Annotated in this window: 56 protein-coding genes (1 of these 56 running past the window's edge); 29 read left to right on the forward strand and 27 right to left on the reverse strand. The window is 60.7% G+C overall.

What is annotated here, in order from left to right:
- Positions 1 to 524: 524 nt before the first annotated feature.
- Together AC3A5O_RS23415 and AC3A5O_RS23420 are read right to left on the reverse strand one after the other, a co-directional pair.
- Positions 525 to 1745: a CaiB/BaiF CoA transferase family protein gene (locus tag AC3A5O_RS23415; RefSeq protein WP_305469077.1), complete on the reverse strand. Its 1221-nt coding sequence runs from the start codon at positions 1743 to 1745 to the stop codon at positions 525 to 527.
- Between the two features lie 13 nt (positions 1746 to 1758).
- A complete protein-coding gene (locus AC3A5O_RS23420; protein WP_014335919.1) occupies positions 1759 to 2940 on the reverse strand; it encodes an acyl-CoA dehydrogenase in 1182 nt (393 codons plus the stop codon).
- Positions 2941 to 3096: 156 nt separating this feature from the next.
- Here AC3A5O_RS23420 and AC3A5O_RS23425 point away from each other — a divergent pair, with 156 nt between their 5' ends.
- The 10 genes from AC3A5O_RS23425 (at position 3097) to AC3A5O_RS23470 (ending at position 12934) form a co-directional block, all read left to right on the forward strand.
- Positions 3097 to 3993: a LysR family transcriptional regulator gene (locus tag AC3A5O_RS23425; RefSeq protein WP_122567809.1), complete on the forward strand. Its 897-nt coding sequence runs from the start codon at positions 3097 to 3099 to the stop codon at positions 3991 to 3993.
- Positions 3994 to 4427: 434 nt separating this feature from the next.
- Positions 4428 to 5549, forward strand: coding sequence for a Re/Si-specific NAD(P)(+) transhydrogenase subunit alpha (locus AC3A5O_RS23430; protein WP_053127087.1), 1122 nt, complete (start codon positions 4428 to 4430; stop codon positions 5547 to 5549).
- Between the two features lie 15 nt (positions 5550 to 5564).
- Complete coding sequence (locus tag AC3A5O_RS23435; RefSeq protein WP_003187010.1) at positions 5565 to 5888, forward strand: NAD(P) transhydrogenase subunit alpha part 2; 324 nt, start codon at positions 5565 to 5567, stop codon at positions 5886 to 5888.
- Positions 5888 to 7324: an NAD(P)(+) transhydrogenase (Re/Si-specific) subunit beta gene (locus tag AC3A5O_RS23440; protein ID WP_053127085.1), complete on the forward strand. Its 1437-nt coding sequence runs from the start codon at positions 5888 to 5890 to the stop codon at positions 7322 to 7324. Before AC3A5O_RS23435 ends, AC3A5O_RS23440 begins: the two co-directional genes overlap by 1 nt.
- 200 nt (positions 7325 to 7524) lie before the next feature.
- Positions 7525 to 9018: a succinyl-CoA:acetate CoA-transferase ScpC gene (gene scpC / locus AC3A5O_RS23445; RefSeq protein WP_122567808.1), complete on the forward strand. Its 1494-nt coding sequence runs from the start codon at positions 7525 to 7527 to the stop codon at positions 9016 to 9018.
- 319 nt (positions 9019 to 9337) lie between these two features.
- On the forward strand, positions 9338 to 9553 hold the full coding sequence (locus AC3A5O_RS23450) for a DUF1127 domain-containing protein (protein ID WP_003187014.1): 216 nt from the start codon (positions 9338 to 9340) through the stop codon (positions 9551 to 9553).
- 342 nt (positions 9554 to 9895) lie between these two features.
- Entirely contained in the window at positions 9896 to 10213 is a 318-nt protein-coding gene (locus tag AC3A5O_RS23455; protein ID WP_053127081.1) for a DUF2388 domain-containing protein, read from the forward strand.
- A gap of 106 nt (positions 10214 to 10319) precedes the next feature.
- Complete coding sequence (locus AC3A5O_RS23460) at positions 10320 to 10628, forward strand: DUF2388 domain-containing protein (protein ID WP_305469069.1); 309 nt, start codon at positions 10320 to 10322, stop codon at positions 10626 to 10628.
- Positions 10629 to 10655: 27 nt separating this feature from the next.
- The gene (locus AC3A5O_RS23465; protein WP_003187020.1) at positions 10656 to 10976 is read left to right on the forward strand and encodes a DUF2388 domain-containing protein; all 321 of its coding nucleotides are present in this window, start codon (positions 10656 to 10658) and stop codon (positions 10974 to 10976) included.
- Positions 10973 to 12934: a DUF7844 domain-containing protein gene (locus tag AC3A5O_RS23470; protein ID WP_305469067.1), complete on the forward strand. Its 1962-nt coding sequence runs from the start codon at positions 10973 to 10975 to the stop codon at positions 12932 to 12934. Before AC3A5O_RS23465 ends, AC3A5O_RS23470 begins: the two co-directional genes overlap by 4 nt.
- A gap of 229 nt (positions 12935 to 13163) precedes the next feature.
- Here AC3A5O_RS23470 and trpA read toward each other — a convergent pair whose 3' ends face one another.
- Entirely contained in the window at positions 13164 to 13976 is an 813-nt protein-coding gene (gene trpA / locus AC3A5O_RS23475; protein ID WP_122567805.1) for a tryptophan synthase subunit alpha, read from the reverse strand.
- Positions 13976 to 15208, reverse strand: a complete 1233-nt coding sequence (gene trpB, locus AC3A5O_RS23480) for a tryptophan synthase subunit beta (protein WP_053127073.1) — start codon at positions 15206 to 15208, stop codon at positions 13976 to 13978. The genes trpA and trpB overlap by 1 nt, the downstream gene beginning before the upstream one ends.
- A gap of 112 nt (positions 15209 to 15320) precedes the next feature.
- On the opposite strand from trpB, the gene AC3A5O_RS23485 reads away from it, so the two are divergent.
- Positions 15321 to 16238, forward strand: coding sequence for a LysR family transcriptional regulator (locus AC3A5O_RS23485; RefSeq protein ID WP_487753790.1), 918 nt, complete (start codon positions 15321 to 15323; stop codon positions 16236 to 16238).
- On the opposite strand, the gene AC3A5O_RS23490 is transcribed toward AC3A5O_RS23485, so the two are convergent.
- Positions 16211 to 16537 carry an ElaB/YgaM/YqjD family protein gene (locus AC3A5O_RS23490; protein WP_003196426.1) on the reverse strand — a complete coding sequence of 109 codons (327 nt, stop codon included), beginning with the start codon at positions 16535 to 16537 and terminating at the stop codon, positions 16211 to 16213. The genes AC3A5O_RS23485 and AC3A5O_RS23490 overlap by 28 nt on opposite strands.
- Before the next feature lie 156 nt (positions 16538 to 16693).
- Between AC3A5O_RS23490 and AC3A5O_RS23495 the strand changes: the two genes are divergently transcribed.
- Positions 16694 to 16909, forward strand: a complete 216-nt coding sequence (locus tag AC3A5O_RS23495) for a dodecin (RefSeq protein WP_122567803.1) — start codon at positions 16694 to 16696, stop codon at positions 16907 to 16909.
- A gap of 115 nt (positions 16910 to 17024) precedes the next feature.
- Positions 17025 to 17249 carry a DUF1161 domain-containing protein gene (locus tag AC3A5O_RS23500; protein ID WP_487753791.1) on the forward strand — a complete coding sequence of 75 codons (225 nt, stop codon included), beginning with the start codon at positions 17025 to 17027 and terminating at the stop codon, positions 17247 to 17249.
- 54 nt (positions 17250 to 17303) lie between these two features.
- Here AC3A5O_RS23500 and AC3A5O_RS23505 read toward each other — a convergent pair whose 3' ends face one another.
- Positions 17304 to 18305, reverse strand: a complete 1002-nt coding sequence (locus AC3A5O_RS23505; RefSeq protein ID WP_092167650.1) for an LLM class flavin-dependent oxidoreductase — start codon at positions 18303 to 18305, stop codon at positions 17304 to 17306.
- A 237-nt stretch (positions 18306 to 18542) separates the two neighbouring features.
- Here AC3A5O_RS23505 and AC3A5O_RS23510 point away from each other — a divergent pair, with 237 nt between their 5' ends.
- Both AC3A5O_RS23510 and AC3A5O_RS23515 read left to right on the forward strand, forming a co-directional pair.
- Entirely contained in the window at positions 18543 to 18974 is a 432-nt protein-coding gene (locus tag AC3A5O_RS23510) for an OsmC family protein (RefSeq protein WP_122567801.1), read from the forward strand.
- 150 nt (positions 18975 to 19124) lie between these two features.
- Positions 19125 to 19358 carry a DUF1161 domain-containing protein gene (locus AC3A5O_RS23515; RefSeq protein ID WP_122567800.1) on the forward strand — a complete coding sequence of 78 codons (234 nt, stop codon included), beginning with the start codon at positions 19125 to 19127 and terminating at the stop codon, positions 19356 to 19358.
- 6 nt (positions 19359 to 19364) lie between these two features.
- Here AC3A5O_RS23515 and AC3A5O_RS23520 read toward each other — a convergent pair whose 3' ends face one another.
- A complete protein-coding gene (locus AC3A5O_RS23520) occupies positions 19365 to 19790 on the reverse strand; it encodes a PA0061/PA0062 family lipoprotein (protein ID WP_122567799.1) in 426 nt (141 codons plus the stop codon).
- A gap of 40 nt (positions 19791 to 19830) precedes the next feature.
- Entirely contained in the window at positions 19831 to 20244 is a 414-nt protein-coding gene (locus AC3A5O_RS23525) for a PA0061/PA0062 family lipoprotein (protein ID WP_122567798.1), read from the reverse strand.
- A gap of 58 nt (positions 20245 to 20302) precedes the next feature.
- Between AC3A5O_RS23525 and AC3A5O_RS23530 the strand changes: the two genes are divergently transcribed.
- A complete protein-coding gene (locus AC3A5O_RS23530) occupies positions 20303 to 21394 on the forward strand; it encodes an aminopeptidase (protein ID WP_487753792.1) in 1092 nt (363 codons plus the stop codon).
- Between the two features lie 276 nt (positions 21395 to 21670).
- Here AC3A5O_RS23530 and AC3A5O_RS23535 read toward each other — a convergent pair whose 3' ends face one another.
- The 3 genes from AC3A5O_RS23535 to AC3A5O_RS23545 all read right to left on the reverse strand — a co-directional run bounded on the left by AC3A5O_RS23535 (position 21671) and on the right by AC3A5O_RS23545 (position 23478).
- Entirely contained in the window at positions 21671 to 21946 is a 276-nt protein-coding gene (locus AC3A5O_RS23535) for an HU family DNA-binding protein (RefSeq protein WP_003177201.1), read from the reverse strand.
- Positions 21947 to 22137: 191 nt separating this feature from the next.
- Positions 22138 to 23286, reverse strand: a complete 1149-nt coding sequence (locus AC3A5O_RS23540) for an NAD(P)/FAD-dependent oxidoreductase (protein ID WP_487753793.1) — start codon at positions 23284 to 23286, stop codon at positions 22138 to 22140.
- A gap of 24 nt (positions 23287 to 23310) precedes the next feature.
- Complete coding sequence (locus tag AC3A5O_RS23545) at positions 23311 to 23478, reverse strand: rubredoxin (protein WP_003177199.1); 168 nt, start codon at positions 23476 to 23478, stop codon at positions 23311 to 23313.
- 176 nt (positions 23479 to 23654) lie between these two features.
- On the opposite strand from AC3A5O_RS23545, the gene AC3A5O_RS23550 reads away from it, so the two are divergent.
- Positions 23655 to 24218, forward strand: a complete 564-nt coding sequence (locus tag AC3A5O_RS23550) for a chorismate--pyruvate lyase family protein (protein ID WP_163006814.1) — start codon at positions 23655 to 23657, stop codon at positions 24216 to 24218.
- Positions 24218 to 25108, forward strand: coding sequence for a 4-hydroxybenzoate octaprenyltransferase (ubiA, locus tag AC3A5O_RS23555; RefSeq protein WP_305469052.1), 891 nt, complete (start codon positions 24218 to 24220; stop codon positions 25106 to 25108). The genes AC3A5O_RS23550 and ubiA overlap by 1 nt, the downstream gene beginning before the upstream one ends.
- 193 nt (positions 25109 to 25301) lie before the next feature.
- Here ubiA and AC3A5O_RS23560 read toward each other — a convergent pair whose 3' ends face one another.
- Positions 25302 to 25679 carry a COG4315 family predicted lipoprotein gene (locus tag AC3A5O_RS23560; protein WP_122567793.1) on the reverse strand — a complete coding sequence of 126 codons (378 nt, stop codon included), beginning with the start codon at positions 25677 to 25679 and terminating at the stop codon, positions 25302 to 25304.
- A 152-nt stretch (positions 25680 to 25831) separates the two neighbouring features.
- On the opposite strand from AC3A5O_RS23560, the gene phoB reads away from it, so the two are divergent.
- The 3 genes from phoB (at position 25832) to AC3A5O_RS23575 (ending at position 29342) form a co-directional block, all read left to right on the forward strand.
- Positions 25832 to 26521, forward strand: a complete 690-nt coding sequence (gene phoB / locus AC3A5O_RS23565; RefSeq protein WP_003177195.1) for a phosphate regulon transcriptional regulator PhoB — start codon at positions 25832 to 25834, stop codon at positions 26519 to 26521.
- Between the two features lie 44 nt (positions 26522 to 26565).
- Complete coding sequence (gene phoR, locus AC3A5O_RS23570) at positions 26566 to 27888, forward strand: phosphate regulon sensor histidine kinase PhoR (RefSeq protein WP_122567792.1); 1323 nt, start codon at positions 26566 to 26568, stop codon at positions 27886 to 27888.
- Positions 27889 to 28001: 113 nt separating this feature from the next.
- The gene (locus AC3A5O_RS23575) at positions 28002 to 29342 is read left to right on the forward strand and encodes a hemolysin family protein (protein ID WP_030138217.1); all 1341 of its coding nucleotides are present in this window, start codon (positions 28002 to 28004) and stop codon (positions 29340 to 29342) included.
- Positions 29343 to 29526: 184 nt separating this feature from the next.
- On the opposite strand, the gene AC3A5O_RS23580 is transcribed toward AC3A5O_RS23575, so the two are convergent.
- The 8 genes from AC3A5O_RS23580 to AC3A5O_RS23615 all read right to left on the reverse strand — a co-directional run bounded on the left by AC3A5O_RS23580 (position 29527) and on the right by AC3A5O_RS23615 (position 40385).
- Positions 29527 to 30423 carry a peptidoglycan DD-metalloendopeptidase family protein gene (locus AC3A5O_RS23580; protein WP_122567791.1) on the reverse strand — a complete coding sequence of 299 codons (897 nt, stop codon included), beginning with the start codon at positions 30421 to 30423 and terminating at the stop codon, positions 29527 to 29529.
- 234 nt (positions 30424 to 30657) lie between these two features.
- Complete coding sequence (locus AC3A5O_RS23585; protein ID WP_122567790.1) at positions 30658 to 31611, reverse strand: response regulator; 954 nt, start codon at positions 31609 to 31611, stop codon at positions 30658 to 30660.
- 168 nt (positions 31612 to 31779) lie between these two features.
- On the reverse strand, positions 31780 to 32541 hold the full coding sequence (gene phoU, locus AC3A5O_RS23590; protein WP_030139132.1) for a phosphate signaling complex protein PhoU: 762 nt from the start codon (positions 32539 to 32541) through the stop codon (positions 31780 to 31782).
- A 97-nt stretch (positions 32542 to 32638) separates the two neighbouring features.
- Positions 32639 to 33472: a phosphate ABC transporter ATP-binding protein PstB gene (gene pstB, locus AC3A5O_RS23595; protein ID WP_122567789.1), complete on the reverse strand. Its 834-nt coding sequence runs from the start codon at positions 33470 to 33472 to the stop codon at positions 32639 to 32641.
- A gap of 157 nt (positions 33473 to 33629) precedes the next feature.
- Entirely contained in the window at positions 33630 to 35300 is a 1671-nt protein-coding gene (gene pstA / locus AC3A5O_RS23600; protein WP_122567788.1) for a phosphate ABC transporter permease PstA, read from the reverse strand.
- A gap of 15 nt (positions 35301 to 35315) precedes the next feature.
- Positions 35316 to 37349 carry an ABC transporter permease subunit gene (locus AC3A5O_RS23605; protein ID WP_305471298.1) on the reverse strand — a complete coding sequence of 678 codons (2034 nt, stop codon included), beginning with the start codon at positions 37347 to 37349 and terminating at the stop codon, positions 35316 to 35318.
- 470 nt (positions 37350 to 37819) lie between these two features.
- Complete coding sequence (locus AC3A5O_RS23610; protein WP_122567785.1) at positions 37820 to 38818, reverse strand: phosphate ABC transporter substrate-binding protein PstS; 999 nt, start codon at positions 38816 to 38818, stop codon at positions 37820 to 37822.
- A gap of 268 nt (positions 38819 to 39086) precedes the next feature.
- The gene (locus AC3A5O_RS23615) at positions 39087 to 40385 is read right to left on the reverse strand and encodes an MFS transporter (RefSeq protein WP_122567784.1); all 1299 of its coding nucleotides are present in this window, start codon (positions 40383 to 40385) and stop codon (positions 39087 to 39089) included.
- Between the two features lie 376 nt (positions 40386 to 40761).
- Between AC3A5O_RS23615 and AC3A5O_RS23620 the strand changes: the two genes are divergently transcribed.
- Together AC3A5O_RS23620 and AC3A5O_RS23625 are read left to right on the forward strand one after the other, a co-directional pair.
- Positions 40762 to 41166, forward strand: a complete 405-nt coding sequence (locus tag AC3A5O_RS23620; RefSeq protein WP_003177184.1) for an acyl-CoA thioesterase — start codon at positions 40762 to 40764, stop codon at positions 41164 to 41166.
- A gap of 57 nt (positions 41167 to 41223) precedes the next feature.
- Positions 41224 to 42123 carry a D-hexose-6-phosphate mutarotase gene (locus AC3A5O_RS23625; protein WP_122567783.1) on the forward strand — a complete coding sequence of 300 codons (900 nt, stop codon included), beginning with the start codon at positions 41224 to 41226 and terminating at the stop codon, positions 42121 to 42123.
- Between the two features lie 132 nt (positions 42124 to 42255).
- On the opposite strand, the gene AC3A5O_RS23630 is transcribed toward AC3A5O_RS23625, so the two are convergent.
- From AC3A5O_RS23630 to AC3A5O_RS23650, 5 genes are all read right to left on the reverse strand, one after another.
- Positions 42256 to 42792, reverse strand: a complete 537-nt coding sequence (locus AC3A5O_RS23630; RefSeq protein ID WP_122567782.1) for a DUF3299 domain-containing protein — start codon at positions 42790 to 42792, stop codon at positions 42256 to 42258.
- Positions 42793 to 42881: 89 nt separating this feature from the next.
- The gene (locus AC3A5O_RS23635; protein ID WP_003187057.1) at positions 42882 to 43127 is read right to left on the reverse strand and encodes a GlsB/YeaQ/YmgE family stress response membrane protein; all 246 of its coding nucleotides are present in this window, start codon (positions 43125 to 43127) and stop codon (positions 42882 to 42884) included.
- A 102-nt stretch (positions 43128 to 43229) separates the two neighbouring features.
- Entirely contained in the window at positions 43230 to 44315 is a 1086-nt protein-coding gene (locus AC3A5O_RS23640) for a 5-(carboxyamino)imidazole ribonucleotide synthase (RefSeq protein WP_122567780.1), read from the reverse strand.
- 12 nt (positions 44316 to 44327) lie between these two features.
- Complete coding sequence (gene purE, locus AC3A5O_RS23645; RefSeq protein ID WP_003196369.1) at positions 44328 to 44819, reverse strand: 5-(carboxyamino)imidazole ribonucleotide mutase; 492 nt, start codon at positions 44817 to 44819, stop codon at positions 44328 to 44330.
- Between the two features lie 371 nt (positions 44820 to 45190).
- On the reverse strand, positions 45191 to 46108 hold the full coding sequence (locus AC3A5O_RS23650) for a LysR substrate-binding domain-containing protein (protein WP_060739814.1): 918 nt from the start codon (positions 46106 to 46108) through the stop codon (positions 45191 to 45193).
- A 180-nt stretch (positions 46109 to 46288) separates the two neighbouring features.
- On the opposite strand from AC3A5O_RS23650, the gene aspA reads away from it, so the two are divergent.
- From aspA to AC3A5O_RS23675, 5 genes are all read left to right on the forward strand, one after another.
- A complete protein-coding gene (gene aspA, locus AC3A5O_RS23655) occupies positions 46289 to 47713 on the forward strand; it encodes an aspartate ammonia-lyase (protein WP_487753794.1) in 1425 nt (474 codons plus the stop codon).
- 488 nt (positions 47714 to 48201) lie between these two features.
- Positions 48202 to 49653, forward strand: coding sequence for an alanine/glycine:cation symporter family protein (locus AC3A5O_RS23660; protein WP_122567778.1), 1452 nt, complete (start codon positions 48202 to 48204; stop codon positions 49651 to 49653).
- A 135-nt stretch (positions 49654 to 49788) separates the two neighbouring features.
- On the forward strand, positions 49789 to 50793 hold the full coding sequence (locus AC3A5O_RS23665) for an asparaginase (protein ID WP_487753795.1): 1005 nt from the start codon (positions 49789 to 49791) through the stop codon (positions 50791 to 50793).
- Between the two features lie 219 nt (positions 50794 to 51012).
- Positions 51013 to 52005 (forward strand): AraC family transcriptional regulator, encoded by a 993-nt coding sequence (locus tag AC3A5O_RS23670; RefSeq protein WP_487753796.1) that lies wholly within the window; start codon positions 51013 to 51015, stop codon positions 52003 to 52005.
- Positions 52006 to 52127: 122 nt separating this feature from the next.
- Positions 52128 to 52586: an REP-associated tyrosine transposase gene (locus AC3A5O_RS23675; RefSeq protein WP_305469035.1), complete on the forward strand. Its 459-nt coding sequence runs from the start codon at positions 52128 to 52130 to the stop codon at positions 52584 to 52586.
- Between the two features lie 152 nt (positions 52587 to 52738).
- Here the strand turns inward: AC3A5O_RS23675 and AC3A5O_RS23680 are convergent, their stop codons facing one another.
- Both AC3A5O_RS23680 and AC3A5O_RS23685 read right to left on the reverse strand, forming a co-directional pair.
- Entirely contained in the window at positions 52739 to 53389 is a 651-nt protein-coding gene (locus tag AC3A5O_RS23680; protein WP_487753797.1) for an HAD family hydrolase, read from the reverse strand.
- 197 nt (positions 53390 to 53586) lie between these two features.
- Positions 53587 to 54144 carry a gamma carbonic anhydrase family protein gene (locus tag AC3A5O_RS23685; protein WP_305482132.1) on the reverse strand — a complete coding sequence of 186 codons (558 nt, stop codon included), beginning with the start codon at positions 54142 to 54144 and terminating at the stop codon, positions 53587 to 53589.
- Between the two features lie 72 nt (positions 54145 to 54216).
- On the opposite strand from AC3A5O_RS23685, the gene prlC reads away from it, so the two are divergent.
- A protein-coding gene (gene prlC / locus AC3A5O_RS23690) for an oligopeptidase A (RefSeq protein WP_163006813.1) crosses the window boundary here: on the forward strand, positions 54217 to 56267 show its 5' portion. 28 nt of this gene lie beyond the right edge of the window; the window shows 2051 of its 2079 coding nt (coding positions 1-2051); the start codon lies at positions 54217 to 54219; its stop codon lies beyond the right edge, outside the window.

Below are 56267 nucleotides of genomic sequence, written 5' to 3' on the forward strand. Positions count from 1 at the left end.
TCTGTTGACTAGCAGTCTGACTCCACAAGCACCCACACGAATTGCTTGATTCAGTTGTTAAAGAGCGGTTGGCTGAGTCTTTCGTCTCAACCGAGGCGCGCATTCTACAGCGCCCCGTGTATCTGTCAAGCGGTTATTTTTAGAAGTTTTCAAAGTTTCCTTATCAACTTCAACCACTTGCGCTTCCGATCTCTCGTTAGCGGGAGGCGAATTCTACAGCGTTACTCGCTGCTGTCAACACCTCTTTTTCACCGCTTTCGACCGAGAAGATCGAACCGCTGATAGAGCCAAACAACACTGCTCTATCTGCTCCTTCCAGGCCTCGATGAACTGAAGCCAAACCCCTTCGAAACTTACTTAACTCATTGAATCTCAAGGAGCTTTCCGTTTCGACTGCGCCGGAAGTGGGGCGAATTATAGACGTCCAGAATCTGCCGTCAACCCTTAATTTCGCTTTTCTATCAATAACTTGCGCAGTACCGCTTTTACCCTTTCAAAATGCTCCTCTATATAGAAGAGAAGACTCACAGCACCCCAGCCTCCCTGAACGCCGCAACCGCAGCTTCGTCCAACCCCAACACTCGCTGCAGCACCTCCAGCGTATGCTCCCCTAATAAAGGCGGTGCATTGCGATACTCCACTGGCGTCTCGGACAGTCGAATCGGACTGGCCACCTGCGGCACTTTACCGGCCAGCAGGTGAGGCAATTCCATCGCCAACCCACGAGCCTGCACCTGAGGATCGGCAAACACCTGGGCCAGGTCGTTGATAGGCCCGCACGGCACACCCGCCTGCTCCAATTGGGTCACCCATTCAGCGGTGGTCTTGAACACCGTTGCCTGGCGAATCAACGGAATCAACACCGCCCGGTTCGCCACCCGGACCTTGTTAGTAGCAAAACGCGGATCATCAGCCCACTGCGGTTGACCAGCAACCTCAGCGAACTTTCGGAACTGACTGTCATTACCCACGGTAAGGATGAAGTCGCCATCAGCCGTAGGAAAATCCTGATAGGGCACGATATTCGGATGAGCATTACCCAGCCGCTTCGGCGCATTGCCCGTGGTCAGGTAATTCATCGCCTGGTTGGCCAGGCAAGCCACTTGAACATCCAGCAAGGCCATGTCGATGTGCTGCCCGCCGCCGGCATGATCACGATGAGCCAGCGCCGCCAAAATGGCAGCCGTCGAATACAACCCCGTGAGGATATCCGTCAGCGCAACCCCCACCTTAACCGGTCCCGCCCCCTCATCCCCCTCAGGGCGGCCGGTCAGGCTCATCAAGCCCCCCAGCCCCTGAATCATGAAGTCATACCCGGCGCGCTTGGCATAAGGACCCGTTTGACCAAAGCCAGTTATCGAGCAATAGATCAATTGCGGGTTGATCGCCTTTAGCGAGTCATAGTCCAGGCCATACGCCGCCAGGCCGCCCACCTTGAAGTTCTCGATCAGAATGTCGGACTTGGCTGCCAGCTCTCGTACCAGCCGCTGGCCCTCTGGGCGCGTGAAATCGATGGTCACCGACTGTTTATTGCGATTGGCCGACAGATAATAAGCGGCTTCGGTCGTGTTCTCGCCTCGGGCATCCTTCAGGAAGGGTGGCCCCCAGGCGCGTGTATCGTCACCATTGCCGGGACGCTCGACCTTAATGACATCAGCCCCCAGGTCCGCCAGGATCTGTCCGGCCCACGGCCCGGCCAAGACCCTCGATAAATCCAATACCCGCAGATGCGAAAGCGCGCCCATGACCGTTCTCCTATTAATAGAACGCCTGGATACCGGTTTGCGCACGCCCCAAAATCAGCGCATGAACGTCGTGCGTGCCTTCATAAGTGTTCACGACTTCCAGGTTCACCAGATGACGCGCGATGCCGAACTCATCGGAAATACCATTGCCGCCCAGCATGTCCCGCGCCATGCGAGCAATATCCAGGGACTTGCCGCAGGAGTTGCGCTTCATGATCGAGGTGATCTCGACTGCCGCCGTGCCTTCATCTTTCATACGTCCCAGACGCAGGCATCCCTGCAGGGCCAGCGTGATTTCAGTCTGCATATCGGCCAGTTTCTTCTGGATCAACTGATTCGCAGCGAGCGGACGACCAAACTGCTGGCGGTCCAGCGTGTACTGGCGAGCGGTGTGCCAGCAGAATTCAGCAGCCCCCAAGGCGCCCCAGGAGATGCCGTAGCGCGCCGAGTTCAGACAAGTAAACGGGCCCTTCAAGCCACGGACATCGGGGAAAATGTTCTCTTCCGGAACGAATACATTGTCCATGACGATTTCGCCGGTGATCGAGGCGCGCAGCCCGACCTTGCCATGAATAGCCGGCGCACTCAGACCTTTCCAGCCTTTCTCGAGAACGAAGCCGCGGATATCGCCAGCGTCATCCTTGCCCCAAACCACAAATACGTCAGCGATCGGACTGTTGGTGATCCACATCTTGCTGCCCGTCAGGCTGTAGCCACCTTCCACTTTGCGCGCACGAGTAATCATCGCGCCCGGGTCGGAACCATGGTTCGGCTCGGTCAGACCAAAGCAGCCGATCCATTCACCCGACGCCAGCTTCGGCAAATACTTCTGCTTTTGCGCCTCAGTTCCGAATTCATTGATCGGCACCATGACCAGCGAGGACTGCACGCTCATCATCGAGCGATAGCCGGAATCAACGCGTTCCACTTCACGAGCGATCAGACCATAGCTGACGTAGTTCAACCCACTGCCGCCGTACTGCTCAGGAATGGTTGCCCCCAGCAGGCCCACTTCTCCCATCTCGCGGAAAATCGCCGGGTCGGTTTTCTCATGGCGGAACGCTTCCAGCACTCGCGGTGCGAGCTTCTGCTGGGCGAACTGCTCGGCAGTATCGCGGATCATGCGTTCTTCTTCGGTGAGCTGTTGATCCAGCAATAATGGATCGATCCAGTTGAAGCTCGCTTTACCGGCCATGAAAGAGTCCTCGCCAATTAAATGAAAATCGTGGATTGATCCTAGGCTTGGTTTCCTACAAGGGCAAACGAGGATTACGCACTATCTTGTGCTAATTTCTCACTCCGTAAACGCCGAAAACCCCGTTTATCCGGCTACCGAGTGAGGCTTACGTACATGCGCCGCAAAATCCCCAGCACCGCCGCCCTGGTCAGTTTCGAGGCTGCCGCGCGCCATGAAAGCTTCACCAAGGCGGCGCAGGAGCTTTCTCTCACGCAAGGCGCTATCTGCCGACAGATCGCCAGCCTGGAGGACTTCCTCAGCGTGGAGCTTTTCCGACGCTCGCGCCGCGGGGTCAAACTGACCGAAGCAGGTCTTTCCTACAGCCGACGGGTTGCCACCCAACTGGACGCCGTCGAGCGCGACACGCTTTCAGTGATGGGCCACACCGGTGCGAACGTGATCGAACTGGCGGTGGTTCCAACTTTCGGCACCCAATGGCTGCTGCCACGCCTCAAGGACTTCCAGCAGCAGCATCCGGAAGTCACCGTCAACCTGACCAACCGCACGCGCCCCTTTCTCTTTGCAGACACGGAGTTTGACGCCGCTATCTATTTTGGCGATGCGGACTGGTCCGGTACCGAATCCCACAAGCTGATGGGCGAAAATCCGATGCCGGTATGCAGCCCTACCTTGCTAGACGGTCGCAAGAGCCTGACGCCGGAGGCCATCGCCGAGTTGCCCTTGCTCCAGCAGACCACTCGCCCGTATGCGTGGCGCCAGTGGTTCAACGCTCAGAACCTGAACATTGCACGAGACCTGACAGGCCCGCGTTATGAACTATTCTCCATGCTCGCCCAAGCAGCTATGCATGACATGGGCATTGCGCTGATTCCGCCCTTTTTGATTCAGCGCGAGCTGGCAGAGAAACGACTGATCGTGGCCAACCGTAACGCGCTGTCGAGCATCAAGGCCTACTACCTGATGATTCCAGAGCGAAAGGTCGAATCTGCCTCCCTTCGAGCTTTTCGTGATTGGCTCGTGAAACAAGCAAGCACCTATCTTCTTGATTAAAAAGGAAAAAGCAAAAACACACCTAGGTAGTCAACTAACAAAAGTCGCTACAGATATAAGTTTATGTCGCATTCAGTCAATCTGTTATCAAGCCCGTGCAGTAGTCTCCAAAGCGTCTAAATACATGGCTTTGAGCCATATCGCGCAACGCATCAGCGCTTATTCATCTGGCCGATGGGAAAAATAGTCAATTTGAACCTGAATCCTTGGAAAGCACGGCCCACAAGGGCTGTCGATCGATAATTGCGACATTCGGTCACAGGGTGACTTGTAGTTAATTTTCCGTCACCCGTCATAATCCCTTGAAGGGCTGAATTTTCGCCTGCAAAATGCCGCGCCCCGCCTGGTTTGGCGGGATCGTGCTGATCGGCCGCCCCAGCCGCACCATCCGAAGTGCCTGGGTTTACTCAATAAGATCACGCAGGAGATTTGACGTGCACATTGGTGTTCCCCTCGAAACCCAAACGGGTGAAACACGGGTTGCTGCTACCCCGGAAACCATCAAGAAGTTGATCGGCCAAGGCCATAAAGTCACTGTTCAAAGCGGCGCCGGTATCAAGGCCAGCGTTATCGACAGTGCCTATGAGGCAGCGGGCGCAACCATTGGCAGCGCCAGTGATGCATTCGGGGCCGAGCTAATCCTCAAGGTGGTGGCCCCCAGCGACAGCGAACTGACGCTGATCAAGAGCGGCACCGTTCTGGTGGGCATGCTCAATCCGTTCAACAACGAAACCATCGCCAAGCTGGCCGAACGCGGCATTACCGCTTTCGCCCTCGAGGCCGCGCCACGTACTTCCCGAGCCCAGAGCCTGGATGTGCTGTCGTCTCAAGCGAACATCGCCGGTTACAAAGCCGTGCTGCTGGCCGCCCATCACTATCCGCGCTTCATGCCGATGCTGATGACCGCGGCGGGTACCGTGAAAGCAGCGCGGGTGCTGATTCTCGGTGCGGGTGTGGCCGGGTTGCAGGCGATTGCCACTGCCAAGCGCCTGGGTGCGGTGATCGAGGCTTCGGATGTGCGTCCGGCGGTCAAGGAGCAAATCGAATCCCTCGGCGCCAAGTTCGTCGACGTGCCCTACGAGACCGACGAAGAGCGTGAATGCGCCGTCGGTGTCGGTGGATACGCCCGGCCCATGCCGGCCAGCTGGATGCAGCGCCAGGCTCAAGCCGTGCACGAGCGCGCCAAGCAGGCGGACATCGTCATCACCACTGCATTGATTCCGGGCCGCAAGGCACCGACTTTGCTGAGTGCCGAAACCGTCGCGCAAATGAAACCTGGCTCGGTGGTCATCGACCTCGCGGCAGCCCAGGGCGGTAACTGCCCGTTGACCGTGGCCGATCAGGTGGTTGTCGAGAATGGTGTGACCATTTGCGGTCCGACCAACCTGGCCGGTGAAGTCGCGGCTGACGCTTCGGCGCTGTACGCCCGTAACCTGCTGGACTTCCTGAAGCTGGTCTTCACCAAGGAAGGTCAGTTCGACGTGAACCTGGAAGACGACATCGTCGCCGCGTGCCTGATGTGCCGCGACGGCCAAGTCATCCGCAAAAACGCCTAAGCAGGGATTCAGACAATGGAAGAGCTTATCTCCCCCGGTATCTACAACCTGATCATCTTCGTGCTGGCGATTTATGTCGGTTACCACGTGGTCTGGAACGTAACGCCCGCGCTGCACACGCCGTTGATGGCGGTGACCAACGCCATTTCGGCGATCGTGATCGTTGGCGCCATGCTCGCCGCCGCGCTGACCGTGACCCCTTTGGGCAAGACCATGGGCACCCTCGCCGTGGCCCTCGCCGCGGTGAACGTGTTCGGTGGCTTCCTGGTGACGCGCCGCATGCTTGAGATGTTCAAGAAAAAAGCCCCGAAAGCCGTAAAAGAAGAGGCGCCCAAGTAATGAGCATGAACCTGGTAACGACGCTCTACCTGATCGCGTCGATCTGCTTCATCCAGGCCCTCAAAGGCCTGTCGCACCCCACCACCTCTCGCCGTGGCAACCTGTTCGGCATGCTCGGCATGGCGCTGGCGGTGCTCACCACCGTGGGCCTCATCTATAAGCTCGGTGCTGAGCTTGCGACTGCCGGCATCGGCTACGTCATCGTCGGCCTGCTGATCGGCGGCACCGCCGGCTCGATCATGGCCAAACGCGTCGAAATGACCAAGATGCCGGAGCTGGTGGCGTTCATGCACAGCATGATCGGCCTGGCGGCGGTGTTCATTGCCATCGCGGCGGTCGTCGAGCCGCAATCCTTGGGCATCGTCAAGCAATTGGGCGATTCGATTCCGGCGGGCAACCGCCTGGAGCTGTTCCTCGGTGCCGCCATTGGTGCAATCACCTTCTCCGGTTCGGTGATCGCGTTCGGCAAGCTGTCGGGCAAGTACAAGTTCCGCCTGTTCCAGGGCGCACCGGTACAGTTTGGCGGCCAGCACAAGCTCAACCTGATCCTGGGCCTCGCCACACTGGGCCTGGGCCTGGCCTTCATGTTCACCGGCAACCTCGGCGCGTTCGCCCTGATGCTGGCCCTGGCGTTCGTGCTGGGTGTACTGATCATCATCCCGATCGGCGGCGCGGACATGCCGGTGGTGGTCTCGATGCTCAACAGTTATTCCGGTTGGGCCGCAGCGGGTATCGGCTTCTCGCTGAACAACTCGATGCTGATCATTGCCGGTTCGTTGGTGGGTTCGAGCGGTGCGATCCTCTCGTACATCATGTGCAAGGCGATGAACCGTTCGTTCTTCAACGTGCTGCTCGGTGGCTTCGGCAATACCGCAGACGCTGCTGGCCCCGCAGGCTCGAAAGAAGCCCGTCCGGTGAAATCCGGCTCGGCTGACGACGCAACCTTCCTGCTGACCAACGCCGACACCGTGATCATCGTGCCGGGCTACGGCCTGGCGGTGGCACGGGCGCAGCATGCGCTCAAAGAGCTGACCGAGAAGCTGACCCACCACGGCGTGACCGTTAAATACGCGATCCATCCGGTGGCCGGTCGCATGCCCGGGCACATGAACGTATTGCTGGCCGAGGCCGAAGTGCCCTACGACCAGGTGTTCGAGATGGAAGACATCAACTCCGAGTTCGGCCAGGCCGACGTGGTGCTGGTGTTGGGCGCCAACGACGTGGTCAACCCGGCCGCGAAGAACGATCCGAAGTCGCCGATTGCCGGCATGCCGATCCTCGAAGCGTTCAAGGCCAAGACCATCATCGTCAACAAGCGCTCGATGGCCAGCGGCTATGCGGGCCTGGATAACGAGCTGTTCTATCTCGACAAGACCATGATGGTGTTCGGTGACGCCAAGAAGGTCATCGAAGACATGGTCAAAGCGGTGGAATAACCCCTCACTGCTTCACCCAAAACGCCCCGACTTGTCGGGGCGTTTTGATTTGCATCAAAGCAAAATATTACCGATCCGGTAATGATGTTTTGCCTGAAACGCCCGTAATAGACGCCTGAAATGCGACCTTTGTAGCGGGTCGGGCACAGCGCTAATTCACTAGACTGCGCATCTTGCTTTCCAGCCCGAGATAACCACTTATGTACCGTGATCGCATCCGCTTGCCTTCGTTATTGAATAAAGTGATGAGCGCTGCCGAAGCAGCCTTGTTGATTCAGGACGGCATGACCGTCGGCATGAGCGGCTTTACCCGCGCCGGAGAAGCGAAAGCAGTGCCCCACGCCCTGGCTGAACGGGCCAAGGTCACTCCGCTGAAAATCAGCCTGATGACCGGTGCGAGCCTGGGCAACGACCTCGACAAGGAGCTCACCGAAGCCGGTGTACTGGCGCGACGCATGCCGTTCCAGGTCGACAGCACGCTGCGCAAGGCGATCAACGCAGGCGAGGTGATGTTCATCGACCAGCATCTCTCGGAAACCGTCGAACAACTGCGCAACGGCCAGCTCAAACTGCCCGATATTGCCGTGATCGAAGCGGTGGCCATTACCGAGCAAGGGCATATCGTACCGACCACATCGGTGGGTAATTCAGCCAGCTTCGCCATCTTCGCCCGGCAAGTGATCATTGAGATCAACCTGGCTCACAACCCTAATCTGGAAGGGCTGCACGACATCTATATCCCGACCTATCGCCCCACCCGCACACCCATCCCCTTGGTGAAAGTCGACGACCGTATTGGCAGTCCCGCTATTCCGATCCCGCCGGAAAAAATCGCCGCCATTGTCATTACCAACCAAGGGGACTCGCCTTCGACCGTCGCGCCACCGGACAGCGACACCCAAGCTATTGCGGATCACCTGATCGACTTCTTCAAGCAGGAGGTTTCGGCCGGACGCATGACCAACAAGCTCGGACCGTTGCAGGCCGGGATTGGCAACATCGCCAATGCCGTGATGTGCGGGCTGATCGATTCCCCGTTCGAAGACCTGACCATGTATTCCGAGGTTCTGCAGGACTCGACCTTTGACTTGATTGACGCCGGCAAGCTGAGTTTCGCCTCCGGCAGCTCGATCACCCTGTCGGGTCGACGTAACGCCGATGTGTTCGGAAACCTGGAAAGGTACAAGGACAAATTGGTCCTGCGCCCACAGGAAATCTCCAACCATCCCGAGGTGGTGCGCCGTCTCGGCATCATTGGTATCAACACCGCGCTGGAGTTCGACCTATACGGCAACGTCAATTCCACCCATGTCTGCGGCACGCGGATGATGAATGGCATCGGCGGCTCGGGGGATTTCGCCCGCAATGCTCACCTGGCGATTTTCGTTACCAAATCGATTGCCAAGGGTGGTGCCATTTCCAGTGTCGTGCCGATGGTCAGCCATGTGGACCATACCGAACATGACGTCGACATCCTGGTGACCGAGATCGGCCTGGCCGACCTGCGGGGCCTGGCACCCAGGGAGCGCGCACGAGTGATCATCGACAACTGCGTGCACCCCACCTACCGCCAAGCCTTGAACGAGTATTTCGACGCTGCGTGCGCCTTGGGCGGACATACCCCACATGTCCTGCGCGATGCACTGAGTTGGCACCTGAACCTGGAAGAAACCGGGCGCATGTTGGCCGTCTGATACAGCTGGATCACCGCTACCGCAAATACAGTTTTGGTTGCAGGCTGTCATTCGAGCCAGGATCGACAAAAACTGTACTGCTGTACCGGTGTTTTCTTACAGTCTTTTCCCACAAAACAACCATCTAACTGTAAATTTGCACCAATAATGTGCAGACAGGTACAGTTGCCTCAATATCGACCAGTACACCACCCTTTAACAGTTAACTGGTCTCTCACAATACAGGTGAACTGTATCTAGAGAGACTGGCCAAACGAGAGGATCATGGGCACCAGTCAAACCACTACCTAATCCCGCCACAAGCGGAAGGATGTCAACCATGGAACGTACACTCAGTTCCGAGCTGTTTTTCGAAGACAAAGCTGAAAAAAACCAGGCTTCCCTGCCTCTTCGCGTTATCGCCAACCTGATGTTGTGGCAGCGCCGCATCGCCAGCCGTCACCAACTGGCACGTCTGGATTCGCGCCTGCTGGCTGATGCCGGTATCAGCGAAGCACAACGCTACGAAGAGCTGAGCAAGCCGTTCTGGCGCTAACTCAGCGTCGCTGGCCCTGACCCACCGGGTCCACCGCCAGCACCGAATTGAACAAACAAGACCCGTCGCGGGTAACCGCGACGGGTCTTGTCGTTTCCGGGCCTGTTTTTTGGGAAACCGGAGAGAAATAACAGTTTCCTCACAGACAAAAAAATACCAGTACAGTTATTCTTGAGCCGTAACGGACAATGCGAGCCTCCGCAGCCAATGGCTCTCGCAAAGGCTGTCAGCCAACGCGTTCCTGTCCTAATATCGGAGCGAACGTGGCGAAGCAAGTCGAGCATGCGTCTCCTCTTCCAGCTACACGCACCGGCATCACCTCATCATTCAAGGAGTTTCATCATGATCCGTCTTCGCCTGCTCAGCGCGGTTGCCCTGCTGGCCGTAGCCGCCCACTCCAACGCCAGCAGCTTCATCGTCACCACCGACTCCCTCGTCGGAGCACTCAAGGCCACCTCCGACGTGACCTCCGATGCAACCTCATCCCTGCGGGACAACAAGATCGTTCAAGCCGCCCGTGATGACGCCGCCAGCTTCGTGGCCAGCGAAGGCGCCATCCGTGGTGTGAAACTGGAAAGTGCCCTGGATTACATCCGCCAGCAGGCACCACAGCTCAACGCCACCGATGCACAGCTGGCCCAGGCCATCCTGGTGATCTGAAGCAACATGAAACATCGGACGCCAGAGGGTGTTCCGATGTTTCAGCACTGGCTCTGGCCCGCAGGTTTGCGCTAGCCTTCAGGCTCGCCATCAACCGTCGAGTCCCATGCGTTTTTACTCAGATCTGTTCATCGCATCTTTCTTGATCGTTTTTTGCTGGTCCGTGCCGGCCCATGCTTTCGATGTATCCACCCAGCAAGTGGTGGTCAGCGGCTATGCCACGAGCATGGTGACCTCCGCGCCCTTCGACCATAAACTGATCGTCGCCGCTCACGATGATGCTGCGGCCTTCATTGCCAGCGACGGGCAGTTGCGAGGTGCACAACTGGAATCGGCCCTGGATTACCTGCGCCGGACCCAGCCAAAACTTCATGCCAGCGACCTTGAACTGGCACAGGCAATTCTCGTCCAATAGTTATCCTTATTTTTCCGGAGTCGTTCCATGCGTAGCCCGCTGATTGCTGCCGCCCTAGGCCTGCTAGTGTTGGCCGATGTGGCCCAGGCACATACCCTGGTAGCCACCAGTAACATCATCGTTCGCGCCTCCCAGCGCACGATTGATTTCACTTCCGACACCACCACGTCCATCCGTGATTCGAAAATCGTCCGCGAAGCCCATGACGATGCGGCCAGTTTTGTCGCCAGCAATGGTGAAATTCGTGGCGCGCACCTCGAGGCTGCCTTCGACACCTTGCGCACCCGCGTGCCGGAAGCCCGCGACGCCAGTGACCAGGTTCTCGCCGAAGCCATCCTCGCATTGTGAGGCGGTTCGCCGCCTGGCTGGCGGCCGGGGTCTTGCTGCTCACGGGCAGCATGGCCCACGCCGGCCTGCAATTGCACCTCAACGCCGAAGGCCTGAGCCCGGCGCAACAGCAGGCCAGCCAGGCGCTGCTCGATGAAGCCATGCAGGCCCTGCCGCCGCGCTTCATCGAGCGGCTGGACCGACGCATCGATGTCGGCTGGACCGACCAGATGCCCGTCAACGCCTACGGCCAGGCCTCGCTGGTGTCGCAACTGGACCTCAATAGCAACCTGCTCGACAGCCTTGTCGACGGCAGCGCCGCGACGCAAAAGACCCATCGTCCCCACGGCACCGTACGCCGGGAAATGCTCGCCACGGTCCTGCACGAACTGACCCACATCTATGACCGCTCGCGTCTATGGCCAGATGCCGAACGCGCACTGATCCAGCGTTGCACCCGACGCAACAGCAGCGCCGGGTTGATCGGTCTTCCCGATGAATGCCGGGGCCAGAACGACCGCCGCTTCACCCTCAGCGATGACCCCCGCTTGCTGGACCTCGCCGGCTGGCCGCAATACGTCGGTCGTCGCGGAGAACGGGAACAGCACAACCGCCAGGTCGCCCGCAGCCCGGATCTCTATGAAACGAGCAGCCCCAAGGAGTTCGTCGCGGTCAATATGGAGTACTTTCTCCTGGACTCCAGCTATGCCTGCCGACGCCCCGCCCTGTATCGCTATTACCAGGAACACTTCGGTTGGGCACCCGCCGCCAAGGACACCTGCGCCCAATCGTTCGCCTTCCTCAACGCCGGCAACGACTTCGCCAAGACACCACTGGGCAAGGTCGATCCAGAACGGGTCTATGCCATTGATTACCTGCTGGCCGAAGCCAATCAGAACTGGGTGAGCCGCTGGGGTCACAGCATGCTCCGGCTGGTGATCTGCGCACCGGGCCGGCCACGTGGTCCGGACTGTCGACTGGATCTGGACCAACACCTGGTGCTGTCGTACCGCGCCTTCGTGGGCGATGTGCAGTTGTCGAGTTGGGACGGGCTGGTCGGTAAATACCCGTCGCGCCTGTTCGTATTGCCATTGGCCCAGGTGATCGATGAATACACCAAAACCGAACTGCGCAGCCTGGCATCGGTGCCACTGAACCTGTCGCGCACCGAGATCGAGGAAACGGTCGAGCACGCCGCCGAAATGCATTGGAGCTACGACGGCAACTATTACTTCCTGTCCAATAACTGCGCCGTGGAAAGCTTGAAGCTGCTGCGCAGCGGCAGCAATAACGAGCAGCTCAAAGGCCTGGACAGCATCATGCCCAACGGCCTGCTGGAGGTACTCAAGGGCCGGGGCCTGGCGGATACCAGCGTGCTGGACGATCCCAAGGAAGCCTTGCGGCTGGGCTACCGCTTCGACTCCTTCCGCGAGCGGTATCAGGCGATGTTCAACGTGCTGAAGAAGTATCTGCCGATCAAGCAACAGACGGTGGAAGACTGGCTGGCCCTGGACGCCGCCGAACGCCGCGTCTGGTTCGAGCAAGCCGACCTGCGCACCAGCGCGGCGTTGTTGCTGCTGGAACAGGCCAGTTATCGTCGGCAACTGTTGTTGGCGCAGGATGAGGTCAAACAGCGTTACCTCGGCGCCCGTGAGTTGCAGAACGGCGGTATGGAAAGGGCTAACGCGACACTGCAGCAGATCCTCGCCAACAGTGGTTTCCTGAGCCGTCCGGCCGAACTGTTGGGCAGCAGCGGCTACGGCTTGCCGCAACCCAGCGAGTGGCAACGCTTGGAGTCGGAAAGCAGTTTGCGGCAGAAACAACTGCAAACGCTGACAGGCGATCTGGACAAGGAAGTCCGGGCGTTGCTCGAGCCGAGCCGCGCGGCTGAAATTGCCGCGAGCGAGGCGAATGTGAAAGCGATCGGCGAACATTTGCGCAAGCTGCACAAGGCCGGAGGCGGATTGGAGTTGCCCTGACGAACAATGCCGCCGTTGTGGCGAGGGGCTCGCTCCCGCTGGGTCACAAAGCGCCCCAAACAGGCTTCATGCAATTTTTCAGACAGGCCGCATTGGCTGGTTTACGACTGCTTCGCAGCCGAGCGGGAGCAAGCTCCCTCGCCACAAGAGCAGTCGTGACGTAATAGAAAAAAAGGGGTTCAGAACTTGGTTCTGAACCCCTTTTTCGTGGCTGCGAGTCGAATCAAAATCAGCCAAGACGCGCCTTGCGCACACCATCAGCCAGAGCGGCACACAAGCTCAACACGCCATCAATCGCCTGTTCCGACGTATCGGCACTGGCGATATGGTCGATCAGCGCCGAGCCCACCACCACACCATCGGCCAATCGTGCAATGGCGGCAGCCTGCTCTGGCGTGCGGATGCCAAAACCAATGCTGATGGGCAGATCGGTATGACGACGCAGGCGCGCTACAGCTTCTTCCACATGCTCCAGGGTCGCGGCACCAGCACCGGTCACACCCGCCACCGACACGTAGTACACAAAACCCGAACTGCCGTTAAGCACCGTCGGCAAACGCACATCGTCAGTGGTCGGCGTGGTCAGTCGGATGAAGTCCAGGCCAGCTGCCTGGGCCGGTTCACACAGTTCGCTGTTGTGCTCGGGCGGCATGTCCACAACGATCAGGCCATCCACGCCAGATTCCAGCGCCTCGCCAATGAAACGCTGCACGCCATAACGGTGGATCGGGTTGAAGTAGCCCATCAGCACCAGCGGTGTCTCAGTATTGTCTTTGCGGAACTCGCGAACCATCTGCAGGGTTTTCGCCAGGTTCTGCTGGGCGCCCAAGGCACGAATATTCGCCAACTGGATCGCCGGGCCGTCGGCCATCGGGTCGGTGAACGGCATGCCCAGCTCGATCACGTCGGCACCGGCCGCTGGCAGGCCCTTGAGGATTGCCAGCGAGGTGTCGTAGTCCGGGTCGCCAGCCGTGACAAAAGTCACCAGGGCGGCGCGGTTCTGTTCCTTGAGTTGGGCAAAACGGGTTTGCAGGCGGCTCATCAGTGTTTCTCCTGCTGGGACTGTTCCATGTGGTGCATCACGGTTTGCATGTCTTTGTCGCCACGGCCGGACAGGTTGACCACCATCAGGTGATCTTTCGGCAGGTTGGGTGCGCGTTTGAACACTTCCGCCAGGGCATGGGCGCTTTCCAGTGCAGGAATGATCCCTTCCAGGCGGCAGCATTTGTGAAAGGCTTCCAGCGCTTCGGCGTCGGTCACCGAGGTGTACTGGACACGACCAATGTCGTGCAACCAGGCATGTTCCGGGCCGATGCCGGGGTAGTCGAGCCCCGCGGAAATCGAGTGGGCGTCGATGATCTGGCCATCGTCATCCTGCAACAGGAAGGTGCGGTTACCGTGCAGTACCCCCGGAACGCCGCCGTTCAGGCTCGCCGCGTGCTTACCGGTCTCGATGCCATAACCGGCGGCTTCGACGCCGATGATTTCGACGCTCTTGTCGTCCAGGAACGGGTGGAACAGGCCCATGGCGTTGGAACCGCCACCGATGCACGCCACCAGGCTGTCCGGCAGGCGACCTTCCTGGGCTTGCAGTTGATCGCGGGTTTCCTTGCCAATCACGGCCTGGAAGTCGCGCACCATAGCAGGGTACGGATGCGGGCCAGCCACGGTGCCGATCAGGTAGAACGTGCTGTCGACGTTAGTGACCCAGTCGCGCAGGGCCTCGTTCATTGCGTCCTTCAGCGTGCCGGTGCCGGCGACCACCGGGATCACTTCAGCGCCCAGCAGCTTCATGCGGAACACGTTGGCCTGCTGGCGCTCGATGTCGGTGGTACCCATGTAGATCACGCAATCCAGACCGAAACGCGCGGCCACGGTGGCGGTGGCCACGCCGTGCATGCCGGCGCCGGTCTCGGCGATGATGCGTTTTTTGCCCATGCGCCGCGCCAGCAGGATCTGGCCGATGCAGTTGTTGATCTTGTGCGCGCCGGTGTGGTTCAGCTCTTCACGCTTGAGATAGATCTTGGCGCCGCCGCAGTATTCGGTCAGGCGCTCGGCGAAGTAGAGCGGGCTCGGACGACCAACGTAGTCGCGCTGGAAGTAGGCCAATTCCTCGATGAATGCAGGATCTTCTTTCGCCACTTCGTATTCACGGGCCAGATCGAGGATCAGTGGCATCAGTGTCTCGGCCACATAGCGGCCGCCGAATGCACCGAACAGGCCGTTGGCGTCGGGGCCGCTGCGCAGGTTGAAGGGGGTCGTAGGCTGGGTCATCGGGCGCTCCAGGCAAATGCGTTGAAAGACAATGAGGCTCACTCTACCCCTGACATCCCGCGCTGAAAACCGATAAGATCGCCACAACCTGTCAGGAAAACTCACATATTCCATGAGCCACGACCTGCCTCCCCTCAACGCCTTGCGCGCCTTCGAAGCCACCGCCCGCCTGAACAGCGTAAGCCAGGCGGCCGAACACTTGCACGTCACTCACGGTGCCGTCAGTCGACAGTTGAAGGTGCTGGAAGAGCATTTGGGTGTCAGCCTGTTCGTCAAGGATGGACGCGGCTTGAAACTCACAGATGCCGGCATGCGTCTGCGCGATGCCACCACTGACGCGTTCGAGCGGTTACGCAGCGTTTGCGCGGAGCTGACACAAAGTACGGCAAATGCCCCGTTTGTCCTGGGCTGCTCGGGAAGCCTGCTGGCGCGCTGGTTCATTCCCCGCCTGGGCAGACTCAACGCCGATTTGCCGGATTTGCGCCTGCATTTATCCGCCGGCGAAGGCGACTTGGACCCCAGGCGGCCGGGGCTGGACGCGTTGCTGGTATTCGCCGAGCCGCCCTGGCCGGCCGATATGCAGGTGTACGAACTGGTGAGCGAGCGGATCGGCCCGGTGATGAGCCCGCACTATGCCGGATTCACCCGCTTGCAGGGTGCACCGGCCAGCGCGCTGCTGGATGAACCGTTGCTGCACACCACGTCCCGCCCCCAGGCCTGGCCGACCTGGGCACGACAAAACGACCTTGAACCCCAGGCACTGAAGTTCGGGCAGGGATTCGAGCATTTGTATTATTTGCTGGAGGCCGCCGTAGCGGGGTTAGGCGTGGCGATCGCGCCCGAGCCACTGGTGACTGAGGACGTGCGCGCCGGTCGCCTGGTCGCGCCGTGGGGCTTTGATGAAACCACGGCGCGACTGGCGTTGTGGCTGCCCAAGCGCGCCGCAGACGGACGCGCTCGGCAACTGGCCCAGTGGCTCAGGCATGAGCTGAGCCAACCGACTCAGTCGCCGCGCTTGCACAGCAGGTAAGCAGCCAGCAGACCCAACGCACCGACCGCGACACCGGCCGTGGTCCATGGGTGTTCCTGAGCGTAGTCCCGTGTGGCGATCCCGGTTTCACGGGTTTTCACCTTGACCTCTTCATAGGCATCGCTGAGCAGATGGCGAGAATGTTTCAGCGCGTTCTCGGCATTGGCCTTGAGCGACTTGAGGGTCTTACGCGACTCGTCCGAAGCATCGTCCTTCAGGCTTTCCAACGACTTGAGCAGACTCTCGATCTCCGCTTCCATGCTTTGCAACGAGGCTTTACGTAACGAATTGCTGGCCATGGTGGCTCTCTCCTGCAGTGGTTGAGTGGCGTGTGTGAATTGGGACTCCAGTCGTTTCTGAAAGTGCAGTAAATCTGAACTTCAGCGCGCGAACGACGACACACGTAAGGCGAAAAATCGCTGCTAGGCTGTTAAACACAACCAAGGAGAATCCCCATGAGTGATCATCACACTTACAAAAAGGTCGAGCTGGTCGGCTCGTCTCCCTCCAGCATTGAAGACGCCATCAACAACGCCCTGGCCGAGGCCAGCAAAAGCCTCAAGCATCTGGAATGGTTCGAAGTCACGGAAACCCGCGGCCACATCGAAAATGGCCAGGCCGCGCACTTTCAGGTGACCATCAAAGTCGGGTTCCGGATCGCCAATAGCTGAGGTTCTTTTGAACTTGCACGCTGGCGGAGTGCCATAGGGAGTGGCGATGCGCTATGGTCTGCGCATTATGTTTTCCAAAACCTGCCCTATTTGATCCGACCAAGGAGTGCGAGCGATGAAAAATTTGATGGTGGCCCTGGGTTTGCTGAGCCTTGCCGGTGGTGCGTTTGCGGCCGCTAAGCCCTGCGAGGAGCTGAAAAGCGAAATCGCAGCGAAGCTGGACGCCAAGGGCGTATCAGGTTACTCGCTGGAAATCGTCGATAAAGGCGCAGCGGCTGAAGGACAACGAGTCGTCGGCACCTGTGAGGGCGGTACGAAAGAAATCGTCTATAAAAAGTGATTCTTTTCGAACATCAAAGCCGACGCACAGCGTCGGCTTTTTACTGGCCGCGATTCAACCTTTCATGACCTGCGCCAGCAACTCGTAGGAGTGCAAGCGATCGGCGTGCTCATACAGGTCACTGGTGAAAATCAGCTCATCGGCCTGGGTTTGCTCGATCAGCACTTGCAGCTTGGCGCGAATCTTCTGCGGACCGCCAACCATGGCCAGGCCCAGGAAATCGCCGACCGCCTCTTTCTCATGGGGCAACCAGAGACCGTTCATGGTTTCCACCGGCGGACGCTGCACCAGGCTCTGGCCACGCATCAGCGCCAGGATCCGCTGGTACACCGATGTCGCCAGGTAATCGGCCTGTTCATCGGTATCCGCCGCCACCAGCGGCACACCGAGCATCACATAAGGCTTGTCGAGCACCGCCGACGGTTTGAAGTGGTTGCGGTAGATGCGAATTGCCTCGTGCATGAAGCGCGGAGCGAAATGGGAGGCGAATGCGTAGGGCAAACCGCGTTCACCGGCCAATTGCGCACTGAACAGGCTCGAACCCAGCAGCCATACCGGCACGTTGGTCCCGGTGCCGGGCATGGCGATGATGCGTTGATCCGGGGTACGCGGGCCCAGGTAGCGCATCAGTTCGGCCACGTCTTCGGGGAAATCGTCCGCACTGCCGGAGCGCTCGCGACGCAGCGCCCGGGCGGTCATCTGGTCGGAACCTGGCGCACGACCCAGCCCCAAATCGATTCGACCGGGGTAGAGGCTCTCCAACGTGCCGAACTGTTCGGCGATGATCAACGGCGCGTGATTGGGCAGCATGACGCCGCCGGAGCCGACGCGAATGGTCGAAGTACCTCCCGCCAGATAGCCCAGCAACACCGCCGTCGCCGAACTGGCAATACCGTCCATGTTGTGGTGTTCGGCCACCCAGAAGCGGGTGTAGCCGTATTTTTCCACGTGCTGCGCCAGATCCAAGGAGTTGCGCAGGGATTGGGCGGCATTGCCATCGGCGCGCACAGGCACCAGGTCGAGGGTTGAGAATTTCACGTCGGACAGCTGTTTCATGTGCCGGGATCTCCAACGGCGTTCCGGGCTTTTTCCTACGGGCAAAAGCCTGCCGTTTCTATAGGTGTGTTCCATGCAATGTGGGCATATACCCGAGTTTCAATAGCAGCAACGAATTTTCCTACTAAATCGGTCGGCTAATCGACAGGATGAACTTTATCGGGCGGTCTATCCTCACAACCCTGACAACGAAAAACACCAGGCGCGAACCTCGCGCCGGATATTGAGGAGGCAGACATGGCTATCATCAAGAAAGCATCGGCTCATTGGGAAGGTGACCTGAAAACCGGCATCGGCTCCATCTCCACGGAAACCGGTGTGTTGCGCGAAGCACCCTACGGCTTCAAGGCCCGATTCGAAGGCGGCAAGGGCACCAACCCGGAAGAATTGATCGGCGCGGCCCATGCCGGCTGCTTTTCCATGGCCTTTTCGATGATCCTCGGCGACGCCGGGTTCAAGGCCGACAGCATCGACACCAATGCTGAAGTGACCCTGGACCAGGTCGAGGGCGGTTTTGCGATCACCGCGGTCAAGCTGGTGCTCAAGGCGAAGATTCCCGGGGCCACCCAGGCGCAATTCGAGGAACTGAGCAACAAGGCCAAGGAAGGTTGCCCGGTTTCCAAAGTATTGAATGCCAAGATCACCCTGGATGCGACGCTGGTGAGCTGACGCATGAAAGGATCGCAGCCTTTGCAGGCGCTGCCGAAGGCTGCGATTTTATTGAATGCGGTCGAGCTGTTTACCCTGGCGCAATTATGATCGAATGTAGCCCGCAGTTTCAGCGCACAGGCAGTGCGCGCTGCCATGAGGAATTCGAACATGAAACGATCAGCCCTGGTGGTCATCGGCTGCGCATTCGCTGCATCGGCCCTTGCAGCCCCCAAATCCTGTGAGGAGCTGAAAATGGAAATCGAAGCGAAGATCCAGGCCAATAACGTGTCGTCCTACACCCTGGAAATCGTCACGAATGACGAAGTCCACGACCAGAACATGGTGGTGGGCAGTTGCGAAAACGGCACGAAGAAGATCATCTACCAAAAGAACGATCGCTAGGGCGTCCTACGGAACGCAATTGACTTGTCGCTCCTCGGCCACGATTTGACGCTTGGCGTCATAGAGCCGGGCGCTCGGCGTGAATGCCAGGTTGCGAGCCTCCAGCCGATAGCGTTGGCCGGCCTCGAAATGGTCGTAACGCACGAGCATGTAGCACAGTCGCTCTTGCGGTTCGGCTTGCATACCCAACCCGCCACCGCTGAACACCTCGAAGTCGAAGCGTACTTTCAGTTCGTGGCTGCCCGGCGACACCTGAAAGAACCGCCCGTCGCGCAATCGCTGGCCGTCCAGGCTTTCAGCCATCAGTACTTTACCGCCAGGCATGGGGGTGGCGAAATCAATCCAAGCCATGTTCGGGTCGACCTGGGGCAGCGGGCTCGTTGCACAACCGCTCATGGAGACCAGGACCAGCAACAGCAGGGATAAACGCATGGTGAGTTTCCTGAAGATCAGGCGCTGAGCATAGCGCCAATCACGTTTGTTGGCAGCCCGCCGGTGTACCTTGCCCCACTACCTTGCGCTGCTGATCGTAAAGCTTGGCCCACGGCCGGAAACCAATGTTGCCGGCTTGCAGTTGGTAACGTTGTCCGGCGTTGAAATCCTTGAATTTCACGTTCAACCGGCAATCACGCCACAGTGGCTCGGCATCCGGACCGATGTTGCCGGGTTCGACGGCAAACTGGTAGCGCACCGTCAGCTCATGGCTGCCGGGTTGCACTTCGAAATAACGCCGGTCAATGGACATCTTGTCATCGACTTCCAGCGCTTGTAGCGCGGTGTCCTGCTGGTTTCCCAGGTCGATCCACGCTTGAGAGGGATCGGGGTCAGGCAAGCCGGCACAACCGGTGAGCAACAACAGGCCACTCGTCAGCATCAACACGCGCATAGCGAAGCTCCAGGCAAGCGAGATAGTCTTGTGGGCAGACTTCCCAGGGTGATTCCAATTGATCAGGCCGCGTTCAAGCCATCGGTTACTCGACCGTGTTTTCCAGATTTTGTTTCCAGGCCTCCTGCTTTTGTTACTGAACGGTTGCACCAGCGCCGGTTATTACAGCCAGCTCGTCGGCGGGCAACTGCGGTTGTTGCAGGCCCGAGAGCCTATCGACCAGGTCATTGCCGACCCCGCTCGCGATCCCCAACTGAAGGCGCACTTGGCCCAGGCGCGCGAGGCGCGGACGTTCGCCAGTGATCACCTGCATTTACCGGACAATCAAAGCTATCGCCTGTACGCGGACATTGGCCGGCCGTTCGTAGTCTGGAATGTCTTTGCCACGCCAGAGTTTTCCCTGACGCCGCACAATCATTGTTTTCCCATTGCCGGTTGCGTGGCTTATCGCGGTTATTACAGCCAGGGCGCCGCCCGTGGCGAGGCCGCGTTGCAGCGCTTGCAGGGCATGGACGTGGCGATTGGCGGTGTAGAGGCCTATTCGACGCTGGGCTGGTTCAACGATCCGATCCTGAGCTCGATGATGCATTGGGGCGATGAACGCCTGGCGACGCTGATCTTTCATGAACTGGCGCACCAACGGTTTTATGTAAAGGACGACACCGAATTCAACGAGTCCTTCGCCACCTTCGTCGAACAGGAAGGCACCCGGCAATGGCGCGCCAGCCGTGGGCTGGGGCCGGATAACAGCAAACGGGGGCGCCAGCGCGACCAATTCATTCAACTGATCCTCGACACCCGTCAGCGCCTGGAACAGCTCTATACCCAACCCCTGCCGGCCGAACAGATGCGCCAACGCAAGGCAGCAGAATTCGAGCGCCTGCGTGTCGACTATGTGCGAATGCGCGACACCCAGTGGGCAGGCGACAAATACTACGATTCCTGGGTCTACGCGCCACTGAACAATGCGCGATTATTACCGTTCGGGCTGTATAGCCAGTGGGTGCCGGCGTTTGCGACGTTGTTCAAGCGCGAGGGCGGTGATTGGGTTGGGTTTTATGCAGCGGTGGAAAAGCTGGGCAAATTACCGGTCGGCGAGCGCAAGGCGGCCTTGAAGGCATTGGCGGAGCCGAAGAGTTCTGCTGACTAAGCGGACGTCATCGCGAGCAAGCTCGCTCCCACACTTGTTCGTCGCTATGCATGCCATCAGGCTTGACGCAGTTCCAATGTGGGAGCGAGCTTGCTCGCGATGACGACAGTACCGACTCCCTTGAAGGAGCTGACCCACCGCTATCGGGAGCAAGCTCACTCCTACATTGGATGCTTGGCCACAGCCTGCAACCCCACACAAAAAAGGGCATACCGATTCATCGATATGCCCTTTTGATTGCCGCTTTCTTCCCCCTGGCCGAGGTACTCGTAGCAATTATGGGTTAACGCTGTCTTTCAAGAACTTGCCTGGTTTGAAGGCAACGGTGTTGCTGGCCTTGATCTTCACCGGCTCACCGGTCTGTGGGTTCTTGCCCGTGCGGGCGCCGCGGTGGCGTTGCAGGAAAGTACCGAAGCCCACCAGGGTAACGCTGTCCTTGCGGTGCAGGGCGCCGGTGATTTCTTCGAGGACGGCGTTGAGGACGCGGTTGGCTTGTTCTTTGGTGAGGTCTGCTTTTTCCGCGATAGCGGCGGCGAGTTCTGGTTTACGCATGAATGAAGCCCCTTTGACGGTTTTTTTGTTGTTATGTCCGTGCTGTCCTCTTTGGAACAGCCCCTAAGGCGCCGCAGGCTCTACTCTGCGGCAGACGGAAGTGAGGATGGCACGGTGCCGAAAACCGCGCCAGTGGCCGGGCGACCTTTGTGGGACCAAAAGTAGGGTTTTTGCGACAGAACGACCAGTATTTACGCCAGCAGGGCTGGAAGCTCCTTGTTCAGCGCCAGTTTTTCCATCACCGCCGTGCCTGTCAGGGCGTAGCCCAACAGGTTGCCTTGAGCATCGCGGCACAGCGCCTTGATGTCCGCGCCCTGCCCTTCGACGCTCCACACACCCTCGCTGCCTCGCGGTGGCGGCGACACCACCAGGGGGCACACCGGGGTTTTTACGGTAATCGGCATGGGGCCGTAGCTGACGGCTGTCGGGTTGCCGGCCAGGGTTTGAGCCAGGGCACGAGCGCAGCTCATCAGCGGCATGACATAGAGCAGGTTCAAGCCGTCGACCTCCGCGCAGTCGCCCAGGGCGTAGATGTTGGCGTGGGAGGTCTTCAGGTGACGGTCGACCACGACGCCGCGGTTGACCACCAGACCGGCGGCGGCTGCCAGGTCGATGCGCGGACGCAGGCCGATGGCCGAGACCACCAGGTCGCAAGCGATCACCTGGCCATCGGACAGGTGCGCCTCCAGCCCGTCGGCGACCTTCTGCAAGCGGTTGAGCACGGGCCCCAGGTGGAAGCGCGCACCGAGGCTTTCCAGCCCGGCCTGGACCGCTGCCGCAGCGGCCGGGTGCAACAGCGTCGGCATGACTTGCTCGCACGGCGCCACCAGTTGCACTTCGTAACCGCCCAGGCTCAGGTCATTGGCGAACTCGCAGCCAATCAGGCCGGCGCCCAGCAGCAACACCCGGTGCTTGCCAGCCGCCGCGGCCCTGAAGCGTGCGTAGTCTTCCAGGTCGTTGATGGGAAAGATCAGGTCCGCCGCATCGCCCTGTACCGGCACACGCACGGTTTCGGCGCCCCAGGCCAGGACCAGGTCGTGGTAGCTCACCGCCTCTTCGCCGATCCACAGCCGTTTGTGGCCCGGATCGATGCCGCTGATGCGGGTGTGGGTGCGCACTTCGGCCTTGAGTTGCTCGGCCATGGCCCCCGGCTCGGCCATGCTCAGGCCGTCGGCGTCTTTGTTCTTGCCAAAGCCGGTGGAGAGCATCGGCTTGGAATACGAGCGACCGTCGTCCGCGGTGATCAGCAGCAACGGGGTTTCGCTGTCGAGCTTGCGAAACTCCCGGGCCAGGTTATAACCGGCCAGCCCAGTACCGACGATGACGACAGGTGCGCTCATGTTGCTCTCCATTTGATGAAACGATCAGTTGATTTCGATCATTTCGAAATCCATTTTGCCAACACCACAGTCCGGGCACAGCCAATCTGCCGGTACGTCTTCCCAGCGAGTACCGGGTGCGATGCCATCATCCGGCCAACCGTCAGCTTCGTTGTAGATCAGGCCGCAGACGATACATTGCCACTTCTTCATTCCAATACTTCCTCGTGATATCAGGCCTTGGCCGGTATTTTCCGGCTCAGGGCCGTTTTGTACTGATCGGCTGCAACAGATGCAAGCACGATCAGCAAGGCAGCCGGCCGGGCCAATCAAAACCAGTGACCGGCATGGTAAGCTCGCGACCTCCTTTGCTGCCATTCAAGACCTCTGTGCCGCATACAAATTCGATATTTCCTACACTCCAATGGCTGCCCCAGCACCTGCTGTCGCCCCGCCCCGATGCGGCTGTACTCGACTGGCTGTTCGACGAAGGCTCCCTGACCCGGCGTCTCACGCGCCTGTCGGACGGGCATTTCAGCGTGACGCCATTGTTCGAAGGTTGGCAGCCCTTGCGCGCCGACGAATGTGCCGCCCTGGACCTGGCCGAGGGCAGCGAGGGCTGGGTACGCGAGGTGTATCTGCGCGGCCGCGACCAGCCTTGGGTGTTCGCCCGCAGCGTGGCGGCGCGCAGCGCCTTGCAGGGTGACGGCTTGCAGATGGACGAGCTGGGCAGCCGCTCCCTGGGCGAATTGCTGTTTTGCGACCAGGCTTTCCAGCGCCGGGCCATCGAGGTTTGCCATTACCCCGAGGCCGGGTTGCCGGAAGACGTCCGCGCCAGCGGGCTATGGGGTCGCCGTTCACGTTTCGATCGCGGTGCGTTGAGCGTGCTGGTGGCGGAAATCTTCCTGCCCCGCTTGTGGACCGTCGCCCGCGCCTATTCGGAGAATTTTTGATGTACGTGCAACTGCTCAAATCCTTGAATCGCCTGAATCCACGGGCGTGGGACTTCGTGCAATTGACCCGCATGGACAAGCCCATCGGCATTTACCTGCTGCTGTGGCCGACGTTGTGGGCGTTGTGGATTGCCGGTGAAGGCTCGCCGTCCGTCGCCAACGTGGTGATTTTCGTCCTCGGCGTGGTGCTGACCCGCGCCGGCGGCTGTGTAATCAATGACTGGGCCGACCGCAAGGTGGACGGCCACGTCAAACGCACCGAACAGCGCCCACTGGTGAGCGGCAAGATCAGTTCGAAAGAAGCGCTGGTGTTCTTCGCCGTGCTGATGAGCGTGAGCTTCTTGCTGGTGCTGTGCACCAACGCCCCGACCATCCTGTTGTCCCTCGGTGGTCTGGCGCTGGCGTTCAGCTACCCGTTCATGAAGCGCTATACCTATTACCCGCAAGTGGTATTGGGCGCGGCGTTCTCCTGGGGCATGCCGATGGCGTTCACCGCCGAAACCGGTCATCTGCCGGCGGCCGCGTGGCTGCTGTACATCGCCAACCTGCTGTGGACGGTGGGCTACGACACCTATTACGCGATGACCGACCGGGACGATGACCTACGTATCGGCGTGAAATCCACGGCGATCCTGTTTGGCGATGCCGACCGGGCGATCATCCTGACGCTGCAAGGCTTGGCCTTGGGCTGCCTGCTGTTGGCCGGGTCGAAGTTCCAGCTGGGCGGCTGGTTCCACCTGGGGCTGGTGGCCGCTGCCGCGTGCTTCGCCTGGGAGTTCTGGTACACCCGTGGCAGGGACCGGATGCGCTGCTTCCAGGCATTCCTGCACAACCACTGGGCTGGCTTGGCGATTTTCGTGGGGATTGTGCTGGATTACGCGTTGCGCTGAGGCCACCGGTCTCCAAGCCGTTAACTTGTGGCGAGGGGATTTATCCCCGTTTGCTGTGGGAGCAAAGCTTGCTCGCGAACCAGGCGCCTCGATTTCTGAAAGACCGCAGCGCCTTCATCGCGGGCAAGCCTTGCTCCCACATCAATCCCCTCGCCACAAATGATCTGCCGTTTCTTGGTGAAGTCTGTCAATCCTACTTGGCGACGTGCCAGACGCCTCCTTTGCCGTCACCATTCTTATCGCCCGCCTTCTTGTCTTCAATGTAGGTATACAGCGGTTTGCCCTTGTAGGCCCACTGCTGCTTCGCATCGTCTTTACGTTCGATCACGGTCCAGTCGCCCGTAGGCTTGGCTGCGCCTTCAACCTTGAGCGGTGGCCAGTTCTTCGCACATTGGTCATAGCACGCTGACTCGGTGCCTTTGTCCTTGTCAAACGTATACAAAGTCATGCCGTGGTGATCGGTCCACACGCCGCCTTCTTTCATCGCCGGTTCAGCCGCGAACGCCAATGCCGGCAGCGCCAGGGCAGCCGTTACCGCCAGTGCCTGGATGGATTGGGTGAAGTAATTCATGGAAACCTTCTTTTGTGGTTGTCAGGATTCGGACTGAAAAGCGTAGCCCAGGATCCCCTTCGCTGCCGGATTACGAAATATCTGTCACACGACTGCAATAATTCCGTTATCTAATGCGGCGCAAGACAGTTAAATGACAAGAGGATTACCCCATGGTTGGCAGGAGCATTCTGATCGTCGACGACGAGGCACCCATCCGCGAGATGATCGCCGTTGCGTTGGAGATGGCCGGCTATGACTGCATGGAAGCAGAAAACTCTCAACAGGCCCACGCCATCATCGTCGACCGCAAGCCCGACCTGATCCTGCTGGACTGGATGCTGCCCGGCACGTCAGGCATCGAACTGGCGCGACGCCTCAAGCGCGACGAGTTGACCGGTGATATTCCGATCATCATGCTCACCGCCAAGGGTGAAGAGGACAACAAGATCCAGGGCCTGGAAGTCGGCGCCGACGACTACATCACCAAGCCGTTCTCCCCGCGAGAGCTGGTGGCGCGCCTGAAAGCCGTGCTGCGACGCGCCGGGCCGACCGATGGTGAAGCGCCGATTGAAGTCGGTGGCCTGCTGCTCGACCCGATCAGCCACCGCGTGACCATCGACGGCAAACCCGCCGAGATGGGCCCGACCGAATACCGCCTGCTGCAGTTCTTCATGACCCACCAGGAACGTGCCTACACCCGCGGCCAACTGTTGGACCAGGTCTGGGGTGGCAACGTCTACGTCGAGGAACGCACCGTGGACGTGCATATCCGGCGCCTGCGCAAGGCTCTCGGCGATGCCTATGAAAATCTGGTACAAACCGTGCGCGGCACCGGTTATCGTTTTTCGACAAAGGCCTGATCCGAGCCCTTACCGCCCGACAAGCTGACAAGGACGCGCGTCACGTGAATCAAAACTGGCATGGCACCCTGATTCGCCACATGTTGTTGCTGGTGACCGGTTGTTTGCTGATCGGCCTGATCAGCGGTTATTACGGCTGGAGCCTGGCGGCGGGGCTGGGGCTTTACCTGGCCTGGACACTCAAGCAACTGCTGCGCCTGCATGAATGGCTGCGCCTGCACCAACCCGACGAAGCCCCGCCCGACGGCTATGGCCTGTGGGGTGAGGTGTTCGACAGCATCTACCACCTGCAACGGCGCGACCAGCGCGTTCGCGGACGCCTGCAGGCGGTGATCGACCGGGTCCAGGAATCCACCGCCGCGCTGAAAGACGCGGTGATCATGCTCGACAGCGACGGTAACCTGGAATGGTGGAACCGCGCCGCCGAGACCCTGCTGGGCCTCAAGACGCCCCAGGACAGCGGCCAGCCGGTGACCAACCTGGTGCGTCATCCGCGCTTCAAGGAATATTTCGAGCAAGCCAATTATGCCGAGCCGCTGGAGATTCCTTCGCCCACCAATGATCGGCTGCGCATCCAGTTGTACATCACCCGCTACGGCAACAACGAGCACTTGATGCTGGTGCGCGATGTCACGCGTATCCATCAACTGGAACAGATGCGCAAGGATTTCATCGCCAACGTTTCCCACGAACTGCGCACGCCGTTGACGGTGATCTGCGGTTACCTGGAAACCTTGCTCGACAACGTCGAGGAGGTGAACCCGCGCTGGAGCCGGGCCTTGCAACAGATGCACCAGCAAAGCGGGCGCATGCAGACCCTGCTCAACGACTTGTTGCTGCTGGCGAAGCTGGAAGCCACCGACTACCCGTCGGACAACCAACCGGTGCACATCGAGGACCTGCTGCAGACCATTGCCGAAGATGCTCAGGAACTGTCCGGCTCCAAGCAGCAGACCATCACCCTGGAAGCCGACCCGGCCGTGCAGCTCAAAGGCAGCGAGGCGGAACTGCGCAGTGCGTTTTCCAACCTGGTGTTCAACGCGGTCAAGTACACGCCGGAGCAAGGTCGGATCCATGTGCGCTGGTGGGGCGATGAACAAGGCGCGCACCTGAGCGTGCGCGATTCAGGCATCGGTATCGACAGCAAGCACCTGCCGCGCCTGACCGAACGCTTCTACCGCGTCGACTCCAGCCGCAACTCCAACACCGGGGGCACCGGGCTGGGTCTGGCGATCGTTAAACACGTCCTGCTGCGCCATCGTGCCCGCATGGAAATCAGCAGCGTACCCGGCCATGGCAGCACCTTTACCTGCCATTTCGCCCCGGCCCAGGTGGTTCGAGCACGCCTCGCCCGCCCCGCTGATTGAGCACACCCCCTAGGCAATCGCCGAGTCAGCCGCTACATTGACTGACTTGCGCCTGCCTCTTCGGGCGCCCATTTCCAACTCCCACGACTATTCGGAACCCGCAAAACCCCATCATGGACCCTTCCCCTGGCTTGTCCCTCGTTACACTCTTCGCCGAATTTGGCATGATTCTTTTTGCTCTGATCCTGGTTTTGCTCAACGGCTTTTTCGTTGCGGCCGAATTCGCCATGGTCAAGCTGCGCTCGACCCGGGTCGAGGCCATTGCCGAGCAGAACGGCTGGCGCGGGCATATCCTGCGCACCGTCCACAGCCAGCTCGACGCCTACCTGTCGGCGTGCCAGTTGGGCATCACCCTGGCGTCCCTGGGCCTGGGCTGGGTCGGTGAGCCAGCGTTCGCCCACATCCTCGAGCCGTTGCTGGGCGCGGTCGGCGTGCAGTCGCCGGAAGTAATCAAGGGCGTGTCGTTCTTCACCGCGTTCTTCATCATTTCGTATCTGCACATCGTGGTCGGTGAACTGGCGCCCAAATCCTGGGCCATTCGCAAACCCGAGCTGCTGTCGCTGTGGACCGCCGTGCCGCTGTACCTGTTCTACTGGGCCATGTACCCGGCGATCTACCTGCTCAACGCCAGCGCCAACGCCATCTTGCGCATCGCCGGCCAAGGCGAGCCCGGGCCCCATCACGAACACCATTACAGCCGTGAAGAACTGAAGCTGATCCTGCACTCCAGCCGTGGTCAGGACCCGAGCGACCAGGGCATGCGCGTGCTGGCCTCGGCCGTGGAAATGGGCGAACTGGAAGTGGTGGACTGGGCCAACTCCCGGGAAGATCTGGTGACGTTGGAGTTCAACGCGCCGCTCAAGGAAATCCTGGCGATGTTCCGTCGCCACAAGTTCAGCCGTTATCCGGTGTACGACAGCGAGCGCCAAGAGTTCGTCGGCCTGCTGCACATCAAGGACCTGCTGCTGGAACTGGCGGCCCTGGACCACATTCCCGAGTCGTTCAACCTGGCCGAACTGACCCGGCCGCTGGAACGGGTGTCGCGGCACATGCCGCTGTCGCAGTTGCTGGAGCAGTTCCGCAAGGGCGGCTCGCACTTCGCCGTGGTCGAGGAAGCCGACGGCAACATCATCGGCTACCTGACCATGGAAGACGTGCTGGAAGTGCTGGTGGGCGACATCCAGGACGAACACCGCAAGGCCGAGCGCGGGATCCTGGCCTACCAGCCGGGCAAGCTGCTGGTACGCGGCGACACGCCACTGTTCAAGGTCGAGCGCCTGCTGGGGATCGACCTGGACCACATCGAAGCCGAAACCCTGGCCGGCCTGGTCTATGAAACCCTCAAGCGCGTGCCGGAAGAGGAAGAAGTGCTGGAAGTCGAAGGCCTGCGGATCATCATCAAGAAGATGAAAGGGCCGAAGATCATCCTGGCGAAGGTGTTGATGCTCGATTGAGCATCAACCCTGATATTGAAGGTCCACCTGTGGCGAGGGGATTTATCCCCGCTGGGCTGCGAAGCAGCCCCAAAACCTGACATTCCAGGTTGACTGGCAAATTGAGTTAGCAGTGCTGGGGGTCGCTTCGCGACCCAGCGGGGATAAATCCCCTCGCCACAAAAAGCCCCTCGAATCTCCAGAGTTACTGCTTGCCCAACGCAAAGTTGGGCAAGTCGCCCACTGGCTGATTGAACTGGTAGGGAATCGACACCAGCCCCAACCCGGTATTGCGCTGCACCACGAAATGCAGGTGCGGGCCTGAGCTGTTGCCGGTATTGCCCGACAACGCCAACGGCGTGCCCACACCGACCCGCTGCCCTTCCCGTACGCTCACCGAGCCTTTCTGCAGGTGCAGGTAGACGCCCATGGTGCCGTCGTCGTGCAGCACCCGCACGAAATTGCCCGCAGGGTCGTCCCCGCGGCCGGTCTGCGCATTTTCGGTCTTGATGACCACGCCACCCCGCGCGGCGATGATCGGCGTGCCGACGGGCATGGCGATGTCCATGGCGTAGCGGTTCTTCGGGCCGTAATGGCTGTATTGGCCGTTGGCTCCCTGGCTCAGCCGGAACGGCCCGCCACGCCAAGGCAACGGGTAGCGATAGGCCTGCGCCGCACCGGCCGGGTCGCCCAGGGAATATTCGAACCTTGGGGTATACACCAACGGCCTGCCAGGTCGGGTGGCGGTGAGCAGCGCCAGACGAAGGTTGCTGCGCGCCGGCAGCACCCGACGAATCGGTCGGCTCGGCGCACCGCTGACGTTGCGCAGCCCGGCGAAACTCAACTCGATCTCCACCGGCGCGTATAGGTCATTGCGCACGAACACCGCATCAGCGCCGTTCTGTTTCTTGATATCGAGAAACACCTGCCGCTCCAGGCGTTCAACCATGCGGTCACGGAACACGAACACTTGGGCGCCCCTACTGGGACGGTCACTGTAGGACACCACGCCATTGGCGTCGGTGGATTTATAGATCGTCATGGCCACGGCCGAGGTGGAGACCAGGACAAGAGCGCAGGCGTACAACAGGGGCGCGAGCATGGGCAAAAGTTCTGTCGAAAAAGGAAGGCCTGAACAGCAGCCTAGCAGCTGGGATGGACCAGCGTAGTCGACGGATGTTTCAAAATGGGTTGGCGAGATGCCGAAGCTGATGGCCCCATCGCGAGCAAGCTCGCTCCCACATTGGATCTGCGGTGAACGCAGATTCAATGACCACTGAAGATCAACTGTGGGAGCGAGCTTGCTCGCGATAGCGGACTCAAAGGCACCGCCGTATCAGGCGCCTGGCACGAAGTGTTTCTGCGCGGTGCCGCGGGCGATCAGGCGGGAGATGTAGTCGAGTTTCTGCGGGTCTTTGTCAACGAAGCGGAACGTCAGTTGCAGCCATTCGCTGTCAGGCGTCTGCTCATGGGCGACGATGGCGTGCAGGTAGCCGTTCAGACGTGCGGTTTCGGCGTTGTCGCCCTGTTCCATGTCCAGCACCGCGCTTTCGAGCACTTGTGGCAGGGCGTCGCTGCGCTTGACCACCAGCAGCGCTTCCTTGAGGCTCAGGGCCTTGATCACGCATTGCTGGGTGCCGCTGGACAGGCGCAACTGGCCTTGGCCACGGTTGGTCGCCGAAGCCGCGGCTACAGGCGCCTTGACCGGTGGGCTGTTGAGCAGGCCACGGGCCGGGGCAGCAGCGGCTGCAGGAGCGGGAGCGGCGGCCGGCTTGGTAAAAGGATTCGCCGCGGGCGCCGAAGCAACAGCCGCCACCGGAGTCTTGCCGCCCGTCAGGGCGCTGAGGGAATCATTGCCGAACGCCGAGTTCATCTTGGTCGGGGCACTGTTCATCAGCGTGTCGAGCTTGCCGACCTTGTGCAGGGCCTGCTTGACCTTGGTCAGCAACTGTTCGTTGGTGAACGGCTTGCTGACGTAGCCGGAAACGCCGGCCTGGATCGCCTGGACCACGTTTTCCTTGTCGCCACGGCTGGTGACCATCACGAACGGCATACCCTTGAGGTTGTCCTGCTGGCGGCACCAGGTCAGCAGTTCCAGGCCGGACATCTCCGGCATTTCCCAATCGCACAACACCAGATCGAACGCCTCGCGAGCCAGTAGGGCCTGGGCTTTCTTGCCGTTCACCGCGTCTTCGATACGCACGCCCGGGAAGTAGTTGCGCAGGCACTTCTTCACCAGGTCACGAATGAACGAAGCATCGTCCACGACCAACACACTGACCTTACTCATCCAGATACACCTCTAAAAAATCCCGGCAAGCATACCGCTTTTACTGATGGCACATTGCCAAAAAACCTTCAGTCACGCCGGGACTTTTCGTTCGCGGGGTGCTGCTTTCGATTAAAAAAAACCCAAAAAAAAGCCCGGCCAGAAGGCCGGGCGCTTTTCTTGGCAATCTTACTTATCGTCAGTTTCACCCGGAACATTAGCAGTTTCGGACGGGGTACCCTCAACTTCTTCCTTCATCCGCTTGAGGCCCATATGGCGCACATCGGTACCGCGTACCAGGTAGATGACAAGTTCCGAGATGTTGCGCGCATGATCGCCGATACGCTCCAGAGAACGCAGCACCCAGATAATGCTCAACACCCGGGAGATGGAGCGCGGGTCTTCCATCATGTAGGTCGCCAGCTCGCGCAGGGCGGTCTTGTATTCGCGGTCAATGATCTTGTCGTACTGGGCCACCGACAACGCCAGGTCGGCGTCGAAGCGGGCGAAGGCATCCAGTGCGTCGCGGACCATGTTGCGCACCTGGTCGCCAATGTGGCGAACCTCGACGTAACCGCGCGGCGCCTCGCCCTCTTCGCACAACTGAATGGCACGACGGGCGATCTTGGTGGCTTCGTCGCCGATCCGCTCAAGATCGATCACCGACTTGGAAATGCTGATGATCAACCGCAGGTCGGACGCGGCCGGCTGACGACGGGCCAGGATACGCAGGCACTCCTCGTCGATATTGCGTTCCATCTGGTTGATCTGGTCATCGATTTCGCGCACCTGCTGGGCCAGGCCGGAGTCGGCCTCGATCAGCGCGGTCACCGCGTCGTTGACCTGCTTTTCCACCAGCCCGCCCATGGCCAGCAAGTGACTGCGCACTTCCTCCAGCTCGGCATTGAACTGTGCGGAAATGTGGTGAGTAAGGCCTTCCTTCGAAATCATCTTGTTCGCTCCGCGAAAGTTGCAAGCTTCAAGCTGCAAGCTTCAAGCAGTTAAATGTTGATCCTGATAGCGCAGTGCGGCTATGCAGTTGCCTCGACTAGCCGTAACGACCGGTGATGTAGTCTTCGGTCTGTTTCTTCGCCGGATTGGTGAACAGCGTATCGGTATCGCCGAATTCCACCAGTTTGCCCATGTACATGAACGCGGTGTAGTCGGAAACCCGCGCCGCCTGTTGCATGTTGTGGGTCACAATGACGATGGTGAACTTGGACTTGAGCTCGTAGATCAGCTCTTCGACTTTCAGCGTCGAGATCGGGTCCAGGGCCGAGCAGGGTTCGTCGAGCAACAGCACTTCCGGCTCCACGGCGATGGTGCGCGCGATGACCAGACGTTGTTGCTGGCCGCCGGACAGACCGAGGGCAGACTCATGCAGGCGGTCCTTGACCTCGTCCCACAGCGCCGCGCCCTTGAGGGCCCATTCCACGGCTTCGTCGAGGATGCGCTTCTTGTTGATGCCCTGGATGCGCAGGCCGTAGACCACGTTCTCGTAGATGGTTTTCGGGAACGGGTTGGGCTTCTGGAACACCATGCCCACGCGACGGCGCAGCTCGGCCACGTCTTCGCCCTTGCGGTAGATGTTGTTGCCGTAGAGGTTGATTTCACCTTCGACGCGGCAGCCGTCCACCAGGTCGTTCATGCGGTTGAAGGTGCGCAGCAAGGTTGACTTGCCGCAGCCCGACGGGCCGATGAACGCGGTGACGCGCTGTTTCGGGATGTTCAGGCTGACGTCATACAGCGCCTGCTTTTCGCCGTAGAACAGATTCAGGCCGGGCACTTCGATGGCGACGGTTTCCTGGGCCAGGTCCAGGCTTTGCTTGTCGCGGCCCAGGGCCGACATGTTGATGCCGTGTGTCTGTGTTTCGTGTTGCATGGGAGGCTCCCTGTGCTAACAAATTCGGTTCGGAACGCCTGTGTGGCGGCCCCATAAAATTCCAGTGAACGCCGATCAGTGTGGGAGCGAGCTTGCTCGCGAAGGGGCCCTCAAGGCCGCCAGAAGCTTCGCGAGCAAGCTCGCTCCCACATGAAAATCAGCTATCCAGTGCTTTGTACTTCTCGCGCAGGTGGTTACGGATCCACACCGCCGACAGGTTGAGCGTGGCGATCACCAGCACCAGCAGCAGCGCCGTGGCGTACACCAGCGGTCGCGCCGCTTCGACGTTCGGGCTCTGGAAGCCGACGTCATAGATATGGAAGCCCAGGTGCATGATCTTCTGGTCCAGGTGCAGGTACGGGTAATTACCGTCCAGTGGCAGCGATGGGGCCAGTTTCACCACGCCCACCAGCATCAACGGCGCCACTTCACCGGCGGCACGGGCCACGGCGAGGATCATCCCGGTCATCATCGCCGGGCTCGCCATGGGCAGGACGATTTTCCACAGGGTCTCGGCCTTGGTCGCGCCGAGGGCCAGGGAGCCTTCGCGCACGGTCCGCGGGATCCGCGCCAGGCCTTCTTCGGTGGCCACGATCACTACCGGCACTGCCAGCAGCGCCAGGGTCAGGGACGCCCAGAGCAGACCCGGGGTGCCAAAGGTCGGTGCCGGCAAGGCTTCGGGGAAGAACAAACGGTCGACCGAACCACCCAGCACGTAGACGAAGAAGCCCAGGCCGAACACACCGTAGACGATGGCCGGAACACCCGCCAAGTTGTTCACCGCGATGCGGATCAGGCGGGTCATCGGGCCCTGGCGGGCGTATTCACGCAGGTAGACCGCCGCCAGCACGCCGAACGGCGTCACGATCATTGCCATGATCAGGGTCATCATCACGGTGCCGAAAATCGCCGGGAAGATGCCGCCTTCGGTGTTGGCTTCACGGGGGTCGTCGCTGAGGAATTCCCAGACCTTGCTGAAGTAGAAACCCATCTTGGTGAACGTGCCCATGCCGTTTGGCTGGTAGGCGTGCACCACTTTGCCGATTTCGATCTCCACTTCCTTGCCGTTGGCATCGCGGGCCGTCAGGCTGTCGCGGTTGAACTGCGCATGCAGGTCGGCCAGGCGTACTTCGATGTCTTTGTAGCGGGCGTTGAGTTCGGCGCGCTCGCTTTCCAGGTCGGCCTGGGCCGAAGCGTCGAGCTTGCCATCCAGTTCCAGTTTTCGACCGTGCAGGCGGACACGCTCCAGGCCGGCGTTGATTGCACCGATTTCGACTTTTTCCAGGGTCTTGAGCTCGGCGGCCAACTGATTGACGCGCTGTACGCGGGCCTGCAGTTGCGGCCAGGCGGCCTCGCCTTCGGCGATGACCTTGCCGCCTTCCTTGACGTTGACCAGGTAGCCGTAGAAGTTGCCCCACTCACGACGCTCGATGGCCATCAGTTCTGGCGGCGTGGTCTGGTTGGTCAGCCAATCGCCGACGATCCAGGTGAAGTCGGTACCGTTCAGGTCCCGGTTGCCGACCTTGATCAGTTCACGGGTCATGAACTCGGGGCCTTCGTCCGGCACCGGCAGGCCGGCGCTTTTCAGGCGCTCGCGAGGCACTTCTTCTTTCTGCACGACTTCGCCGACCACCAGGTGCGCAGGCATGCCTGGCACGTTGTAGCTAGCGTGGATCAGGTCCGCCGGCCAGAAGTGGCCCAGGCCGCGCACGGCGATCACCGCCAGCAGGCCAATGGTCATGATGACCGCGATGGACACCGCGCCACCGCTGATCCAGACGCCGGGGGCGCCGCTCTTGAACCATCCTTTCAGGGAGTTCTGTTTCACAGACTTCTACCTTTCTTAAAGCGACGAATATTTCTTGCGCAGACGCTGACGGATCAGCTCGGCGAGGGTGTTCATGACGAAGGTGAACAACAGCAACACCAAGGCCGACAGGAACAGCACGCGGTAATGGCTGCCGCCGACTTCCGACTCAGGCATCTCCACCGCCACGTTGGCCGCCAGGGTGCGCAGGCCTTCGAACAGGTTCATTTCCATGACCGGTGTGTTACCGGTGGCCATCAGCACGATCATGGTCTCGCCCACCGCACGGCCCATGCCGATCATCAGCGCCGAGAAGATGCCGGGGCTGGCGGTGAGGATCACCACGCGGGTCATGGTCTGCCACGGCGTGGCACCGAGGGCCAGGGAGCCCAGGGTCAGGCCACGCGGCACGCTGAACACGGCATCTTCGGCGATGGAATAGATGTTCGGGATCACCGCGAACCCCATCGCCAGGCCGACCACCAAGGCGTTGCGCTGGTCGTAGGTGATGCCCAGGTCATGGGAGATCCACATGCGCATGTCGCCGCCAAAGAACCAGGCTTCCATGTACGGGCTCATGTACAGCGAGAGCCAGCCCACGAACAGGATCACCGGGATCAACAGGGCGCTTTCCCAGCCGTCCGGCACTCTCAGGCGAATGGATTCCGGCAGGCGGCTGAAGGCGAAACCGGCGACCAGGATGCCGATCGGCAACAACATCAGCAGGCTGAAGATGCCCGGCAGGTGTCCTTCGACGTACGGCGCCAGGAACAGGCCGGCGAAGAAGCCAAGGATCACCGTCGGCATCGCTTCCATCAGCTCGATCACCGGCTTGACCTTGCGACGCATGCCCGGAGCCATGAAGTAGGCGGTGTAGATCGCCGCGGCCACCGCCAGCGGCGCGGCCAGCAGCATCGCGTAGAACGCCGCTTTCAAGGTACCGAAGGTCAGCGGCGAGAGGCTCAGCTTGGGTTCGAAGTCGGTGTTGGCGGCGGTCGACTGCCAGACATATTTAGGTTCGTCGTAGTTTTCGTACCAGACCTTGCTCCACAACGCGCTCCACGACACTTCCGGGTGCGGGTTGTCCAGCGTCAACGGTTGCAACTTGCCGCCCTGTTCAACGATCAGGCGGTTGGCCCGCGGCGACATGCCGAACAGGCCCTGGCCGTCGACCACCTGGTCCACCAACAGGGTGCGGTGGGCGGTGCTGTGGAACACCCCCAGCTTGCCGGCGGCGTCGAGCGCCACGAAACCTTTGCGACGTTCTTCGGCGCTGATCTCGACGATAGGCGCGCTGCCCATCTGGAAGGTACGAATCTGTTTGAAGCGCAATTCGCCGTCTGGATCGCGGGCCATGAACCACTGGGCCAAGCCGCCCGTGGAATCGCCGACGATCAGCGAGATCCCGCCCACCAACTGGGTGGCGGCGGTGACTTGGGCGTCGCCGTTCTCCAGCAATTTGTAACGACCGTTGAGGCTCTTGTCCCGCAGGCTGAATACATCGGCCTGGGCACGTCCGTTGACCACATACAGCCATTGCTGGCGCGGGTCGACGAAGATGTTCTTCACCGGCTCGGTCATCTGCGGCAGGTCGATACGCGTCTGCTCGCTGGTGATTTCACCGGTCATCATGTTTTCTTCGCTGGTAAGCGACAACACTTGCAGCTGGGCGCCGCTGGAACCGGCCAGCAGCAGCGTCGAATCCGTGGCGTTGAGGCTGACATGTTCCAGGGCCACGCCCTGTTCGTTCAACGCGATCGGCGCCTCGCCGTAAGGATATTCGATGGCGGGCGAGATGGTTTTCTTGCCGTCCGGGTAGGAGACCTTATACGTGTGACGGAACACCAAGGCCTGACCGTTGGACAGACCAATGGCCACCAACGGGCTACCGGGCTGGTCCTCGCCAATGGCGGTCACGCTGGCACCGGCTGGGATCGGCAGGTCGACGCGGCGCAGCTCGGCACCGCTGTCGAGGTCGTAGAACAGCGCCTGGCCCTTGTCGGAAACCCGCATGGCCACTTGGTTCTGTTCTTCGATAGAGATCATCAGCGGTTTGCCGGCATCTTGCATCCAGGCCGGAGTAATCGAATCCTTGGCGCTCAGGTCCGCGCCCTGGAACAGGGGCATCACCACGTAGGCCAGGAAGAAGAAAATCAGGGTAATGGCCGCCAGGACGGCGAGACCGCCGACCAGCACATACCAGCGTGTCAGGCGATCCTTGAGCGCACGGATGCGGCGCTTGCGTTGCAGCTCAGGCGTATTGAAGTCAATGCGCTTGGGAGGGGAAGTCGTAGTCATTGTGGAGTTGGCCAGATCATTCATGCGCACACCCTAGCGATCCTGTATGACAGAAAGATGACAGTGAAGTGACGCAACAAATCCGCCGCTGGTGGAAACCGGCAGCGGACAGGAATTTGGTCTGTGGGAGCGAGCTTGCTCGCGATGAAGTCATCCCATCCAACATCAACGGTGACAGACCTACCGCTATCGCGAGCAAGCTCGCTCCCACAGTAGCCCGGGCGTTGGCCCGGGCTCAGGTGTTACTGCTTGGCGACGTTGCCGCCTTCTTGCAGACCCAGGTCAGCCAGTGCCTTGGCGGCCACCTTGGCTGGCAGTGGGATGTAGCCGTCCTTGACCACAACTTCCTGGCCTTGCTTGGACAGGATCAGCTTCACGAACTCGGCTTCCAGCGGGGCCAGAGGCTTGTTCGGCGCTTTGTTGACGTAGACGTAGAGGAAACGCGACAGCGGATACTTGCCGTTCAGGGCGTTTTCTTCGGTGTCCTCGATGAACTCGCCGCCTTCTTTCTTGGCCAGGGCAACGGTTTTCACGCTGGCGGTCTTGTAGCCGATACCCGAATAGCCAACGCCGTTAAGCGAGCTGCTGATCGACTGCACAACCGAAGCCGAACCGGGTTGTTCGTTGACGTTTGGCTTGTAGTCGCCTTTGCACAGGGCTTCTTCCTTGAAGTAGCCGTAGGTGCCAGACACCGAGTTACGACCGAACAGTTGGACCGGCTTGTTGGCCAGGTCGCCGGTCACGCCCAGGTCGCCCCAGGTCTTGACGTCAGCCTTGGCGCCGCACAGGCGAGTCGAGGAGAAAATGGCATCGACCTGAGCCATGGTCAGGTGCTTGATGGGGTTGTCCTTGTGCACGAATACGGCCAGGGCGTCCACGGCTACCGGGATAGCGGTTGGCTTGTAGCCGTATTTGGTTTCGAAGGCCTGCAGTTCGTTGTCCTTCATCTTGCGGCTCATCGGGCCCAGGTTGGCGGTGCCTTCGGTGAGTGCGGGCGGCGCGGTGGAGGAACCGGCGGCTTGAATCTGGATGTTTACGTTCGGGTATTCTTTCTTGTAGTTCTCGGCCCACAAGGTCATCAGGTTGGCCAGGGTATCGGAGCCGACGCTGGAGAGGTTGCCCGACACACCAGTGGTCTTGGTGTAGCTCGGGATCGCAGGGTCAACAGCGGCAACCGCGTTGGCAGTCGCAACGCCAGCAGCGACAAACGTCATTGCCGCCATCAAACGCTTCAGTTTCATGCCTTACTCCTAGCAGATAGGTGTGTTAAGTCGGCCAAGTATTGGTAAGCCGTGTGAACACTCTATGGCTGAAATATGACAATTGGATGAAAGGCCAGCATTGAGTTTTGCAGGATGTTGTGGCGAGGGGATTTATCCCCGTTGGGCTGCGAAGCAGCCCTCAAGCCAGCGCCTCGGTGTATCAGGCTGGTCCCAATCCAGCCATTGGGGGCGGCTTAGCAGCCCAGCGGGGATAAATCCCCTCGCCACAAAGGCTGTTCGGCGCCGCCTAGCGACCCTTCTTCCAGAGATACCCGCCCACCACAATCCCGATCCCACAGATGGCCGCCACGTAATACGCCGGCCCCATCGAGCTCTCCTTCAACAGCAAGGTCACGATCATCGGCGTCAACCCGCCGAAGATCGCGTAAGCCAGGTTGTAGGAAAACGACAGGCCGCTGAAGCGCACCACGGCCGGGAAGGCATTGACCATGACATACGGCACCGCGCCGATGGTGCCCACCAGCAAGCCACTCAAGGCATACAGCGGGAACAGCCACTCGGGGTGGTCGAACAGGCAGTGGTAAAAGGTCCAGAACGTGATCATCAGCAAACCGCTGCCGAAGACAAACACCCGGCCGGCACCGAAACGGTCGGCCAACACACCCGCACCGATGCAACCGAAACTCAGGAACACGATCGCCAGGCTGTTGGCCTGCAATGCAACGGTCGGGCTGAAGTGGTACACCGTCTGCAGCACGGTCGGTGTCATCAGGATGACCACAATGACGCCGGCCGACAGCAGCCAGGTCAGCAGCATGGAAATGGCGATGGCGCCGCGATGATCACGCAGCACGGCCCGCAGCGGCACTTCCTCGGCCAGGGCCTTGCGCAGTTGCAGTTCGGCGAATACCGGGGTTTCGTGCAGCCAGCGCCGCAGGTACACCGAAAACAGGCCAAACACACCGCCCATCAGGAACGGAATCCGCCAGGCGTAATCCGCCACTTCCACCGGCGTATAAATACTGTTGATGGCCGTGGCGACCAGCGAACCCAACAGAATCCCCGCCGTCAGGCCGCAGGTCAGGGTGCCGCAGGCATAGCCGATGTGGCGTGCCGGAACGTGTTCGGAAACGAATACCCAAGCGCCCGGCACTTCCCCGCCGATGGCCGCGCCCTGGATCACGCGCATCAACAACAGCAGGATGGGCGCCCACATGCCGATCTGTGCATAGGTGGGCAACAGGCCCATGATCAGGGTCGGCACAGCCATCATGAAAATGCTCAGGGTGAACATTTTCTTGCGCCCCAGCAGGTCGCCGAAGTGGGCCATGATGATCCCGCCCAGGGGCCGAGCCAGGTAGCCGGCGGCAAAAATGCCGAAGGTCTGCATCAGGCGCAGCCATTCAGGCATTTCGGCAGGAAAGAACAATTTGCCGACCACGGTGGCAAAGAACACGAAAATGATGAAATCGTAGAACTCCAGCGCACCGCCCAGGGCTGAAAGCGACAGGGTCTTGTAATCGTTGCGAGTCAATGGACGTGCCGGCTGTGCGGGTGTCGCCGTGCTCGAAGGCGCAGTGGTCATGGCAAGGGCTTCTCTTATAGTCGGTTCTGCAACCCTGGCAACACGGGTTGGGGCCTGGACAGGTTCGGCACGATAGCAAATTGTTCGAAAAAGCACATAGAGGCGCGTATTTGACAGTCGAAATCAGAACCGAGTGGTCGTCTCGACGTCTATCGCCCGATATACTCGCAACCTTGCAGTACTCTGTAAGGGGTTGCTGTGCGAAAACGTCGTTGGTGACGTAGTACCAGAACCAGCCGGTTTCGCAGAGTTTCCCTTTGGCACGCCTTTACGAAAAACGTGACGAACGCAGTATGTTCGGGCTGAATCGTTTTTTAAAAAGACGGCTATTCACCTGAAGTACCAGACAGCGTTACGGGTCAGAGGCACCCCCGGCATGATAGAGCTCGAACAAGAAGATCCAATCCCGCAAGGCGACCTGGCCCTGCAAATCACCGCGCTCCCTCGCGAGACCAACGGCTTCGGCGATATTTTCGGCGGCTGGCTGGTGTCCCAGATGGACCTGGCCGGCACCGCCATGGCCAGCAAAGTGGCTGGCGGACGCGTAGCCACTGTGGCGATCGATCGCATGGCGTTCCTGGTGCCGGTGGCGGTGGGTGCGCAGTTGTCGTTCTATACCCAGGCGCTGGAAATCGGCCGCAGCTCGATCCAGATGATGGTCGAGGTCTGGAGCGACGATCCGCTGTCCAGTGAATGGCGCAAGGTGACCGAGGCGGTCTTTGTCTTCGTCGCCATCGACGGCAGCGGGCGTACCCGCTCGGTTCCGCCGCGCGCCCGTTAAACACGGCGGCCGTTTTGCGGTCCATTGCAGTCCCTGATACCGAGCGAGATTTGCAACATGCCTACGCCCAACGTCGAAGCGGTCAAACTGGATGAACTGAACGCCTGGCGCATCCGTCACGGTCAGGCCGAGTTGCTGGTGGCCCAGCAAGGCGCGCACATCCTCAGTTATCAAGTGGACGGCCAGCCGCCACTGATCTGGCTCAACGACCAGGCCACGTTCAAGGCCGGCAAAAGCATCCGCGCGGGCGTGCCGGTGTGCTGGCCGTGGTTCGGCAACCTGACGCGCAACCCCGACAGCGTGCAGGCCATGCGCGTGAGCAACGACCCGGCCACCGCCCACGGTCTGGTGCGGGCCATGGATTGGGAATTGAAGGGCATCGAAGCCGAAGGCGAAAGCCTCAAGGTGGAGTTCGTGCTGCCCTATCCTGAAAACGGCCTCTCGGGCTGGCCTCATCAGGTGGACCTGACGCTGGCCATCGTGATGGACGAGCAACTGCACATCCGCCTCACCAGCCATAACCGTGGCAGCGAAACCGTCAGTCTCAGCCAGGCGCTGCACAGCTATTTTGCCGTGAGCGACGTGCGCAATGTGCACGTCGAAGGGGTGGATGGCTTGAGCTATATCGAAACCCTGGACGACTGGAAAACCGTCACCCAGGCCGGCGACCTGCACTTTGCCGGCGAGACCGACCGTATCTACCTCAATACCCCGCCGAAGCTGAGCATCCTTGATCCGCAGTGGGAACGTCGGATCGAACTGACCAGCAGCGGTTCGCGCTCGGCAGTGATCTGGAACCCCTGGACCGAACGCGCCAAGGCGTTCAGCGACATGGCCGACGATGGCTGGCAGCGCATGCTGTGCATCGAGACGGCGAATGTGATGGACGATGTGGTGACGTTGTTGCCGCAGGCCAGCCATACCTTGGGCGTGAGCGTCGGCAGCAAGCCGCTCTGACACCGCAAGACCACTGTGGGAGCGAGCTTGCTCGCGATAGCGGACTGACAGTCAACATCGCGTCGACTGATACACCGCCATCGCGAGCAAGCTCGCTCCCACAATTGGATCTGTGTTGGGCCAATAGGCCTGTTACAAATCCGCCTCCTGCACCACCCTAACCTTCTCCGCCTCCAGCGCATACGCCGCACTCGCCAGGTCGTTGTCGACCTTTTCGATCTTCAGCGTGCCCGTCACCCAGAGCGGCGTGTAGATGTCGTCCAGCTTCAGGCCCTTGGGATAGCGCACCAGTACCAATTGGTTAGGCGGCGGTGGCGGGACGTGGATGCAAGCGCCGGGGTAGGGCACCAGAAAGAACAGCGTGCTGCGGCCCTTGGCGTCGGTTTCCAGCGGCACCGGATAACCGCCAATGCGGATGTGCCTGTCGTTCATCGCCGCCACGGTCTTGGTCGAATACATCACCGCCGGCAAGCCCTTGCTTTGCTTCAGGCCGCCTTTTTCAGTGAAGGTGCCGTTGGCTTCCGGGGAGTTGTGGTCGATCTCGGGCATGGCCTCGAGGGCTTTCTGGTCCGACTTGGGCATCAGTTCGAGCCAGTCGGTTTCCGGCAGCTCGGCAGCATGGGCCAGGCCACTGCCCAGCAGAAGAAGGGTCAATACTAGACGGCGCATGAAAGGGCTCGGCAATGAATGAAAAGTGAAACGCCGAGCATTCTAGCCCCCTCTGCTCGCCACGCAGAGGGGGCCTTGATGCATTTGGATCAGTTTCTTTTGATCAGGCCGTAGATCACCAGCAACACGATCGCGCCCACCAGGGCACCGATAAAGCCAGCGCCTTGGCCGGCCTGGTAGATGCCCAGGGCCTGGCCGCCATAAGTGGCTGCCAACGAACCGCCGATACCGAGCAGGATTGTCATGATCCAGCCCATGCTGTCATCGCCCGGTTTCAGGAAGCGCGCCAGCAGGCCAACGATCAAGCCGATAAAAATGGTTCCGATGATTCCCATGGCATTCCCCTCTGGTTAAGTCAGTAAGCCAAAGCCCGGTCAGGCTTTGGCACTTAGCCATGAGAGAGATTAGCCGACGAATGGTTCCACCGCCGTCCCAGATTATTGTTCGGCGATCAGCGTCTCGACCTTGATGATCTGCTGGGCCAGTGTGGCCCGGTCTGCGCAGCGCAGGTTGGCGTGGCCGACCTTGCGCCCGACCTTGAACGCCTTGCCATAGTGATGCAAATGACAGTCGGCAATCGCCAGGACCTTGTCGCTGTCCGGGACCTTGCCGATGAAATTGAGCATCGCGCTCTCACCGACCTTGGCGGTCGACCCCAGCGGCAGCCCGGCCACCGCCCGCAGGTGGTTTTCGAACTGGCTGCACTCGGCGCCTTCGGTGGTCCAGTGCCCGGAGTTGTGGACCCGAGGTGCGATTTCGTTGGCCTTGAGGCCACCGTCCACTTCAAAGAACTCGAACGCCATCACGCCGACATAGTCGAGTTGCTTGAGCACCCGGCTGGAGTAATCCTCGGCCAGGGCCTGCAACGGATGATCGGTGCTGGCGACGGACAGCTTGAGGATGCCGTCCTTGTGGGTGTTGTGCACCAGCGGGTAGAAGCGGATCTCACCGTCGCGGGCACGCACGGCGATCAGCGAGACTTCCCCGGTGAACGGCACGAAACCTTCCAGCAGGCAGGCCACGCTGCCGAGTTCGGCGAACGTACCGACCACGTCTTCAGGCGTGCGCAGGACTTTCTGGCCCTTGCCGTCGTAACCCAGGGTGCGGGTCTTGAGCACGGCCGGCAGGCCGATGGCGGCGACGGCGGCGTCCAGGTCGGCCTGGGACTGAATGTCGGCGAAGGCCGGCGTGGGGATGCCCAGGTCCTTGAACATGTTCTTTTCGAACCAGCGGTCACGGGCGATCCGCAAGGCTTCGGCGCTCGGGTAGACCGGGACGAACTGGGACAGGAAGGCCACGGTTTCGGCCGGGACGCTTTCGAATTCGAAGGTCACCAAGTCGACTTCATCGGCCAATTGGCGCAGGTGATCCTGGTCGCCATAGTCAGCCCGCAGGTGTTCACCCAGCGCCGCGGCACAGGCGTCCGGCGCCGGGTCCAGGAAAGCGAAGTTCATCCCCAGCGGCGTACCTGCCAGGGCCAACATGCGACCCAACTGGCCGCCACCGATTACACCGATCTTCATTCGTCAACAACCTCAGGCAATGCGTGGGTCTGGATTGTCCAGGACGCTGTCTGTCTGCTCAGCGCGGAATTTTTTCAGCACGGTATGAAATTGTGGATGCTTGGCGCCCAGGATGCTCGCCGATAGCAGGGCCGCGTTGATCGCGCCGGCCTTGCCGATGGCCAGGGTGGCGACCGGGATGCCGGCTGGCATCTGCACGATCGACAGCAACGAATCGACGCCCGAGAGCATCGACGACTGGACCGGCACGCCCAGCACCGGCAGGTGGGTCTTGGCCGCGCACATGCCCGGCAAGTGGGCCGCGCCACCGGCACCGGCGATGATCACCTCGATGCCACGCGCCTCGGCCTCTTCGGCGTACTGGAACAGCAGGTCCGGGGTACGGTGGGCGGAGACCACTTTCACCTCGTAAGGGATGCCGAGCTTTTCCAGCATATCGGCGGTGTGGCTAAGGGTGGACCAATCGGACTTGGAGCCCATGATCACGCCAACCAGTGCACTCATCGTCGTGCCTCTTCTCTCTGGGCGCCCGCAGGCGCGTCAAAAAACAACAAGCCACGCAGGAAACCGGCGTGGCTTGTTGTACGAATTATGGCCGGGCGAACCGACCGAAGGCCGGGCAGTATACCGAAAATGGTGCGTTAAACGCACTTTCGCCGACCATCTGTCGTTTGCGGTGAAGCGGCGGTTTTATTGACCTGCAGGTCAGCGAGGGAATAGCGCTGATCCATTGTGGGAGCGAGCTTGCTCGCGATAGCGACAGGTCAGTCAATGCAACTTTGAATGTCAGTCCGTCATCGCGAGCAAGCTCGCTCCCACAGGGGCTCTGTGATGCCTGATATCCGTGACATTCCCACAAAGGGTCTGCGTTGTTTTCAGGATCCGATGGCACCCTGCGCCGCGCCGCCCTCGAGCTTGCGCCACAGCAGTCGCACATTGGCCTTGCGCACCAGGGCGCAGCGGTACAGGCGGATCTCCAGGGGCACGTGCCATTGCGTGCCGCCGCAGATCACCAGCTCACCCCGGGCCAGTTCGGCACGTACGCTCAGGTGCGGCACCCAGGCGATGCCCAGGCCTTCCAGGGCCATGCTTTTCAGGCTGTCGGCCATGGCCGTCTCGTAGATCGTGGTAAAACGCAGCGCCCGCTGACGCAGCAACTGGTTGACCGAACGCCCCAGGAAGGCCCCGGCGCTGTAGGCCAGCAGCGGCACGCTGGCCTCGCCTTCAAGGTCGAACAGCGGGTTGCCGTTGGCATCGGCGGCGCACACCGGCAGCATTTCGGTCTGGCCCAGGTGCAGCGACGGGAAAATCTCCGGGTCCATCTGCATGGCCGAATCCGGATCGTAGAAGGCCAGCATCAGGTCGCAGCCGCCTTCACGCAGGGCGTGGACGGCGTCGCCGACGTTCGTCGCTACCAGCCGCGTGGCGATGTTCATCCCTTCGTTGCGCAATTGCGCGATCCAACGCGGGAAGAAGCCCAGCGCCAGGGAGTGGGCGGCGGCCACTTGGATGACTTCGCCCTGCCCGCCTTCCAGGTGATGCAAATGGCGCAACACTTCACCCAACTGCTCCACCACCGTACGCGCCGTCACCAGGAACAACTGCCCCGCCGCCGTCAGCTCGACGGGCGTACGTGAACGATTGACCAGGGTCAGCCCCAGCGCCGCCTCAAGGCTGCGGATCCGTCGGCTGAACGCCGGCTGCGTCACGAAACGCCGCTCGGCCGCCTGGGAAAAACTGCGGGTAGCGGCCAGGGCACTGAAGTCCTCAAGCCATTTGCTTTCAAGATTCATCACGTCCTCCCCTACACGCACCAAAACAGGTCACACGTTCGCCGCACCGTCGGCGTCACACCGGCATTATGCCGAATATGCATAGGCCAGTGTTTAACAGCATTGGCCCTATTTTCTCCCAGAGCCTAGGATCCACAGCGTTCCGGCTCAGACCGGGTCCTTATCGAGATGATTTCCGTCATGTCCTCCGCTGCATCATTCCGCACAGAAAAAGACCTGCTTGGCGTACTCGAAGTACCAGCGCAAGCGTATTACGGCATCCAGACCCTACGAGCGGTAAACAACTTCCGTCTCTCCGGCGTCCCGATCTCGCATTACCCCAAGCTGGTGGTCGGTCTGGCAATGGTCAAACAGGCCGCCGCTGACGCCAACCGCGATCTGGGCCAGCTCAGCGAAGCCAAGCACGCCGCCATCAGCGAAGCCTGTGCACGATTGATCCGTGGCGACTTCCACGAAGAATTCGTGGTGGACATGATTCAGGGCGGCGCCGGCACGTCGACCAACATGAATGCCAACGAAGTCATCGCCAACATCGCGCTGGAGGCCATGGGCCACCAGAAAGGCGAGTACCAGTACCTGCACCCCAACAACGACGTGAACATGGCGCAGTCCACCAACGACGCCTACCCGACCGCGATCCGCCTGGGTCTGCTGCTGGGTCACGACGCCTTGCTGGCCAGCCTCGACAGCCTGATCCAGGCGTTCGCGGCCAAGGGTGAAGAATTCAGCCACGTCCTGAAAATGGGCCGCACCCAGCTGCAAGACGCCGTGCCGATGACCCTAGGCCAGGAATTCCGCGCCTTCGCCACCACCCTGAGCGAAGACCTGGCGCGTCTGAAAACCCTGGCGCCTGAACTACTCACCGAAGTGAACCTGGGCGGTACCGCCATCGGCACCGGCATCAACGCCGACCCGCGCTACCAGGCCCTGGCCGTGCAGCGCCTGGCGACCATCAGCGGCCAGCCGCTGGTCCCGGCCGCCGACCTGATCGAAGCCACCTCCGACATGGGTGCCTTCGTGCTGTTCTCCGGCATGCTCAAGCGCACCGCGGTCAAGCTGTCGAAGATCTGCAACGACCTGCGCCTGCTGTCCAGCGGCCCACGCACCGGCATCAACGAAATCAACCTGCCGGCCCGCCAGCCAGGCAGCTCGATCATGCCTGGCAAGGTCAACCCGGTAATCCCGGAAGCGGTCAACCAGGTGGCATTCCAGATCATCGGCAACGACCTGGCCCTGACCATCGCAGCCGAAGGCGGCCAACTGCAACTGAACGTGATGGAACCGCTGATCGCCTTCAAGATCTTCGACTCGATCCGCCTGCTGCAACGGGCCATGGACATGCTGCGCGAGCACTGCATCGTCGGCATCACCGCCAACGAAGCGCGCTGCCGTGAACTGGTCGAGCACTCGATTGGCCTGGTCACCGCCCTGAACCCGTACATCGGCTATGAAAACGCCACCCGCATCGCCCGTGTTGCCCTGGAAAGTGGCCGCGGCGTGCTGGAACTGGTGCGCGAAGAAGGCTTGCTCGACGACGCCATGCTCGACGACATCCTGCGCCCGGAAAACATGATTGCTCCGCGTCTGGTCCCGCTCAAAGCGTGATCGACACGGCCACCGCTCACCAGGTCGAGGGACTAGACACCTCTCACCTTTTGAGGGCTTGGGGATCTTCCCCAAGCCCTTTTTTTAATTGATAGCCGCAAAGGATGACCGAACCTGTGGGAAGGAACCTGCTCGCGATAAACGACGACGCGCTGCCCGTTGTAAACCGCGTCGCCAGCCAACGCGAGCAGGCTTTCCCCCACAAGAACCTGACCGGAAGGCCAGGTGTTTCAAAGGGTCCGCTTCGTCGGACGCACCACAACTGTGCAGACGGGCACCGCACTGATAGGTATAGTGCCGCCCCTCTTCGCATGAGCGGTCGTCCGCAACGAGACCCTTAAACATGCGAAAACCGAACTAATAACAAACCCGCGAAAATGGACCGGGACGAAACTTCGCCTCACCTGTCGGGCCGCGCGCCGACCGATGTAACGCGATGTTTCCAAATGGCCAGCATTTGCTTAAACAAAAAACAGCGAGGAATACTCATGCTCGAAGTCATCAACGACTTCCTCTCAGGGAAAGTGCTGATCGTGCTCATTGTCGGGCTCGGAAGCTACTTCACGATCCGCTCGCGTTTCGTCCAGTTCCGTCACTTCTTCCACATGTTCACGGTGTTCCGTGACAGCCTGAAAAGCAGCACTGACCAGCTCAGTTCCTTCCAGGCCCTGATGCTAAGCCTGGCCGGCCGTGTCGGCGCGGGCAACATCGCCGGTGTCGGCATCGCCGTGACCCTCGGCGGTCCTGGTGCGGTGTTCTGGATGTGGGTAACCGCTCTGGTCGGTATGTCCAGCAGCTTCTTCGAGTGCTCCCTCGGCCAGCTCTACAAGCGCTGCGACTCCGAAGGCCAGTATCGTGGCGGCCCGTCCTATTACATCCAGCACGGCCTGCAGAAACGCTGGTTGGGCATGATCATGGCGTTCCTGCTGCTGGTCACCTTCGGCTTCGCCTTCAACGGCCTGCAAGCCCACGCGGTTACCCATTCCCTGAACAACGCCTTCGGCTTTGACACCACCTACACCGGCCTCGGCCTGGCGGTGCTGCTGGGCCTGGTGTTCATCGGCGGAATCAAGCGCATCGCCAAGGTTGCCGACCTGCTGGTACCGGTCAAGACCCTGGCGTATATCGCCGTGACCCTCTACGTGATCGTGCTGCAGTTCGAACACGTACCGGGCATGCTGGCGACTATCGTCAAGAGCGCCTTCGGTCTGGACCAAGCCTTCGGCGGCCTGATCGGCAGCGCCATCGTCATGGGCGTCAAGCGTGGCGTGTTCGCCAACGAAGCCGGCCTGGGCAGTGCGCCTAACGTCGCCGCCGTCGCGTCGGTCGAACACCCGGTCGCCCAAGGCGTGGTCCAGGCGTTCAGCGTGTTCCTGGACACCTTCGTGATCTGCACCTGCACCGCGCTGCTGATCCTGCTGTCGGGCTTCTACACCCCGGGCTTCGAAGGCGACGGCATTGCCCTGACCCAGAACTCCCTGGCGGCCGTCGTGGGTGACTGGGGCCGGATATTCATCTCCGTGGCCCTGTCGTTGTTCGTGTTCACCTCGATCCTCTACAACTACTACCTGGGCGAGAACAACCTGCGCTTCATGATGGGTGACAATCGCAAGGTCCTGATGGGCTACCGTGCGCTGGTCCTGGTCCTGATTTTCTGGGGCGCCATCGAAAACCTCGGCACCGTGTTCGCGTTCGCCGACATCACCATGACCCTGCTGGCGTTCGTGAACCTGATCGCGCTGTTCCTGCTGTTCAAGGTCGGCATGCGCATCCTGCGTGACTACGATGACCAGCGTTCGGCCGGCATCAAGGTACCTGTGTTCGACTCCAGCAAGTTCCCGGACCTGGACCTGGACCGCAACGCATGGCCAGCTACCCCGTCGGCACCGGTTACCAAGCCTGACGCCGCGACTGCTGGCGTGGCCGCAGCGCAACGCTGATCGGTAATAAGCTGTTTGGAAAAAACCGGGCGCATCCCCTGCGCCCGGCGTGACACAACCTAAGGTCGGCGTCATGCTCGGCCTTATGTTGTGGTGGCTGACCCAAGCTGCCGTTTTCGTCCTCGGAGAACAACCATGAATTCCTTGACCTACCCTGCCGCCCAGCACGTCATGGTGCTCTACACCGGAGGCACCATCGGCATGCAGGCCAGCGCCCACGGCCTGGCCCCGGCATCCGGTTTCGAAGCGCGGATGCGCGACTACCTGCACAGCCAACCCGAACTCGTCGTGCCGCAATGGCGCTTCCGGGAAATGTCGCCGCTGATCGACAGCGCCAACATGACCCCGGCCTATTGGCAGCAACTGCGCGAAGCGGTGGTCGATGCCGTGGACGTGCAAGGCTGCGACAGCGTGTTGATCCTGCACGGCACCGACACCCTGGCCTACAGCGCGGCGGCGATGAGCTTCCAATTGCTGGGCCTGCATGCGCGGGTCTGCTTCACCGGCTCGATGCTGCCCGCCGGCGTGACCGACAGCGACGCCTGGGAAAACCTCAGCGGCGCGCTGGTCGCCCTCGGCCAGGGCCTGGCGCCGGGCGTGCACCTGTACTTCCATGGTGAGCTGCTGGCGCCGACCCGTTGCGCGAAGGTGCGCAGCTTCGGTCGTCACCCGTTCAAGCGCCTGGAACGCCAGGGCGGCGGCATCAAAGCCTCCTCGCTGCCAGCGCAGTTAAACTACGACCAGCCCAAGCAACTGGCGAACATCGCGGCGCTGCCGCTGTTCCCCGGCATCAGTGCACAGATCCTCGATGGCCTGCTCGGCAGCGGTATCCAGGGCCTGGTGCTGGAGTGCTACGGCAGCGGCACCGGGCCGAGCGACAACCCGGCCTTCCTCGCCAGCCTCGAGCGGGCGCGGGACAACGGCGTAGTGGTCGTGGCGGTAACCCAATGCCATGAAGGGGGCGTCGAGCTGGACGTGTATGAAGCCGGTAGCCGCTTGCGCGGTGTCGGCGTGCTGTCCGGCGGCGGCATGACCCGCGAGGCCGCGTTCGGCAAGTTGCAGGCGTTGATTGGCGCCGGCCTGCCGGTGGAAGAGGTTCGGCGGCTGGTAGAGCTGGACCTGTGCGGCGAGCTGAGCTGAGCTTAGACACTGCAAAAACCTGTGGGAGGGGCTCTTGTGGGAGCAAAGCTTGCTCGCGATGCAGGCGACACGGATCAACTGTAAGGTCGCGTCATCATTCTTCGCGAGCAAGCTTTGCTCCCACAGGTTCACTCCCACATTAGAGGTTGTGTTGAACTTCCGATTTTTACCCGGCATATAACTTGCTCCGTTTCCAGCTCCCCCAGGCTGGAAACGGACATGCTTCATTCCCACCTCACCACCCTCAACGCCGTCTCACTGGTACTGAGCACCTTTAAAAGCGCAGGGTTGCCCAGCGATGCCTTGTTGGCTGGCAGCGGCATCAGCGCGGCGGACCTGAGCCGGGCCGATACGCGCATCACCACCAACCAGGAGATGCAGGTCTGCGCCAACGCCGTGGCCCTCAAGCGCGACATCGGCCTGGAACTGGGCCTGCGCATGCACGTTTCGTCCTACGGCATGCTCGGCTATGCCCTGCTCACCAGTGCCACCTTAGGTGACGCTTTGCGCCTGGCACTGCGTTATCCGGCGCTGTTGGGAACACTCTTCGAACTGAGTCTGGACGACGATGGCAAGCACATCTGGTTCAGCGCCAGCGATTATCGGGAGAACCCGGCCCTGGCGGTGTTCAATGCCGAGTTCTGCATGGTTTCGCTGAAGGTGATCTGCAATGACCTCCTCGGCCATGCGTTGCCCTTGCACGCTGCGCGCTTCGAACACCCGGCGCCCGATTACCAGGCGCACTACACCGCGCTCTTCGACTGCCCGGTGCGCTTCGACAGCGTCGATAACGCGTTCGCCTTCGACCGCCACTGGCTAGAACAACCCTTGCCCCTGGCCGACCCCATTACCCACCACGCCATGGCCGAACGCTGTCGCCGGCAGAACACCGAATTCACCGGACGCCAAGCCTGGCTGGAACGGATCCGCCAGTTGCTCGACGCCCAACTGGACGCCGCCCCCGGCCTGGAAGGCCTGGCCGAACAGATGAACTGCTCGGCGCGCACCTTGCGTCGCCACCTCAAGGACCTGGGCTGCAGTTACCAGGAGCTGCTGGACGAACTGCGCTTCGAGCGGGCCAAGCAGATGCTCTGCGAGGACCAATTGCCAATCTATCGAATCGCCGAACGCCTGGGCTTCAGCGAAACCGCCAGCTTCCGCCATGCCTTCGTGCGCTGGAGCGGCGTGGCGCCCAGCCAGTTCAGGGCCTGATGTGGGAGCAAGGCTTGCCCGCGATGGCGTCAGACCAGACACATCCTGCTCCAACATTCCAAGTCGGATCTACTCCTGCTGTCCTAGCCTTGAACTAAAGGACAGATTAAGGATGATCACTTGTGACAACACGGCCTCATTCCCAACAGTTACGTTCCGGTCGTTATTCGCAGTCTGGGCAAATCTATTTACTGACAGTGAATACGCGCGACCGCGAGCCGTTTTTTGGCCACTTCGAGACAGGACGCTTGGTGGTTGACGCCTTCCGAAAGGCTCAGGAAGAGCAATTTGCCCATTCGTTGGCCTGGGTGGTAATGCCGGACCATTTTCACTGGCTGATCGAACTGCAGGGTATAGAACTCTCCAAACTGATTGCGCGGACGAAGTCTCGGACCACGGTTGTCTACAATCGATTGATGCAGCGGGAAGGATCGCTTTGGCAGGAGGGATTTCATGACCGGGCCATTCGCAAGGAGGAGGATTTGCAAACAGTCGCTCGATATATCGTGGCAAACCCGCTGCGAGCCGGTTTAGTTAAGAAAATAGGGGACTACCCATTGTGGGACGCGATCTGGATCTGATGCGATTCAAGCTGCGCCCATGATGGCCTCATCGCGGGCAAGCCTTGCTCCCACAGCGCAACGCTTTTAGCGCTATGGGGCAGGGCTTACTCCCTCAAAAGCAGCCTCTGGAATACCTGTGGGAGCAAGGCTTGCCCGCGATGGCAATATAGCTAACGCCGCAAAAACGCCTGATGCAACTCACCCACCGTCTGGAAGTGATACGCCGGGCGCTCGATGCTGAGCTCTTCGTGGCTGCCAAACCCATACCCGACCGCTGCCGCATCCAGGCCATTGCTGTGGGCGCCGATCAGGTCGTGTTTGCGGTCGCCGATCATCAGGGTGCTGGCCGGGTCGAGGCCTTCTTCGGCCAGCAGGTAGGCGATCAGCTCGACTTTGTTAGTGCGGGTGCCGTCCAATTCGCTGCCGTAGATCACCTTGAAGTGCCGGGCGAAGTCGAAGTGGCGGGCGATTTCCCGGGCGAAGACCCAGGGTTTGGAAGTGGCGATGTACAACTGGCGCCCTTGGCCGCCCAAGGTTTCCAGCAGCGGCATCACGCCGTCGAAAACACGGTTCTCATAAAGACCGGTGACCTTGAATCGCTCACGATAGAAATTCACCGCCTCCCAGGCCTTCGCTTCGTCGAAGTCATAGAACTGCATGAAGGCCTGCAACAGCGGCGGGCCGATGAAGTGCTCGAGGCGGGTCAGGTCGGGTTCGTCGATGCCCAACTTGCTCAAGGCAAACTGGATCGAACGGGTGATGCCCTCGCGGGGGTCGGTGAGGGTGCCGTCGAGGTCGAAGAGTACGGTTTGGTAGTGCATGGCTGTTCCTGGGTGGTCATGCAGTTCACTCAACAGGCTGAATGAAACTGTGGCGAGGGGATTTATCCCCGCTGGGCTGCGCAGCAGCCCCCAAAAGACTGAATGTAACAACCTGGCACACTGCGGTGGTCGGCTTCGGGGCTGCTGCGCAGCCCAGCGGGGATAAATCCCCTCGCCACAACGGTTCATTCGACATCTTAGGTGGGCGATTCAGGCCGGTCGTAACCTTCAGCCAGATGCAGGTCCTTGAGCTTCACGTAGTTCGCCGCGCTGTAGGTGAAAAACGCACGTTCCTTGTCCGTCAGCGGCCGGACCTGTTTCACCGGGCTGCCCACATACAAAAAGCCGCTTTCCAGGCGTTTGCCCGGCGGCACCAGGCTGCCGGCACCGATGATCACATCATCTTCGACCACCGCGCCGTCCATGACGATGCTGCCCATGCCGATCAGGATCCGGCTGCCCACCGAGCAACCATGGAGCATGACCTTGTGGGCGATGGTCACGTCGTCGCCGATCAGCAACGGGAAACCCTCCGGATTGAAGGGCCCGGCATGGGTGATGTGCAGCACGCAACCATCCTGGACGCTGGTACGCGCACCGATACGGATGCGGTGCATGTCGCCGCGAATGACCGTCAGCGGCCAGACGGAGCTGTCTTCGCCGATTTCGACGTCGCCGATCACCACCGCGGTGCTGTCGACAAAAGCACCACGGGCGAGCCGTGGGCTGTGGTTCTGGTACGTGCGAAGGGTCACGATAGGCTCTCTCTTATCCGGTGATAGGCGCTGCTAGCTGCGGTGAGCGCCGATTGTAATTAAGATGGGCCGATGTTTCTTCCAGCCAAGGTGTCGACCGTGAGCGTGAACAACCCTCTTTTGCAGCCCTATGACCTGCCGCCATTCTCGGCGATCCGTGCCGAGCACGTGCAACCGGCCATCGAGCAGATCCTGGCTGATAACCGTGCGGCCATTGCCGAACTCCTCAAGACCCAAGTCCAGCAGCCTACCTGGGCCGGCCTGGTATTGGCCATGGACGAACTCAATGATCGCCTGGGCGCGGCCTGGAGCCCGGTCAGTCACCTGAATGCCGTGCGCAACAGCCCGGAACTGCGCGAAGCCTACGAGGCCTGCCTGCCGGCGCTGAGTGCCTACTCCACCGAACTGGGCCAGAACCGCGAGCTGTTCCAGGCCTTCGAAGCCTTGGCAAACAGCCCGGAAGCCGCCGGCTTCGACGTGGCGCAGAAAACCATCCTGGAACACTCGCTGCGCGATTTCCGCCTGTCGGGCATCGACTTGCCGCCCGAGCAGCAGAAGCGCTACGCCGAGGTGCAGAGCAAACTGTCCGAGCTGGGCAGCCGTTTCTCCAATCAACTGCTGGACGCGACCCAGGCCTGGACCAAGCACGTCACCGACGAGGCCGCCCTCGCCGGCCTGACCGACTCGGCCAAGGCGCAAATGGCTGCGGCCGCCCAGGCCAAAGAACTCGACGGCTGGCTGATCAACCTGGAATTCCCCAGCTATTACGCGGTGATGACCTACGCCGAAGACCGCGCCCTGCGTGAAGAAGTCTACGCCGCCTACTGCACCCGCGCCTCGGACCAAGGCCCGAATGCCGGGCAGAACGACAACGGCCCGGTGATGGAGCAGATCCTCGACCTGCGCCAGGAACTGGCCCAACTGCTCGGTTTCGCCAACTTCGCCGAGTTGAGCCTGGCCACCAAGATGGCCGAATCCAGCGATCAGGTCCTCAGTTTCCTGCGGGACCTGGCCAAGCGCAGCAAGCCGTTCGCCGCCCTGGACCTGGAGCAGCTCAAAGCCTTCGCCGCCGAACAGGGCTGCCCCGACCTGCAAAGCTGGGACAGCGGTTTCTACGGTGAAAAACTGCGCCAGCAGCGTTACAGCGTGGCCCAGGAAGCCCTGCGCGCCTACTTCCCGATCGACAAGGTACTGAGCGGCCTGTTCGCCATCGTGCAGCGCCTCTACGGCATCGAGATCGCCGAACTGAAAGGCTTCGACAGCTGGCACCCGGACGTGCGCCTGTTCGAAATCAAGGAGAACGGCCAGCACGTCGGCCGCTTCTTCTTCGACCTCTATGCCCGCGCCAACAAGCGTGGCGGTGCCTGGATGGACGGCGCCCGCGACCGTCGTCGCACCTTCGACGGCGTGCTGCAAAGCCCGGTCGCCAACCTGGTGTGCAACTTCACCCCGGCCGACAGCGGCAAGCCGGCGCTGCTGACCCACGATGAAGTCACCACCCTGTTCCACGAGTTCGGCCATGGCCTGCACCACCTGCTGACCCGTGTCGAACACGCCGGCGTGTCCGGCATCAACGGCGTGGCCTGGGATGCCGTGGAGCTGCCGAGCCAGTTCATGGAGAACTGGTGCTGGGAACCCGAAGGCCTGGCGCTGATTTCCGGCCACTACGAAACCGGTGAACCACTGCCCCAGGACCTGCTGGAAAAAATGCTCGCGGCGAAAAACTTCCAGTCCGGCCTGATGATGGTCCGTCAGCTGGAGTTCTCGCTGTTCGACTTCGAGCTGCACGCCACCCACGGCGATGGCCGCAGCGTGCTGCAAGTACTCGAAGGCGTGCGCGACGAGGTGTCGGTCATGCGTCCGCCGGCCTACAACCGCTTCCCCAACAGCTTCGCCCACATCTTCGCCGGCGGGTATGCGGCGGGCTACTACAGCTACAAATGGGCGGAAGTATTGTCGGCCGATGCCTTCTCCAAATTCGAGGAAGACGGCGTGCTCAATGCCGACACCGGTCGGGCCTTCCGCGAGGCGATCCTGGCCCGTGGCGGCTCCCAGGAACCGATGGTGCTGTTCGTCGACTTCCGTGGCCGTGAGCCGTCGATTGACGCACTCTTGCGCCATAG

Source organism: Pseudomonas sp. Soil_N_39 (assembly GCF_057655955.1).

Coding starts and splice junctions, on each gene's coding strand:
- AC3A5O_RS23415 (WP_305469077.1), bottom strand. CDS start 1,745: ATGGGCGCGCTTTCGCATCTGCGGGTATTGGATTTATCGAGGGTCTTG.
- AC3A5O_RS23420 (WP_014335919.1), bottom strand. CDS start 2,940: ATGGCCGGTAAAGCGAGCTTCAACTGGATCGATCCATTATTGCTGGAT.
- AC3A5O_RS23425 (WP_122567809.1), top strand. CDS start 3,097: ATGCGCCGCAAAATCCCCAGCACCGCCGCCCTGGTCAGTTTCGAGGCT.
- AC3A5O_RS23435 (WP_003187010.1), top strand. CDS start 5,565: ATGGAAGAGCTTATCTCCCCCGGTATCTACAACCTGATCATCTTCGTG.
- AC3A5O_RS23440 (WP_053127085.1), top strand. CDS start 5,888: ATGAGCATGAACCTGGTAACGACGCTCTACCTGATCGCGTCGATCTGC.
- scpC (WP_122567808.1), top strand. CDS start 7,525: ATGTACCGTGATCGCATCCGCTTGCCTTCGTTATTGAATAAAGTGATG.
- AC3A5O_RS23450 (WP_003187014.1), top strand. CDS start 9,338: ATGGAACGTACACTCAGTTCCGAGCTGTTTTTCGAAGACAAAGCTGAA.
- AC3A5O_RS23455 (WP_053127081.1), top strand. CDS start 9,896: ATGATCCGTCTTCGCCTGCTCAGCGCGGTTGCCCTGCTGGCCGTAGCC.
- AC3A5O_RS23460 (WP_305469069.1), top strand. CDS start 10,320: ATGCGTTTTTACTCAGATCTGTTCATCGCATCTTTCTTGATCGTTTTT.
- AC3A5O_RS23465 (WP_003187020.1), top strand. CDS start 10,656: ATGCGTAGCCCGCTGATTGCTGCCGCCCTAGGCCTGCTAGTGTTGGCC.
- trpA (WP_122567805.1), bottom strand. CDS start 13,976: ATGAGCCGCCTGCAAACCCGTTTTGCCCAACTCAAGGAACAGAACCGC.
- trpB (WP_053127073.1), bottom strand. CDS start 15,208: ATGACCCAGCCTACGACCCCCTTCAACCTGCGCAGCGGCCCCGACGCC.
- AC3A5O_RS23485 (WP_487753790.1), top strand. CDS start 15,321: ATGAGCCACGACCTGCCTCCCCTCAACGCCTTGCGCGCCTTCGAAGCC.
- AC3A5O_RS23490 (WP_003196426.1), bottom strand. CDS start 16,537: ATGGCCAGCAATTCGTTACGTAAAGCCTCGTTGCAAAGCATGGAAGCG.
- AC3A5O_RS23495 (WP_122567803.1), top strand. CDS start 16,694: ATGAGTGATCATCACACTTACAAAAAGGTCGAGCTGGTCGGCTCGTCT.
- AC3A5O_RS23500 (WP_487753791.1), top strand. CDS start 17,025: ATGAAAAATTTGATGGTGGCCCTGGGTTTGCTGAGCCTTGCCGGTGGT.
- AC3A5O_RS23505 (WP_092167650.1), bottom strand. CDS start 18,305: ATGAAACAGCTGTCCGACGTGAAATTCTCAACCCTCGACCTGGTGCCT.
- AC3A5O_RS23510 (WP_122567801.1), top strand. CDS start 18,543: ATGGCTATCATCAAGAAAGCATCGGCTCATTGGGAAGGTGACCTGAAA.
- AC3A5O_RS23515 (WP_122567800.1), top strand. CDS start 19,125: ATGAAACGATCAGCCCTGGTGGTCATCGGCTGCGCATTCGCTGCATCG.
- AC3A5O_RS23520 (WP_122567799.1), bottom strand. CDS start 19,790: ATGCGTTTATCCCTGCTGTTGCTGGTCCTGGTCTCCATGAGCGGTTGT.
- AC3A5O_RS23525 (WP_122567798.1), bottom strand. CDS start 20,244: ATGCGCGTGTTGATGCTGACGAGTGGCCTGTTGTTGCTCACCGGTTGT.
- AC3A5O_RS23535 (WP_003177201.1), bottom strand. CDS start 21,946: ATGCGTAAACCAGAACTCGCCGCCGCTATCGCGGAAAAAGCAGACCTC.
- AC3A5O_RS23540 (WP_487753793.1), bottom strand. CDS start 23,286: ATGAGCGCACCTGTCGTCATCGTCGGTACTGGGCTGGCCGGTTATAAC.
- AC3A5O_RS23545 (WP_003177199.1), bottom strand. CDS start 23,478: ATGAAGAAGTGGCAATGTATCGTCTGCGGCCTGATCTACAACGAAGCT.
- ubiA (WP_305469052.1), top strand. CDS start 24,218: ATGTACGTGCAACTGCTCAAATCCTTGAATCGCCTGAATCCACGGGCG.
- AC3A5O_RS23560 (WP_122567793.1), bottom strand. CDS start 25,679: ATGAATTACTTCACCCAATCCATCCAGGCACTGGCGGTAACGGCTGCC.
- phoB (WP_003177195.1), top strand. CDS start 25,832: ATGGTTGGCAGGAGCATTCTGATCGTCGACGACGAGGCACCCATCCGC.
- AC3A5O_RS23575 (WP_030138217.1), top strand. CDS start 28,002: ATGGACCCTTCCCCTGGCTTGTCCCTCGTTACACTCTTCGCCGAATTT.
- AC3A5O_RS23580 (WP_122567791.1), bottom strand. CDS start 30,423: ATGCTCGCGCCCCTGTTGTACGCCTGCGCTCTTGTCCTGGTCTCCACC.
- AC3A5O_RS23585 (WP_122567790.1), bottom strand. CDS start 31,611: ATGAGTAAGGTCAGTGTGTTGGTCGTGGACGATGCTTCGTTCATTCGT.
- phoU (WP_030139132.1), bottom strand. CDS start 32,541: ATGATTTCGAAGGAAGGCCTTACTCACCACATTTCCGCACAGTTCAAT.
- pstB (WP_122567789.1), bottom strand. CDS start 33,472: ATGCAACACGAAACACAGACACACGGCATCAACATGTCGGCCCTGGGC.
- AC3A5O_RS23605 (WP_305471298.1), bottom strand. CDS start 37,349: ATGCAAGATGCCGGCAAACCGCTGATGATCTCTATCGAAGAACAGAAC.
- AC3A5O_RS23610 (WP_122567785.1), bottom strand. CDS start 38,818: ATGAAACTGAAGCGTTTGATGGCGGCAATGACGTTTGTCGCTGCTGGC.
- AC3A5O_RS23615 (WP_122567784.1), bottom strand. CDS start 40,385: ATGACCACTGCGCCTTCGAGCACGGCGACACCCGCACAGCCGGCACGT.
- AC3A5O_RS23620 (WP_003177184.1), top strand. CDS start 40,762: ATGATAGAGCTCGAACAAGAAGATCCAATCCCGCAAGGCGACCTGGCC.
- AC3A5O_RS23625 (WP_122567783.1), top strand. CDS start 41,224: ATGCCTACGCCCAACGTCGAAGCGGTCAAACTGGATGAACTGAACGCC.
- AC3A5O_RS23630 (WP_122567782.1), bottom strand. CDS start 42,792: ATGCGCCGTCTAGTATTGACCCTTCTTCTGCTGGGCAGTGGCCTGGCC.
- AC3A5O_RS23635 (WP_003187057.1), bottom strand. CDS start 43,127: ATGGGAATCATCGGAACCATTTTTATCGGCTTGATCGTTGGCCTGCTG.
- AC3A5O_RS23640 (WP_122567780.1), bottom strand. CDS start 44,315: ATGAAGATCGGTGTAATCGGTGGCGGCCAGTTGGGTCGCATGTTGGCC.
- purE (WP_003196369.1), bottom strand. CDS start 44,819: ATGAGTGCACTGGTTGGCGTGATCATGGGCTCCAAGTCCGATTGGTCC.
- AC3A5O_RS23650 (WP_060739814.1), bottom strand. CDS start 46,108: ATGAATCTTGAAAGCAAATGGCTTGAGGACTTCAGTGCCCTGGCCGCT.
- aspA (WP_487753794.1), top strand. CDS start 46,289: ATGTCCTCCGCTGCATCATTCCGCACAGAAAAAGACCTGCTTGGCGTA.
- AC3A5O_RS23660 (WP_122567778.1), top strand. CDS start 48,202: ATGCTCGAAGTCATCAACGACTTCCTCTCAGGGAAAGTGCTGATCGTG.
- AC3A5O_RS23665 (WP_487753795.1), top strand. CDS start 49,789: ATGAATTCCTTGACCTACCCTGCCGCCCAGCACGTCATGGTGCTCTAC.
- AC3A5O_RS23670 (WP_487753796.1), top strand. CDS start 51,013: ATGCTTCATTCCCACCTCACCACCCTCAACGCCGTCTCACTGGTACTG.
- AC3A5O_RS23680 (WP_487753797.1), bottom strand. CDS start 53,389: ATGCACTACCAAACCGTACTCTTCGACCTCGACGGCACCCTCACCGAC.